Genomic DNA, 57,671 nt, shown 5'->3' on the forward strand with positions numbered 1-57,671 from the left:
TGAACCGGGAACACATCACGTGTTCCTGGTGAATAGGCTCGGTTCCTGAACCCGGCTTTTCGATTTCACTTAGCGTATTCCAGCGCTAGCCCTCCGCGCCCCCAGGGAGATACAAAAGAACCCGGCCGCCCGGAGCGTCTCCGGATACTGCCCGCGGTTCCAAGCCCTAAGCGGCGGACATACGGCCTGCCCAATCCCGAGGAAGAACCTTCCGCATCCCCTACCACCCGAACATATCCCATTCGCTGCCTGCGAATTGATCTGTGGACCTGCGGATGACCAGATTGCATTTGAGTTCCACCTTGTTACCGGCATTTCCCTCCCTGGCTCCCATCAGGAGCTTGACAGAGGTTCTGCCCATCTGATAAGTAGGCACATTGATCGTGGTTAAGGAAGGAGCCACCATTGACGCAATACTCAGATTATCAATGCCGGTGACGGCAATGTCCTCCGGCACCTTTTTCCCCACAGAGAGGATCGCTTTGATCGCGCCGATGGCCATCTGGTCGTTGGCTGCCGCCACCGCGGTATAGTCGGAACGCCGGTCCATGATCCGCTTCATCGCCATGTAGCCGCTGCTGGGTGAGAAATTCCCCTCCTGGACCAGTTCGCTGTCATAGGGGATTCCCGCCTCCTGCAGGGCTTTGCGGTAGCCCTGAAGCCTTAGAAGCGCCAGCGGATTATCCATCTTTCCGGCGATGTGGACGATGCTTCTGTGTCCGGTCTCAATCAGATGCCTGGTCGCCTTGTACTGGTTATCCATATGGTCCACATAGACGCAGCCGATCTCCTCGTCCTGAATTTTACGCTCCATTAATACGATCGGAATCTTTTTGGGGACAAAGGCTTCCTTTAATTCGTCTAAGTATTGCCGCTCCTGCTCCGCCGTACAGACGGTGTCTATAATAACTCCGCACAGGGACTGGTTCTGTATCATTTGTATAAATTGTTTTTCCTTTTTGAAGTCGTAACCTGAATTTCCGAAAATCAGCGTATACCCTTCTTCCGTGACCGTGTCCACGATTCCGCTCAGCAAATTGGAAAAAAAGACGCTCGTTATATTAGGAAGAGCCACGGCTATAACTTTATCCTGTTTTTTCTTTCTCTCCGGCATTTGATATCCAATCTCAGCCGCCGCCTTCGTCACTCTTTCCCGGATTTCCTCACTTACATATTTGTCACTGTCACTTAACACGGCCGAAACGGTCGATAACGATACTTGTGCAACCCTAGCTACATCGCGCATTCCCGGCATCTGCTACAACTCCTCACTCCTGCATTTTCTTAATCCTAGCACGCTTGCCCCGGGCATGTCAAACCCATTCTTATCATGATAACAGACAATTCTTTTTATGATAATAGGCGCAGAAGATCCAAACTATATAAGACTGTCTAAATGACTCCCTTTTGCAGCATAATATTCGCATAGCGGGCGGTGGTTTTGGTCTGCACAATGACATAAGCGCTGCGGGCCGCCTCATAGAATGGAAGGCGGTCTATGTAACCGAATCCATGAAAGGCCTGCTCTTCGTCATATTTCCCGATCAGTTCCTGATACTGCTGCCAGATCCGTGGGGTTGGTTCTTCCGGGAGATGCTGCATCAGTTTTACCGGTTCCGGTACATAGCTGTCCAGCGGAAAGAAGGGCAGGATTGCTTCCAGCAGCTCCGGTATCTCCACACCGTCGGCCTTTATATAACGCTTGGCATTGGTAACGGCCGGGAAGTTGGCGTCCGCCAGGATCAGCACATCGCTGTGGCCCATCTCCATCATATGTTTCATCAGCTCCGCCGGCAGAATAGGCGGTATTCTTTTCAGCATGGCAAAATCCTCCGTTTTTGTCTGTGTAAAGAGGCCCCGAAGGGCTTATCTACCTGCTTCGGGGCCTCTTACCGTCTGTTTTTTAGTAATCAAACTGCTCTACATTGTCTTTGGTGATAACCAGGGGATCTCCCAGCAGCACTTCTCCGCCGTTGATGGAGGATGCCCCTAATCTGGTTGTCGTCATCTGCGTGGAATCTGCGGTGATATCTCCTGTCGCCAGCTGGTACGCCGCCTGCACCGCCAGATAGCCAGATCCATCGTATTCCACAGCACGCCGAATTTCAGAGGATTCTGCTCGTTGAGTATATAGGATTTCAACGCGTTGGGGGTCGCCACACCGGTCAGTACGATCTTGTCAACCGGAGGTTTGTTGGTGGATGCCTCATACTGGGACCCCAGGGCCGGAGCCGTCATGGAAGTGATTCCGAATGCGCACTGGATCTTATCTGCGCCTTCTCCCATTCTGGAGATCAGTGTGCCCGCCTGTGTCTGGGTCTCTACCTCGTCCGCGCCCGGATAATAGATATCGGAGTCGGGATTCTGCAGTTTCATCCAGTTGTATTCATCTGTTTTGATTAGTTCCTGGATGTTGCTGTTCCATGCCTCTACGTTGGTATCTGTCTTTGTCTGTCCCATGATTGCGATATTGACCGGGTTCTCGGGTCCGTATCCTTTTTCCTTTAATTCCGCAGCCGCGTTCTCTACCAGGGCCTTGGCCACTCCTTCATAGGAGGCCTGGTTGATAAACAGATCTCTGGCGTCCGGCTCTGAATCAGAGTCAAAGGTTACGATCTTGATCCCTTTTTCCTGCGCCTTTTTAAGCGTAGGGGAAATCGCACTGGCGTCCACACAGCCGACCGCTACCGCGTCGACTCCCTGGGCAATCCAGCCTTCCAGAAGGTCTACCTGTTTTTGATTCGTCGCCTGATCCTGAGGAGGGCCGTCATACAGAAGCTCCACGTCATAGCCCGCGTCCTTCAGTTCTTTTGCCGCGTCTTCCGCACCCACCTGGCACGCGTCCCAGTAGTTCTCACCCTTCATCTTCGGAAGTACCGCGATCTTGATCTTTTTCCCCTGGGTGTCCTTTTGGTCCGCGGGAGCCGCAGACTGCTCATCCTTTGTAGTCTGCGCCGGAGCCGGGGCGGATGTATCCGTATCTTTTGCCTTACCGCATCCTGCCAGAGTTCCAACCACTAAAATACCTGCCGCAAATAACGCTGTGATTCTTTTTTTCATATCTTCTCTCCTTTCTTCCATATGCCTTTTTTCTAAGGCATACGGGGATACCCGTAGGTATTTCATAAATGCTCCTATATATTTTCCTGTTTGAAACCAACAGGTAAATACCTATCACACGATCTATAGTATTTTCACAAATAACGGTCAGCCGGTCTTTTTCAAAAGCTCGGTTTTCACTTCCTTCAGCCGTTTGCTGCTGGTCCTTCTGTTTACGATCTCGTAGGCGATCAGACTGATAATCAAGATCGTCCCGTGGACAATCGTCTGGGTGTCAATGGGAATATTCAAAACGGTCAAACCGCTGTTAAGCACTCCGATGATCAGGGTTGCCAGGATCGTCCCCTTCAGATCGCCGGTACCTCCCAGAATACTTGTTCCGCCCAGCACCACGATAGTAATTACTTTCAGATTAATATTGGTTCCCGCGTCGTACCGGAGGCTTGAGAACCTTCCGATCATGATCAGCGCAGCCAGAGCGCACATCAGGCCGGACAGCGCATAGATCCGGATCAGCATTTTCTCGATGTCGACTCCGCAATACTTTGTGGCATTGCTGTTCAGACCGATTCCGAACAGCCTTCTTCCGAATGTGGATTTTGCCAGCAAGATATAAAACAAAACCGCACAGATCATATAAATAAAAATCTGAACCGGAATCCCCAGGAACAACTTACTTCCGACCGCTTCCGCAGCGGGAAACGCGTATACGCTGTCCCCTCCTGTCATCCCCCTGGTAAGCCCCAGGAACAGGAACATAGATGCCAGAGTGGTAACCATAGCCGGCACTTTCACTTTTGCAATGATGATCCCGTTGAACAGGCCGCAGGCCAGGCCCACCAGGAACGTGACGATTACACCGGCCACGCTTCCCATCCTGCCTGCCGCCATGGCGCCAACCATAGCGGAAAGTACCATAATATTGCCAACAGACAGGTCGATGCCGCCTGTTATGATAATCAGAGTCATGGGAAGAGAGATCAGTCCCAGCTCCACCACATTGCGCAGAACTACATTTAACAGATATTCCGGGGAGAGGAATACCGGGTTCAGGATGGAGATAGCCGCAAAGATGACGATCAGGATCAGCAACAGCGCAATATTAAAAGTAAATTTTAATTTTTTTACCGTTTTCATCTTATCTTCCTCCCGGCGCCGCCGATATCCGGCGTTTTTTCTTAATATTCACCGCGCTGGCCACCACGGACAGGATAATGATTCCGCCCATAATCGCGTCCGACCAGTCCGGGCTGATCCCCAGGTAATTGATAGCCGGGGATACCAGGGAGAGGATAAATGCTCCGATCACCGTACCGATCAGTTTGCCGCTTCCCCCGGCGGTGCTGGTGCCTCCCAGGACAACCGCGGCGATAAAGGTCATCTCTTTTCCGTTGGCCATGGTGGTCGTCACCCGCTGGCTGGCTGTGCCGATAATGACGGCGGTAATCCCGTACAGCGCTCCGGCGATGGTATAAGCGATCACGATGGTCCTGTCCACATTCACCCCGGCAAGGCGCGCCCCGTTTTTGTTATTGCCGATGGCGTACAGCTTTTTGGAAAACTTGGAATATTTCATAAAGAGCAGGCCCGTGACGATCACAACCAGCATCAGCACAGTGCTTGCCGGAAAGATACCGAAGAGCTTCGCGTCGTAGGCGAGCCACGTGAAAGTCGCCGGAAGATCGTAGATCGAACCGTTCACAGCCAGCGGCAGGACTCCCTGAAACAGCTGTGTGGTGGCAAGGGTCGCCACAATGGCCGGGATATGCAGTTTGGTGATAAACAGGCCGTTGATCATACTCAGCACGGCTCCCGCCGCCATCGTCACCGGTAAAAAGACCCCGATCGGCAGCCCCTGCTTGCCCAGGGACGCGGCGATGATACAAAGCACCGAGACTAACGCGCCCGCCGAGACATCGATGTTGGAAGTGATAATGATCATATTCATTCCCACCGCCGCGATCAATACATAATTGAAGCGGTTTAGCAGGTTCATCAGGTTGCTTAAGTCATAGAACCCTTTGGCAAAGACGGCCAGGAATAAGAGTACGAGGATTAAAAACAGCAGCAGATAAAATTCCGTGGTCATAAGCTTTTTTAAGTTTTTCTTCTGGCTATTATCCATGTTATTCTTCCCCCTCCCCTTCCAGCGCCGTTTTCAGAATCTTGTCCTGCGTGGCGTCTTGCCTTGAAAAGCAGCCGACAATCCTGCCTTCCTTCATGACATAGATCCGGTCACACATACCCAGCAGCTCCGGCAGTTCGCTGGAGATCATCAGAATCGTAAGCCCTTTTCCGGTAAGCTCACTGATAATTTTATGTATTTCCGCCTTGGCATTGACATCCACGCCTCTGGTCGGTTCATCTAAAACCAGAATCTTCGGCTGTATCGCCAGTGCTTTGGCGATGGATACCTTCTGCTGATTGCCGCCCGACAGGTTATTCACCGTAAAGTCCGGCGACGGCGCTTTGATCGTTATTTCCTTCATATATTCTGCCGCAACCGCGCTCTCCTTTTTCCGGTCGATGATTCCGAATTTGGAGAAATCCTTAAGCTGAGGCATCGAAATATTTTCTTCTATACTCATGTCCACAATCAGTCCGTATTTTCCCCGGTCCTCCGAGACATACACCAAGCCTTCCTTCATGGCATCGGTGTAATCCGAGATAGAAAGCTTCTTCCCATCCAGGATCACCTCTCCCTGAGCCTTGGGCGCCAGGCCGCAGACCGCTTCCATCAGTTCGGTCCGGCCCGCTCCGGCCAGTCCCGCGAATCCCAAGATCTCCCCTTTGCGCACTTCGAAGTTAATATTCTCCAAAAATCCCTCATCATAGAAATTCTCTACCCTAAAGATCACATCCCCCAGCTCGGTCTCTGTCTTGGGATAATAGTTATGCATGGTACGCCCGACCATGTCGGCAACCAGCTCATCCTTATTGGTCCCTCCCACGTTTTTCGTGGAAATATACTGACCGTCCCTTAAAACCGTCACCCGGTCGCAGATCTCAAAGATCTCTTCCAGCCGGTGGCTGATGTAGACGATCCCCATCCCCTCTTTTTTGAGGCTTAAAATTATGCTGAATAATGCGTCCACTTCCCGCTGGGTCAGCGAGGCCGTAGGTTCATCGAAGATCAGGATGTTGGCGTCAAACGTCAGGCTTTTCGCGATTTCCACCATCTGCTTTTGGGCCATCCCCAGCGTTTTGATTTTTGTGTCCAGATCAATCTTTGTGTTCAGCCGCTTGAATATCTCCCGGGCCTTCTCCCGCATTTCCCTGTAATTCAGAACCGGCAGAAATCCCAGTGTTTTTTTGCTGGTCTCGTGTCCCAGGAACATATTCTCCAACACGGTCATTTCTTCGAAGAGGCTGGTTTCCTGAAAAATTATGGACACCCCGCTTTTATAGGATTCCATGGGATTGGCGAATTTTCTGTTCTGTCCGTTTACGTGGATCTCCCCGGAATCGGGCTGATAAACCCCGGACAGCACTTTCATCAGCGTAGACTTTCCGGCGCCGTTTTCGCCGCAGATGGCATGTACCTCACCTTTTTCCAGGTCAAAGCTCACATCGTTTAACGCCAGGACACCCGGGAATGTTTTGACAATATTTTTTAACTCCAATACCGTTTCTCCCATAATAATTTCCTCCCACCTCCGAAAGCCCTCTTATGGACAGGGCTTTCGAAGTATTCATTTTCCCAATTTATTCAACGGTCAAGTCCGGGTTATCCGAGAAATGCTTCAGGATCACAATGGGGTCTGTGGAAGATGGATTCACGATCCGGATTCCTTCTTTTGCCGCTCTTTCTGTCACAAAGTATTCGTCATGGGTTAACTCGCCGTAATGGATCAGGGCCGGTGATTCGATTTCCCATGCGCCGAAGGTTCCATGCCCCTGCAGGCAGATCAGCCCGTAAGGCGCCGGATCTTTTACCACAACCGACTGTCCGGGCAGGACCGTCAGACGTTTCGCGCTTACATTTTCACATTTGTAACAGATCCATTCTTCCAGGAAACCGTCCGCCGCCATCTCTTCCATCGGCCGAACCGGCTTCGGACTCATAAAGTTGTGTTCATGGAAATCCGGGTCCACGTTTTTGTCCCAGTCGATAACATCCAGCAGGTACTCATAATTACCGATCTCTTCTTCCGGGCAGTTCTTCCAGAGCAGGTCCTGCTGCACCAGTTCCCCGTTCATCAGCACCGACTGGTACATGGCGTACACATCGGATGCGAACTGCGGCTCATAGGTACAGAAGGAACCGGGTGCGTGCATGATCCCGGGCGCTACGTTATATCCGGTATCCACTTCCAGTTTAAACGCTCTTGAGAGTCCCAGAATGTTGTTGTCTCCCTTTGTATAATTCATCAGGCAGCTGAGAACCTGTTCCTTTGTCGTCTCCGGATGGAAACCGAAAAACGTAAAGGGGAATTCTCCGCCGTGATTATTCAACTGCGCCGGGAAAAAGTACATCTCCGGCTTGCCGTCCGCACCCACGCGCGCCGCATGCTCCTGTCTGTGGTGGATGTGGTGGGGAAGCGGTCCCTGGTTGTCAAAGAACTTGGAAAACATGGCCCACCGGTGATATTTATTCCACAAAGTCTCACCGATCAGCTCCGGTCCCATCAGATCCACCGCATCTCTTAAGAGAATCCGCTCTTTTCCTTCCTCATCCACAACGATATAGCTCAATCCTTCGTCTTCCGGCGTCCCGGGGCCGTTCTCCGCCCAGGTCGTGGAGGAAAACCACCGCTCGTCGATGCCGCCCCGCATGCCCAGTACAAAATAATCCGAGGGATGCAGTTTAATTCTTCTTCCCGGTCTGCAATATACCCTCGGCACCCAGGTAGGCGCCAGCCGCAGAACCCCTTTTCCTTTTCCCAATGCTTTTTCGATCAGTTCTTTCTGATTCATACTTTCACTCCTTCCAATTTTTTGACCGTACCTGTTTTTCCGCAGAAAATGTTTTCTGGAATTCTGAGTTTCTCATAGTTGTTCGCTCATTTTTCTGCTTTCTTTCGATTGAATTTATTGTTTTACTAGGATTTTAAGGTATTTTTTATCATCCCTTCTAGTAAAATCATATTCTTTTAACGAACGTTTGTCAACACGCTCCGTCGTTTTCTATATTTTATTCACTTTAGCTGTCTGTTTTTATGCAATTTTCACATCATAATCAGGGGTCTATCAGAAAACAAATTAAATGTTTTCTGACAGACCCCTGTATGTTTCTCATATTTAGGATTCACAGTTGCATAGTTAACATTCGAAGCCTCAAATCTGCCGTTGTTTCCCTCTTACCATCCAAACATATCCCACTCGCTGCCCGCATACAGATCCGTAGATCTGCGCACGATCAGATTGCAGGGCAGTTTGACGCTGCGTCTCTTCTCTTTTGAGCGGTCCATCAGCAGCTTCACCGCCGTTCTGCCCATCTGATAGGTCGGAACATTAATCGTGGTCAGGGAAGGGGATATCATCGACGATACACTGAGGTTGTCGATGCCAACCACCGCGATATCTTCCGGAACCCGCTTCCCCTCGGACAGAATCGCTTTCATCGCCCCGATAGCCATCTGGTCGTTGGCCGCGAATACCGCCATGCAATCCGACCGGATTCCCAATATTTTCTTCATGGCAATATATCCGCTGTTCGGTGAAAAATCCCCTGAGGCGACCAGCTCTTTGTCGTAGGGGATCCCTCCCTCCTCCAGCGCCTTCCGGTATCCGTTCAGACGCAGAACCGTAAGCGGGTTATTCGCCTTTCCCGCCACATGCGCGATGCTGCGATACCCCTTTTGAACCAGATGTTTGGTGGCCTGGTACGCGTTATTCATATGATCCACATAGACGCTGCCGAAATTAGGCTCCTGAATCTTGCGTTCCAGCAGAATCACCGGGATATCTTTGCTGCCAAACGTTCTTCTGAGTTCTTCAAAATAGGCGTTTTCTTCCGTAATCGGACACACCGTATCGATCATAACTCCCTGCAGGGATTGTTTTTGAATCATAGAGATGAATCGTCTCTCCTTGGAAAAATGGTACCCGGAATTGCCAAAAACCAGTGTATAGCCCTCATCCGTGGCCGTATCCTCGATCCCGCTTAACAGGCTTGAAAAGAAAGTGCTCGTTATATTCGGCAGAACAACCGCGATTACCTTCTCCGCTTTTTTCTTTTTTGCAGGACAGCGGTATCCTATCTTGTTCGCTGCCAACAGCACTTTATTTCTGATTTCTTCACTGACATATTTTTCGCTGCCGCTGAGCACGGCAGACACGGTAGACAGCGATACGCCCGCTTCCCTGGCCACTTCACGCATCCCTGGCATCTTCCCACCTCATTTCGTACATTTTCTTCACCCTACCACGTTAGCGAACGTTTGTCAAGTGTTATCCACCGGAGCGAAACGATAACCATACAAAAGGGAACCGGCGCAAGGCTTGGTTCCATCCCCGCGCCGGTTCCCACCGGTTCTTTGTCAAATCCCTGAAACTGCTTTTAAAAGCTCAGGCTGCCAGCCGGATAAGCTGTGCCGCGTGCTATATCAGCGCACGGATTCTGGGCACTTCGTCCACATGCAGATATTTACTGATGCATTTTACCACAAGATCGTGATCCGACACATGATCCAGCCCGGATACAAGCACGGAACCTATCACGCCGACCTCTTCCACCCGGATCGGGAAGCCGCCGCCGCAGACCGCATAATCCTTCGGATCCAGGAACCATTCCTCGATCGTCTCCTGTGTTTTCTGTAATTCCATATATACGTGCAGGCTGCTCTTTTCCAGCACTTTAACCGTGTTGTGTTTTCTTCCCATCCAGTTGTCGTTGTGCAGGTTGGTTCCGTCAAACCCATACTGAAATACCGTATACCCATTGTTCAGACGGATACTGCACGCTATGGCCAGTCCTCTTCTGGCCGCTTCCGACACGATTACATTTCCCAGCTCCCATGCATCCGCATTGGTAAAATGGCTGAACTGCAATATTTCCTCCTGCATTTCCAGTATCCTGATCACTTCATCAATCGTCATTTAAAGTACCTCCTGTGCTTTTTATTTTACCGGATCCGGTCCGGGAAGCCGACCTTTCTTTGCACCTTGCGTAACGTCTTAGTCGCAAAATAATTTGCTTTCTCAGCATTCTCTTTGATGATGCCGTCGATAAACGCTTTGTCTTTGCTCAGCTGGGCAAAACGTTCCTGTACCGGCCTCAAGTGATCCGCCACCGTTTCGCCTACCGCCAGTTTGAATTCGCCGTATCCTTTTCCGTCAAATTCCTTCACCGCCTCATCCACGGTTTTCTGCGTAATCGTGCAGTAGATATCCAGCAGGTTCTTAATACCCGGTTTTTCCTCTGTATAGATGATTTCTTTCCCGGAATCCGTTACCGCCCGTTTGAATTTGCGGATGATAGCGTCCGGATCATCCATAAGATAGATGCTGCTGTTAGGATTCTCATCTGATTTGCTCATCTTCTTCGTGGGATCCTGAAGGCTCATGATCTTGGCTCCGGTCTTCCCGATATAGGGTTCCGGTATGGTGAATACGTCCCCGTAAATATTATTGAACCGCTGGGCGATGTCCCTTGTGATCTCCAGATGCTGCATCTGGTCGATCCCCACCGGAACCACATCCGACTGGAACAGCAGGATATCCGCCGCCATCAGCACCGGATAGGTGAACAGGCCCGCATTGATATTATCCGCATGCTTCTGGGCCTTATCCTTAAACTGGGTCATCCGGTTCAGTTCGCCCATATAGGTAAAACAGTTCAGAATCCATGCAAGCTCCGCATGACCGGATACATGAGACTGGTAATACAGGCAGTTCTTCTCAGGGTCCAGACCTGCGGCGATATACAGTGTCAGAAGATTCCTGGCCCTCTTGCGCAGCTCCGCCGGGTCCTGCCGGATCGTAATGGAGTGCAGATCCACTACACAGTAGAAACATTCATATTCATCACTTAAGGTCACCCAGTTTTTCAGGGCTCCCAGGTAATTTCCAAGAGTCAGCGTCCCTGTTGCCTGCATGCCGCTGAATAATACTTTTTTGTCGTTCATCATCGCTTGAAACCTCCGTTTTTTCATTCATAATGATTGACAGAACGCCCTATGCGCATTCCGTATGTAATCTTATTTTTTCTTCAGTATTTCCTTTTTTATATATGCAAAGGTCTTATCCTCGCCCATCTCCGCCAGCATATGCAGAAACCGTTCCAGCATTACCCTTGTCTCCGGATGGATCAAAGAACCGATTTTTCCCTTTTCATAATACAGCAGAGGGCTGGCGTCGGTATATTTTTCTTTCTCGTATATTTTCGACGCGGCTATCCTGTCCATCAGCATTTCCACTACATATCTGGTGGGCATCTTACAGCCCTCCAGCAGCCGTCCTTTTCCAAGACTGTAATCGATCCAATACTCAAAATGGTGCTTGTTGCGCCCCTTGTGGTGCAGCCAGGCGGACGAGTATCCGATCTCTTCCCGCTCCGCGTTATTCGGGCTTCGATTTCCCTGAAAATATTTGCAGCCCACCCGAAACTCTGTGGGACTGTATTTCGACATGTCATGGAGCAGTCCCTGCCTGTAAAGTCCTACCCGGAAACAGCCTTTCATGACCAAATATTTGTGATGTGTAATTGTACAAAAATGTTTCCATGCATTTCCCATGTTCATTAACTCCGCTCAATTCTTTCTGTCACCGCGCGTCCGCGCGAAATAAAGCGCTCCGGCGCAGATATAATGTCTGACGACATTATACCATGATTGCACGCAATCATGATTCCTCCGGTGGATGCACACTCCGCGCCAAGGAAGGCGCTCCGGCGCAGATATAATGTCTGACGACATTATATCATATAAATATGCGTATGAAACACAAAAGCAATAAATGTGCAGGATAAAATACATAAAAGAAATATTTCATCTTAGGCCCACGCTGTCCGTTATACAGCCAGATGGGAAGAATGGATATAATTGCAAAATTCTGTGTCCCCCCGAACATGCCCCAGTCCAGGAAGGCCAGAGAGGCCGCCTGCCCGATTATGGACGTCCGGAATACGTAGAAGGCCAGGATCAGCAGCACACCCATCATATTGTAATCTGTCATAAAAAAGTAGGCAGCCATGCAGGCCAGCACAGTCATCAGCATTCTCCACCACACTTTCGGCGAATGCTCGATGAGTATCAGCAGCAGCAATCCCAAAAGCAGTGTGAAGAACACATTCTGCTGCGCAAAAACATTCGTCTGGCCAATGGCCAGATAGATCGCCAGGTCGAAAGGTCCTTCTGAGATCACGGCGAACAGCAGCAGTCGAAGCGCATATTTCTTACGGTCGTGGGTATGAAGAAATCCTTCCACCAAAAGAAAACAGAATATTGGAAAAGCTATCCGGCCTATAATTCTTGGTATATTATTGTATGGAAAAAATATCATTCCCGTATGGTCAATCACCATCGTTATAATGGCGATCCATTTTAAGGTAAAACCGTTGATCCCTATTTTTTCTCTGATCTGTTCCATTATGTTTCCCCAGTTGCTCTTTATTTGCCGATCAGGACCATAACGGTCCTTTCTTTTACCGTAATCATTTTTTGTGTCTCAACCGCCGGCTCAAGGCCCGATTCATAGAAACCTCCATCCACAGCGTTGGAAGTATCCGCGGCGATTCTCCAGATCTTCCCGTCCGGCAGCTTCGGAAGAGCGAACTCATGCTCGATCCAATGCATATTATAAGCCACGTAGAAGAAATCATCCTCCTGCCGGTCCCCGGTTTTTGCATATTTCCCGCAATACATAAGCCCGATTTGTCTGCTGAATGGCTCGAACTCACCGTACCATGCTTTTTTACCGTGATAAGACAGATCCGGATAGCCGCAGGCCATATAATCCATGATCCGCAGCTCCTCTGTCCTGTGCAGAACCGGATGTTCCTGGCGCAGAGCGATCAGTTTCTTCACATAATCGAAGATCTCCCTGGCATCTTTCGTTAAGTTCCAGTTGATCCAGGCCGTATCATTGTCCTGGCAGTAGGAGTTATTATTCCCCTTCTTCGTCTGCATCAGCTCATCTCCACTGAAAATATAAGGCGTTCCCTGGCTTAACAGCACAAAACTGAAGGCGTTCTTCATCTGCCTCATCCGAAGCTCTCTCACCGCTTTTTTACGGCTGGGTCCTTCAACCCCGCAGTTCCAGCTGTAATTATAATTCGTCCCGTCCCGGTTATCCTCTCCGTTTTCTTCGTTATGCTTTCCGTCATAGGATACCAGATCCCGAAGGGTAAAGCCATCATGATTTGTTATAAAATTGATCACGCCCTGTCCGGATGGATTTCTCCGAACCCGCCAGGTGAACGCGTCCAGCATATCCTCATCACCCTTTAAGAACCGTCGGGCATCCACCAAAAAACCGCTGTTATACTCCGCCAGATTCTTAAACTCCGGCAGCGCGCCCTCCGGATATACCTCTTCTACGGGGAAACCTTGATACATAAGCTTCGTCCGTGACAGGATCGGATCGGCAGCCAGCAGTCCGGCCGGAACGTCCTCCCCGTTTAAATGGATTCCGTCCAGATGATAGGAAAGTACCCAATGTCTCAGGCAGCGCAGCATCAGTTCCACCCCGGTACCCTTTGGAAAATAAAACTCCATGGAGATCTCGATTCCATGCTGATGAAGCATACGCACCATATCCCGGAATTCCGTCACCGGGTCAGAGGATGCGGCATAGGAGGTTTTCGGGGCGAAATAACTGCCCGGACCGTAACCCCAAGTATTCAAGCGGAAAGATTCCTCCGCCTTTTCCGCGTCTTTCCCATAATAACCTGCGGATCTGCGGCTCAGGATTTCATCAAACTCATAGGACGGCATTAGTTCTATATGATTGACCCCCAACTCTTTGAGATACGGGATTTTCTCCGTAATCCCCCGGAAAGTCCCTTTATGTTTCACCCTGGAAGAAGGATGCATCGTAAAATTGCGGACATGCAGGCCGTACATGACGGTATTTTCATAGGGAATCTCCAATGGCCGATCCCCGTCCCAGTCATAATCCGAGACGGCGAAACCGCAGCGGACAAAACCGCCTTCCTTCTGTTTCACAGGCTCGCCGAAATGTTCTCTGCCCAGTATCCTTTTCGCATAAGGGTCCAGAACAATCTGATGACCGATTTTGAAATTATACTCGTACTCATCCGCCGGAAAGTCCCGGATACCAAGAGCATATACATTACCAGCCCTGCTCTCCTCCGGAAAAGGGATCTCCATCTCCGTATGTGCCTCATCCTTATGATACAGGATCAGGGCGCACGGCTGCCCGCCCTCTGCCGCCACCGCAAAGTTCATACAGCCATCCACGTAACTTGTACCAAGCGGCAATGTTCTGCCCATCTGTATCATATTCCGGAATTCTTTCTTGGTCTCCATCTTCATGCCCGCCCTTCTTCCGTTTTTTGTGATTCCTGACAACAGCCCATGAATAAAGTTATTATATCATTTTTTCCCACTTTTTGTATACTCTTTTATGGATGCGGAAAATCCATGCGGGAAAGTTATTGACATATGTCATTAACAGATGTATACTACTGATACAAACCCAAGAGAACAGGAGGAGCTTTTATGCCGCGTCCATCAAAATGCAGGAGGATCTGTACGCTTCCTCGGACAAGCCGGTTCGGGCCGCCGGAGCCTTCGGATGATACCCCTAAGATTTTCATGACTCTGGATGAATTCGAAACGATCCGTCTCATTGATTATCTGGGCTATGACCAGGAAGACTGCGCGGTTCAAATGGGTGTGGCCCGCACTACAATCCAGGCTGTTTATAACAGAGCGCGCCGGAAGCTGGCTGAAACGCTGGTCACCGGGAGTGTTCTTCAGATCGAGGGCGGCAACTATATGCTCTGTTCTCATTCCGGCGACTGCTGCGGCAAAAACTGCGGGGAACATTCCTGCCATGGCCGCCGCTGCCAGGGAGAACCAACAGCCGGGCAGACAAAAATTAACAGAACAAAAAATGGAGGTTGTAAACATGAAAATTGCAGTAACTTATGATAATGGCGAGGTATTTCAACATTTTGGACACAGCGAACAGTTCAAAATCTATGAGACGGATTCCAATTCCATTCTCTCCTCTCAAGTGGTGGACACGAATGGCAGCGGCCACGGGGCTTTGGCGGGCTTTCTGAAGGACCACGGAATCGAGGTTCTGATCTGCGGCGGTATCGGCGGGGGTGCAAGAACCGCTCTTGCGGAAGCAGGCATCACCCTTTATCCCGGTACGAAAGGCAGCGCGGATGAACAGGTGAAAGCTCTTCTGGCCGGGAATCTGAATTATCAGCCCGACACCGTATGTGAGCATCATGATCATGCCCACGGGGCAGGCCATACCTGCGGGGAGCACGGCTGTAAGGATCATGGCGCAGCGCATTAGGAAAAAAGGTGTCTGTCTCCGGAGGTTGGCTTGAGCAAGCCAGCATCCGGGGACAGGCACCTTTCTCCCCTGGTTTCTTTTTTGTCTTACGTTATTGCCGAAAGGAGCCAGTCCCCTCCCTTCAGGTCTAACTTGAGTAGTTCTCCAGGAAATTGTACAATTGCTGTATGTCCGTAATGTAATTTCCCGATCTTATTTGCTTCTGGATCTCTTCCGGAAGAATTTCCACTTTGATATCCGTGTATTCATAGACCGTCTTTTTATCCATGTAATAGACCGTAATGTACCCATTTTCCTCGATCAGATAATATTTGTAATCCTTAGCCGGCGGCTGGTAAGTCTTGCGCAGCACGATCCGGTCCTTTGAAAATGAGATCAGCTCAAAGGAAGTAAGCCCTTCCTCCAGGTCCTCGATGTCCGGCGCCTCTTCATAGGTTTTGAGGTATTCAATCAGTTCCTCTCTGGTTTTGCCTACGAATTCCGCCGGTATGTTCTTTTTCTCTTCCTTCAGGGAATAATCGGTTGCGTTGTAATGTTCCAGGACGTATTTGGTGGTATTGGTAATCCGGTCCTGGTCCATGGTATCCACAGTCAGGAATTCATTGCCGGACGGATCCGTATCACCGATCCCGGACAGATCGATATTGTCCAATTTATATAAAGAATAGCGGTAGCTGCCGTATACGATTCCTGCCAGCAAGACCGCCGCAATGCAAAGGCCGATACCATATTTTTTCATAGGATTTCCTCCTTTTTCCATAGTATCGGCCTGAATTTATGAAAATATACCTTAGAGAATATGCATTTTTTTTGCGATACGGGCGATCAGGTTCCCTTTGGGAAAATTCTGAAGTTCCTGCTCGTTCACACCCTTTAACAACAGCAGCACGCACATATAGATCAACGCGCCCAGAACGATAGCGATCAATACGCTGACCGTGTTGGATTTTATAAGCTTCATCAGCCCCGTATAGATCAGGAACACGGCGATTCCCATCACCGCGGAGGACAGCGCCGGTATCACAAACGTCCGTCGTATCTCCTGCCGGTATCCCATGTGCTTGCGGATCGCCAGCCCGTTCAAGATACACATCATCAGGGAGAAGAAAATGTTCGCCCAGATCACCGCTTTGATATCCATATGGAATACCTGGAGCAGCAGAACCAGGAAAGCCAGGTGGGTCACCAGCGAAATCGCCGCATTGCGCACCGGAATACGCATCCGGTTAATTCCCTGTAGGATGCCATTGGTCAGGGTAGACAGGGAGTAAAACACCACGGATACCGCTCCCAGCCGCAATAGCTGCGCGGGCAGCTCGCTGGAATCGTGGAACAAAAGCTGCTGAACCGGCGCGGCCAGCGCAAAGAACCCCGCAGCACAGGGAATCGTCAGGATCATGGTAAAACGGATAGACAGATCCGTCCGCTTCTTCACCATCCCCGTCGCCCCTTCCGCCATAGCTCTTGTGAGCACCGGAACCGTGGACGCCGCCATAGCCGATGCGATAGCGATGGGGATGTTCGTCAGCACCTTGAACTTGCCGGAAAAAATTCCCCACTGGGTATCCACCATCGCCGCCTCGAAGCCATTGGCATACATGAGATTTTTAAAAACTCCCTGATCCAGTATCCCGCTGATATTATAGACTGCCGTGCTAAGCACCACAGGTACAATCGTAAGGAACAGGATCCGGTAAACTTCTTTATAAGACTCCTGCTTTCTGGTGTGGTCCTTGGCCATGGCCCGCCGGTTGACCCGCCGGTAAAGGCTCCAGATCCACATCAGGAACAGCATCGTAACCAGGGATGCCGCCACCACGCCAAAGGTGGCGCCCGCCGCGCCGTAAGCGGCTCCCCAGACTTCACTTCCTAAGATGGCGCTGATCTTCATTCCATACCGCACCATGTAGTACGCGGCAAGCAAACCTACAGCCGTCTTAACGACCTGTTCAATGATCTGGGAGACCGCGGTGGGCATCATGGTACCCATCCCCTGGAAATATCCGCGGTATACTCCGATAAACGCCACCAGCACAATCGCCGGCGCGATCACCTTCAAAGCCATGGCGCTCTCCGGCGTAGACAGGATCTTGCCTGTGAAAAAGTCCGCCCCCAGATATGTAATTACCGCGATCACCGTTCCAATCATACCGGCAAAAACCATAGCGCCCTTATAGATCCGCTGCGCATTTTTCCTCTGTCCCGCTCCGATCCGGGCGGCTACCAGTTTGGACACCGCCAGCGGCAGGCTGTAGGAGGAGATCAGCAGCATCATCGAATACAACTCAAATGCACAGGAATAATAACTGTTTCCCCTGTCTCCCAGGATTCTGGTCAGCGGGATCCGATAGACAGCGCCTATCAGCCGCACGATAATAGATGCGGCCGCCAGGATACTGCCCTGTACCAGATAATTAGATTGCCTGCGTTTTCGTCCTGTTCCCATAGGACACCTCTGTTCCGATTATTCTTCCGTCTATTCCCAGTGAACCTCACCCGCGTCCGTCGCGGAAATGATGCAGATCCAGGTCTTGCCCTGGTTCAGGAGAAGCTCGTTGCCGTTCTGATCATAATAATGTCCGGAATCCGTATCGTCTTCGCCTCTCTCCCAGGTTCCCTCGATGACCTTTCCATCGCTGAAATATCTCATAGGGCCGCCGGTATGGGAATCTACCCACCAGTAGCCTTTTGCGTCCCTGGTATCCGCATAGCAGTACTGTAAGATCACATTCTTGACAGCCAGCTGTTTGCCGGTCATATCATCGATCTGTTTCCCGCCGTACTGGCTTCTGTAATATAATCCATCGCTTTCGTTGTACTCAAAGGTCGGTTTATTCACCGGATATCCGGGTTTGATCACCTTACCGGACTGACCGCCGGACATGTCCGCTGTTTCGCCCTCCGAGACAAAGCCCAGTCTTCCGGTGTATTCCTTATCATAATCCATGCTGTATCCAAGCTTATCGATCCCCTTCATAATGCCCTCGCCGCTTGCGTAGCAGTTATGAGGCGCCTTTCTGTCGGAGGTACGGTAGTATACGATATCCCCGGGATATCCTGCGCCGCTGCTGGCCAGTCCGCTGACATTATTTACGTAATCCTTGGACAGCAGATCCAGTGCGTATACCGCCTGGCCGTAGTGGCAATAGATGGCGTCGAATTCCAACGCGAACTGCACAAAATAATCACGGCAGCTTCTAACGGAACCGATTTTCTTTAAATCCTGCCACTCTTCCATCACACCCATCAAACGGGTCATATATCCCTCCACCGGCGCTTCATAAATCACGCCGGATCTGGAAATGCCGGTCTGGGGACAGGCAGCCTGCGCGTTGTTGAATACATAGGCAATAGGCCTGGTATCTCCAACAGACTTGTCCACCCATTCACCGGTTAAATAACTCTGTACCTGATCGCCGTTGGTCTGGCGAACCCACATATTGCCTGCGCTCTCTTCCTCTTCGGCAGGCTCTTCTTCCGGAACCGGGGTCTCTGCCGGAGCTTCGGGCTTCGGAGTCTCCACCGGCGCCGGGGTTTCCACAGGCGCCTCCTCCTTCTTACCGCAGGCAATCAGGCCGACCGCCATGGTAAGCACAAAGGCAAATGCTAATATTTTTTTCATCACTCTTTCCTCTCTTCCTTTTCTATCTGTAAGCAATGCAGGATTTCTTCCTGTTTTGCTTCCATTCGCTTCGCTTCTTCCTCCGTCATATGATCATAACCGAATAAATGCAGCATACTGTGAGCGATTAAAAACGCATACTCCCTCTTCTCGGAATGCCCGTAGAGCCGCGCCTGTTCCCTGACCTTTTCCAGGGAAATTATGATATCCCCCAGCATCAGTTCCCCGGTTTCCGGGTTAAAATAATCCAGCTCATCCTCCTCAAGGCCTGAGAAATCCGCCGGCGTGTTATAGTCTATCAGGGGAAACGACAATACGTCCGTCGGCTTGTCGATCTGACGGTATTCCCGGTTTATTTCACGGATCGTCTCGTTATCCGTCAGGGTCAGGTTTAACTCCACCTCGTAGGGACAGCCCGCATAGTCCAGGGCCTGTTCTACCACCTGCGCGGCTACTGCCTCCATATCCAGATCCAATTCCGTCTCACATTCTCTGATTATCTGTAAGCTCATGCGGAAACCTCACTTTTTATAATTTCCGCCGCTTCGGTAGCGGTCGGTCTTTTTCATCGTATTCTGCTCGTACTCCTCGTAAGCCTGTACGATTTTCTGCACCAGAGGGTGGCGGACCACATCTTTGCTGGTCAGATAGGAAAATCCGATATCCTCTACTTTTTTCAATACCCGCACCGCGATATCCAGGCCTGATTTCGTACCGGAGGGCAGATCCTTCTGGGTCATATCGCCGGTAATGATTACCTTGGAACCAAAACCGATCCGGGTGAGGAACATCTTCATCTGCGCGGGCGTCGTATTCTGCGCCTCATCCAGGATAATGTACGCGTTGTCCAAAGTACGCCCGCGCATGTAAGCAAGCGGGGCCACTTCGATCAGTCCCTTTTCCATATTTTTCATAAAGCTTTCCGGGCCCATGATCTGATACAGCGCATCGTAAAGGGGCCGCAGATAAGGATCTACCTTGCTCTGCAGGTCTCCGGGCAGGAAACCTAATTTTTCTCCGGCCTCGATGGCGGGCCTGGTCAGGATGATCCGTCCCACCTCTTCATCCTTAAACGCCTTGATCGCCATAGCCATAGCCAGATAGGTCTTACCGGTTCCGGCGGGGCCAATGCCGAATACGATCATCTTCTCCCGTATCTGGTCTACATACTGTTTCTGGCCCAGTGTCTTCGGCTTGATAGGCTTGCCGTTGATCGTGTGGCAGATACAGTCCTTGTCGATCTCGATCATCGCCTCTTCCTTTTCCTCAAAGGACAGGGCTATGATATAATCCACATTCTGCTCTCCGATAATATTTCCCCGTTTTGACAGCTCTACCAGCTGTTCAAAAACTTTTCTGGCCTTGGCAGCCGCCCCTTCCGGCCCTATAATTTTCAGGCCGCCGTCCCTGGCGATCACCGTTACCTGGAAGGCTCTTTCAATTTTCTTTATATAAGCGTCAAACTGTCCGAACACATTTTGGGCATGTTCGGACGGAACATCGAGAATTTTTTCTGTTATACTCATTCTTCTTCGGTCCTCTCTTCTGGTTCGGGGATGGTCAGCATCTCTGTCGGCGTGCGGGCGCCGATTTTTTCTTCAATCAAAAGCTTTCCCGCGGCTTTGCAGAAATCCCCATCAATTCCTATTTTAACATTATTTTCAACAATTTGAACCCCTTTTTTTCTTAATTTTTCTAAAAATTCCGACAAATGCTGTTGTGCGATGGCATCTGCTTCCTCCTGTGTATACGTTTTTTCCACGGGCGTGTAGTCCTTTACCGTGGAAATCTGTAAAGTTAGGGGCAAATAAAAGTTTTCCCCGATTTTGAGCGGGTATTCATCGGTGACGATATCATAGGATGGATAGGGTATTTTGGGCTGGAACAGACGGATCTGTTTTTGCAAAATCTGAAGTCCAACCTGGAATTTATGTTCGCCGCTGTAATTTTTATCCGTATAGGCCAGTGGGAATTCATCGCTGTATTCATAGACGGTTTTCGCATAGATATCCGCATCCGCGGACCGGAACTGATAATTGACGACCGTCGCGTCGTCCCCCAGCACATCCACCCTGCCCAGCACCAGCAGGTCCCCTTCTTTGACCACATCGCCCACTTTTACCTGAGGGGTTCCCGCCCGGGTGATCATCTTTGTGATAAGTCCGTCTTTATCGGCGATCAGATCCGTAACGGTATCATCCCCCTGTTCCTGAACCGTATCCACCACGTCCGTATCCGTATTTTCCCGGACATGGATTAAGAGCCTGGTTCCCCGGATCTCCGCCGAAGCCCAGATAATGTCGTTGAACTGGGCGCGGATCATGGATTCCACCTCCTGGCAGTCCACCTTTTTTTTGGAGATTCCGTGATACACCTTCTGGGCCGACAGATAATCCAGGATCACATCCGAGGTCTGGGTATAATTTCCTTCGATATGAATGTCCCAGATAAATAAAGACATCACGTAGAGCATGGCCGCGCACAACACGATACCGATAAAGAACATTTTACGTTTCCGGTATTTATGTAAAAAAAAAGGAAGTCCACATTTGTCCAATATTACTACCTTTGTCTTGGTTTTCTTCAATATTGGCTTCAGTTTGCGGAATCCCTTAATCGTGATATACATTTCGTAATCATCACCGGCATTCTCAATATTCCATAAGAGAATATCATGGTAACTGCATAAATTGATGAACCGCTCCGGGGAATATCCCACCAGCCGGATTTTAATATACCCTTTTATATACTGAATGATTTGAATGAGCAACCAGATGCACCTCGACTTATTTTAAGTATAATGAATCTCTATTATGCGTCCTGTAATTTTCATTTCATCGTTGGTATAGTAATCAATATGCAGATTCGTCCCTTTCATCTCAAGCTGACAGGTTTTTGTCTGGAGACGGATTCTCTCCTTCGTATATTCTATAATTCCACGGTAATTTTCCACATAAGCTTCACATTGGCCGGTCACGGTCAGGATCACCGCGCCGAACATCAGGTCCTTGGGAAGCTTCAGAGAATCCACCACATTTTCCTTTACACCTGGAGTCTCTTCTTTTTGTTTTGTGATGCGGCTTGCGTTTCTTGATTTCCTCATAGTCATCCCATATGGTTTATTATCTAATATATGTGGAGGCATGCCGGATTATGAATTTGGACAGCGGCCGGGCCGCATTTGCGAAGGTAGATTTTAAGTAAGAGGTGTGCTATACTGGCAGTTAATCTTATGCGCAGGGTGTTCCTGCCGGAAAATTAGGAAATGAGGGGTTTTCAGATGGGTAAAATATTATTTGTAAATGCTTGCGTGCGTCCGGATTCACGTACGCTTGTCTTGGCAAAACATGTACTGGGACAGATGGATGGGGAGATCGAGGAGGTTCGGCTGGAACAGGAACCGCTGGCGCCGCTGGATTGGAACCGTCTGCAGGAGAGGGACCGGTACGCGGCTTCGAAAGATTTCTCTGCACCTATGTTCCGCTATGCAAGGCAGTTCGTGGAAGCGGATGAGATCGTAATCGCTGCTCCCTACTGGGATTTGTTGTTTCCGGCTGTTGTGCGGACTTATCTGGAATCGGTTACGGTTTGCGGGCTTAGTTTTAAATACAGTCCCCAGGGAGTTCCCATAGGGTTGTGCAAAGCCGGCCGGCTGATCTATGTCACTACGGCCGGAGGACCGATTGGCGGGAAAAATTTGGGATATGATTATATAAAAGCTTTGTCGCATACTTTTTATGGCATTTCGGATGTTACGTGTTTTAAAGCGGAAAACCTGGATATCGTCGGGGCTGATGTGGACGCGATTATGGACCGGGCCATCCGGGAAATTCATGCGGCATTTTATAATTAGCTCTGTTATTTTCATATAAAGTTTTTGGTTCATGAGAAACGGCAGGTGGCTGAAATGTCATCTTTGCACCTGCCGTCTCTTAATTTATTAATGTTATACCGAGATGATTCTTTTCCCTCTGCTCATAGCACTACCCCGCTTAAGAAGACGAGCATCGTGTTATTGGTTGCCGGTTATGACCGCTTTGATAAACGCAGGACGTTCCACCGGCTCTTCCGAGAAGTGGTACGTGGTGCAAAACCGTTCCTTCGCCTGCCGCAGCTTTTCGGGATCGTTGGCGTGGATAACCGCGAGGGATTCCCCGGCATTTACGTAGTCCCCAACCTTTTTGCGCAGCACCAGTCCTACGGATAAGTCGATCTCGCTTTCCTTGGTCTCACGGCCGCCTCCCAGGATCAGGGATACGATCCCCACCTCCTCCGTGTCGATGTGGCGTATATAGCCGGACTGCCCGGAGGGGATCTCTTCGACCAGGGACGCCTGGGGCAGAAGGTCCGTGTGATATACCGCAGCTTCCTCACCGCCCTGGGCATGAACGAATTCCGCAAGCTTGGCCAGCGCGCTGCCGTCATCGATGGTTTTCTGTAAAATATCCTCCGCCTCTTCCATAGACGCGGAACGTCCGATACTGACCAGCAAACCGGCGCCCAGTTTCTTGCACAGGTTCTTTAAATCCTCAGACCCGCGGCCTTTTAAGGTCTCGATGGCTTCCTTTACCTCCAGCGCGTTACCGACGGCGAAGCCCAGCGGCTGATCCATGTCGGATACGATGGCGGTCATCTTCCTTCCTGCCGAAGTCCCGATCTCGACCATGGTTTTGGCCAGGGCCAGAGCATCTTCCTCCGTCTTCATAAAAGCGCCGCTTCCGGTCTTCACATCCAGCACGATGGCGTCTGCTCCTGCCGCCAGCTTCTTGCTCATGATACTGCTGGCGATCAGGGACAGATTGTCTACCGTAGCCGTAACATCGCGCAGCGCGTACAATTTCTTATCCGCCGGAGCCAGGTCCGCCGTCTGTCCCATTATGGCTATTTTGATCCGGTTCACATTTTCTATAAACTGGGTCTCTGTCAGGGAAACGGAAAAACCCGGGAAGCTTTCCAGTTTGTCAATAGTCCCTCCGGTATGGCCAAGGCCCCGGCCGGACATTTTGGCAACGGGCAGTCCCAGGGCGGCCAGCATGGGTGTCAGCACCAGTGAGGTCTTGTCTCCCACCCCGCCGGTGCTGTGTTTATCCACCTTAATACCTTCGATGGCGGACAGATCCAGCATATCGCCGCTGCGGGCCATGGACATGGTCAGGTTTACGGTCTCTTCTTTGTTCATTCCCCGGAAATAGACCGCCATCATCATGGCGGACATCTGATAGTCCGGTATTTTCCCGTTTGTATAATCATGGATCATAAACTCGATCTCCTCTTTTGTAAGGACACCACCGTTTCTTTTCTTCATAATCAAATCATACATCCTCATAGACCATTCCTCCTACATCCCCCACCGCCCACAGCGGCAGATTTAACAACCAATCCTCTTTTTTGTAGTCCGTCATAGAGGTTCGAATGGACATCTTCGGCCGAAACTTCTCCCGATACATCTTCAGGCTCTTGGCTTGAAGGTTTTGTTCTGCCTTGACTTCAACAGGAATTACATCCATGCCGTTATCAATCACAAAATCCACTTCCGCTGTACCGCGTTCCGCCGTCCAATAATATATGTTCAGATCCCGGATCGTTTTTAACTGCTGAAGCACATATTGCTCCGTCAGAGCCCCTTTGAACTCTTTGAACAGTTCATTACCATCCAGCAGCACGTCCTGCCGCAGGCCAACCATACAGGATAGCAAACCTACATCTACCAGAAACAGCTTGAACGCTTTCAAATCCTCATAGGCTTTCAGCGGCAGGTTCGGAGCAGAAACCCGGGGGATCTTATGGACAAGCCCGCAGTCGGTAAGCCAAAGCATGGCTAATTCATATTCTTTAGCCCTAGCCCCCTCTTTGATCAGTCCATAGATAAACTTCTTGTTTTCCTTGGCCAACTGTGCCGGGATGCTGTTCCACAGCATACGAATTCGGGGGACCGCCTCATTGGGGGCATGCTTGGAGAAATCCTGCTCATAGGCGGACAAGATGCGTTGCTGAATCTCCCGCACCTCGTTGAAGTCCCGGTTGTCCGCAAAGGCCTGCACGACCTCCGGCATCCCTCCAACATAGTAGTAGTGTTTCAGCAGATCAATATAATCTCGCCTGAAGGCGGCAGCCATATCGAAATCGCCCTTTTGCAACAGCTCCACATACTGTCTCTTATCCATGGCCGTCATGAACTCAAAAAAGGATAAAGGATACAAATCCAGAAACTCCACTTTACCCACAGGAAAAGATGTTCCCTGATGAAGCGCCACGCCTAACAGACTACCGGCGCAGACGATCTGATATTGGGGCGCATCCTCATTAAAATACTTCAGACTTGTCAGAGCTTTAGGAACTTCCTGGACCTCGTCGAAGATCAGAAGCGTATTGTCCGGGTCGATCTTATGTCCGGCGTACAACTCCAGACCGGTCACCAACCGCTCCACTTCCAGTCCGCCCTCGAACAGGTTCCTCATTCGTTCATTATTATCAAAGTTAATATAAACGACCCGCTCATAGGCATTAGACCCAAATTCCTTCATCAGCCAGGTCTTCCCCACCTGCCGGGCGCCGCGTATAATCAAAGGCTTGCGCCTTTCTTTTGTTTTCCACCTCTGCAATTGTTCCATAGCCGTCCGATACATAGGCACCACCTCACAATATTCCTAATGACATTATAACACTTGGTAACAATAAATCAAACGACTTTTTGTTCCTGTTAAAGCATAGATCCCCGAAGTTCCTCGCCGCTCTTCACGCTCAGATACGCAGGCGGAATATCAAATACTGTTTTACATCCCGTCACTCCCTGTGAGGCCAGCCGGTATGCCGCTCTTGCATAGGCCACGATCACACAGGACGTGAACTCCGGATTTGAATCCAGCTTCAGGCTGTATTCGATCAGATGATTATGCTCTTCTTCCCATCCGGTCTTCCCGCTGCGCAGCACGAACCCGCCGTGTGGAATCCCGCTGTGCTTTGCGCGAAGTTCCTCCTCGCTGATGAAATGAACCGTCGTATCGTAATCCGCGAAATAGTTAGGCATCGTTATAATTGCATTTTCTACCGACGCAGCGTCCGCTCCCGGTTCCAATACCACAAAACATTCCCGGGTATGTTTTTCACGGGTCGAAAGGCAGGGATTCTCCCCGTTTCTCACAGATTCCAAAGCCGCTTCCACCGGTATCGTATACTGCTTGGCATCCTTTACTCCCGGTATCCTCCGGATCGCGTCGGAATGCCCCTGGCTGACTCCTTTTCCCCAAAAGGTATAATCATTTCCCTGCGGCAGAATCGCATTCGCATACATCCTGTTCAGAGAGAACATCCCGGGATCCCAGCCCACGGATATGATTCCCACCTTATTACCGGCCTTTGCCGCCGCGTCCACGTTAGCGAAATGCTCCGGAATCCGCGCATGGGTATCAAAACTATCCACCACGTTGAATGCCCCTGCATATTCCGGGGTCTGTACGGGCAGATCCGTCGCGCTTCCTCCGCACAGAATCATCACATCAATCCGGTCTTTCCACTCCATCGCCTCTGCTGCGCTGCACACGGCCGCTTCCTTGGTCAGGATCGACACCCCGGCCGGATCCCTCCTGGTAAATACCGCCGCCAGCTCCATATCCGGATTCTGCTTAATAGCGCATTCCACACCGCGCCCCAGATTACCATAACCCAATATACCAATTCTGATACTCATTATAATTTCCTCCGTTCGTGCGTTTTTCCTTCATCCGTTCGTTTTTTATTATAAGTTCCTGACAAAATTTCCGCAAGATTTTCCTTCCATTTTCCGGCAGGTTGATAATTTTCATGGCAGCAGCCCTCTACTCAACCTCCATATGATTTATTATATTTAACAGAATAAGAAGTATCACAATAATAGAAGCCAACGATATGCCTAAAATCAAACAGGTAATAACAGGATCTTCAAACGCGCCAACAGATACATTCCCGTATATCCCGGACAAAACAAACGCACTGATAATCGTCATGGGAATGGATTTCTTTATAAATCCGAATCCCAAAGAAAGCAGACCTATCGCACTAATAGCAGTTATGGATACCGCCGTCATTTTAAATTCTTCCGCCAATAAATGGACCGACATTGTATCTGTTACAATCGGCGCGAAAGATTCTGTTAGCGAAAATACAATCATGGATATTCCGGTACATAGCAGCATGGAAATGAATATAAAGAAAAATACAACGAGCACTTTGGCTATAAATATTTTTTTGCGGCTTACCGGATACGAAAATAGTAAAGCCAGCCGTTTCCCCGAATACTCTTCCGTTATCAATTTTGCGTACATCGTCGCAGATAATACGCCAAAGAGAATAATACTGATTACGCTGGTTAACCGGAATATATTTGCATAGGTCATAAACTGCGTTTCCTGTTGTACTTGCGCCGTATAAGCGGCAAAGTAAGTAAACGCAAGTAAAATGATACCAAATACCGCACTGCTGATATAATAAGGACGCAGATTGATACGTTGAAGCTCTAATTTCATCAATTTTATCATAACTCTTTTCCTCCGCTCATCAGGTTAAAAAAATAATCCTCCAGGCTGCCGTTGTACTCCGATTTTATTTGTGATAAATCGGATTCACATAGAATCCGGCCATCTGCTATTACACCTACTTTATCCGCAACGTGTTCTATTTCGCTAAGGATATGACTGGAAAATAAGATAGTTACACCACTTTCCCCAGACAGAGATAAAAACAGTTCTCTCATTTTTCTAATCCCCATAGGATCAAGTCCATTGACCGGTTCATCTAATATAAGAACTTGGGGCTGGTGAAGCAATGCTCTGGCAAGTCCAAGGCGTTGCCGCATACCCAATGAAAATTTTGAAACCTCTTTTTCCCCTGTTTCCGGCAGGCCGACCAATTGTAAAACCTTCTCAACACCAATTCCGGAAACACCCATATAGGCTAAATGAATTTCAAGATTTCTTTTGGCCGATAGATGTTCATAAAAAGTCGGCGCTTCAATGAGGCTCCCAATTTTTGAAAGCAGTTTATCCCGGTCTTTCAAAATATTGTACCCTAAAATAGAAATGCTTCCGGAATCCGGTGTTAACAGACCCGTCAGCAATTTAAAGACCGTGGTTTTTCCCGCTCCGTTTGCGCCAAGAAATCCGTAGATGGAGCCTTGTTTCACACACATATCGCACCCCTTTATGACCTGATTCGCTCCAAAGGATTTTACTAAGTGATTAACTTGAATTGCTGTTTGTGAATTCATACGTCCTCCTGTGAAACCGACTGCCGGTTTTTATTTTTGTTTAAAAATGGGCTGCCAAGAAAGCAGCCATTTTTGCGTTCATAAAATCTAATCAGAGATCTTTTGGTAACTATTCAAAAGAGCGGTTATTAGTTTATCATCGATAATATCTACTCCAAGAAGATGCATCACCGATTGCAGGTAGACTAACCGGTCTTTCGTTTCATCATTATTACGCCCGAACAGAACTGGATTTAACCAGAAGTTTAAGAGCAACAGAAAGATTTCCGCGCAATAAGCTGGCTGTGCAGTTTGAAAGGATCCGTCCTTTACGCCTTCCTCTATAATCTCACCGATAATTGGCGCATCCTGATTCACACAGGCTTGTAGGCCTCCTACGACAAAGCGTGGATTTATCTGTGTATTTATAACAGAATCGAGCATATTCGTTTCCATATCTGTTGCGAGCCGGTAAAGAATTTTTTTCAATTTTTCTTTTGCATTGCCGGCCGTAGTGTTTTGGATTATTTCATGAAGCATATCCATGGCATACTGCGCCCGTTTCTGCATAACAGCTTCTAAGATCTCTTCTTTTGATCTAAAGTGATGATATATTCCTCCTTTCGAAAGATTAAGCGCGTCCAAAATATCTTGTATGCTTGTTTCCTCATAACCTTTTTCCACAAATAACTGAACCGCTGTGTCAAGTATTCTTTCACGGGTTTGTTCCGGATTTTTATTTCGCCCCATAACATCCTCCTTAAAACCGACGGTTGGTTTGTATTTATTATATATAAATTATCTATTGTTGTCAATATCCTTATCAGACAGTCTGGCAAGGCCTTTTTACACGGTTATCTCTATTTGGTGCCTTCAATCCCGATGATACAACTTTCATAGTAACCGTCGCCCGTTGTTCTAGGCCCGCTTATGACTTCATAGCCATCCGCGTACAACCGTTGCGTCAATTCATCCACCTTTTCCTTACTTCCCCGTTCCCTGATAAATCCTGGCAAACTCCCTGATCTGGCGTTCCAGAGCCTGCAAAGCCTCCGCCTCTTTCTGCGGTTCCTGATCGTATTTATTCAGCAGGAAAAAAATGGGGGCATAGAAATTGACTGCCATAGCCTCCGGATCATGTCCGTTGAAGATCCCCCGTTGAATCATTTCGCCGAACAAAGCAGTCTGGTAGGTTATGGCCGCATTCATGAATATGCCGCGGTACACTTCATAAATCTCCCGGTTCCGGTACTGCTCGATCGCCAGCATCCGGCGAAAGCGGGATGCGAATTCATCCTTGAGATAAAACAGGAAAATCTGCCTGCTCAGGCCCAGCAGTTGATCGATCGTGATTGTGCCGTAAAGTATGGCGGCCTCCGCCAGATTCTTTTCATCCGGCAGCCCGAACGCACGGGACATCTCCTCCATCCGCACGGACATCTCCTGAACGATGGTATCGAAGATCTCTTTTTTGCTGCTGAAATGTTTGTACAGGGAACTGTCCTTGATCCCTACTTTATCCGCTATATTTTTCACACTGGTGCCCTGGTATCCCTGTATGGAAAATAAAGTCAGTGCTTCTTCCACAATCCGTTCTCTCGTTGTCATTGCCTGATTCCTCCAAACATTTTTTTACGGACTGTTCCTGCTCAAACAGAACGCATCCGCCCGTATGTGCCTCCTTTAAAATACCCTCTTCTTTTAATTTAAGAAAGAGAGGAGAACGCAGCGCTTCCCGTAAACCGGTATGCAGCAGGCTGGTGTCCGAATAAGGGGAAAATGGACAGGGTTCTGCCTGCCCGGACGCGTTAATATGGAAAAACCCTCTCCCGGCCGCCAGACAGCCGCCGGATTCCTTTTCGTCTCCGGGAAATGACAGGAACAGCATCTGCGAATCTGCTCTTCGCAATTGTTCTAACGTCCGCGCCAATGTATCGCGTTCCTTTCGGGACTTTTTGTCGGCCGGTACATACTCCACAAAAACGATTCCCCGGCAGCCGCTGTTTTTCAAATCCCGGACGAATTTACCTGAGACCGCTTCCCTGAGGTTTTCCGACGTTACCGTCACAGAAGCGCCAAAAAGACGCCTCTCCCCTTTCAACAATTCCATCCCTTTAAGGAGCCGGTCATATACACCTTCCCCTCTCCGCCGGTCCGTCTCATCCCTGCCTCCTTCGATGCTGAAAATAGGGATCAGATTCCGATTATGTAAAAAGATCTCCGCTTTGCCGCTATCCAGCATGGTCCCGTTGGTAAATACCGGAAACAGAATCTTTTTGTGGCGGCCCGCTTCCTCCAGTACATCTCTCCTGGCCATCGGTTCTCCGCCCGCCAGCAGCACAAAACTAACGCCCAGCTCCTCTGCCTGTGTAAATATATCTCCCCACTGATTTTGGGTAAGTTCATCCGCAAAGCCTGCCGCATCCGTCCTGTCTGCACACGCTTCGTTTGCCCTCGCGTAACATCCTTTGCAGCTCAGATTACAACGGCGGGTGATACTGGCGATCAGAAACGGAGGTATATGCTCCCCTCTCTGTTCTGCTGCCGCCCTTAACTTCCTTGCCTTGTATTCATCTGCGGTATAACGCATCAGAAAACTTCTCTCCTCGGAATTACCAGCAGCTGCCAGTATCATCCCGCGCACTATCTTTTGAACACCCCGACTCAAATATTCTTCTAACTGAAATTCCTGCATATGATCCGCTCTCTTTCTCCCTGCTGTAATCCCGTATTTACCGGGGCAGGATTCATCGGTCTTATTTAAGCTAGTATTCACTAGCCTTCCTTGCATTTTCAGTATAAGCTAGTGCTTACTAGCCTGTCAAGAAAAATATTTTATCAAGTTATGCTTTCACAGCCCACCTCATTTTTGTGGAGCGGGCCCGGCTGTTCATGGCGCACTCTTCTGCGCTCGGGCGGATGACCTCCCGGGAGAAGTCCTGATAAACCCCTGCCCGGCACAAGCGTTGAAAGGATTTTTTCACCAGCCGGTCTTCCCCGGAATGGAACGTCAGTATCGCAACCCGCCCCCCGCTTTTCAACACATCAGGAAGCTTTTCCAGAAATTCTTCCAAAACTTCAAATTCGCTGTTCACATCGATTCTAAGCGCCTGGAACGTCCGCTGACAGGATTTCTTTATCCCTTCTTTTCTCTCGTTCTCAGGAAGAAACGACAGCGCGTTCCCAATAATCTCCCTTAGCTGCGTCGTGGTAGCGATCTCCCTTCCCTTTCTGATCTCCGAGAAAACGGCCCGGGATATCTGCGCCGCATAAGGTTCATCCGCGTTCTCCAGAAGCATTCCCTCCAGCTCTTCCCTCGTTATCTCCCGGAGCCGCTCCGACGCCGGGATTCCCTTCTCCGGATTCAGCCGCAGATCCAGCGGTCCTTCCTGCTTATACGAGAATCCCCGCTCCGGATTATCGATCTGCATGGAGGATACTCCCAGATCCGCCAACGCGAAATCAAAGGGGCCGGTCTCTGCCGCCAGCTGATCAATGTCAGCGAAATTCATCTGCCGGATTGTCAGAATCTCCGGTCCGTATCCGCATTTCCCCAGCCGCTCTCTTGTTTTCGCCAACTCAATCGGATCCACATCCAGGGCGAAGAGATGCCCCTCTCCCTTCAAGCATTCCAGCATTTTCTGCGTATGTCCCCCATAACCCAGGGTAGCGTCTAACCCGGTCTGTCCCGGACGGATCTTAAGAAAGTCCAGAATCTCCCTGACACAGATAGAGATATGCATACCGGCAGGCGTGCTCCCCTTCCGTATGACTTTCTCCACAGTATCTGCATATTTTAGCGGATCCAGCTCCTTATATTTCTCCTCAAACCTTCTGGGATGCGTCCCTTTATAGCGGACCCGCCTCCGGTGCTTGGGTTCCCGCTCCACCGAATAAACCAGATGCGGCATGTAGCAGTGGTAATAGTGCTTCACAAAGCTCCCCTTAAGAGACATGCCGTTTCGCTCGGCCACACGAATCGAAGCCAGGTTCGTTTCCCGTATAATCGAAAATACTTCCTCCATATCCAGGGTCTGAAATGCATAATCCCTGCAGGCAGCCGCCGCTTCCATCGCATACCCTCTATGCCAACAGGACTTTTGGAACAGGTAACCAATCTCCGGTACCCTTCTGTCATTCCAATCCTGCATCGTAATGCCGCACTGGCCGATCATTTCCCCGGTTTCTTTCAGAATAACCGCCCACAGCCCGAATCCATATTCTTCGTATCTTTCCAGCTGCCTGTCCAGCCACTCCTGTACTTCCTGGCCGGAAAATGCATGCTCATAGGCATACATCACCTCCGGGTCCTGCAAAATCTTGCACAGGGAACAGTAATCATCCTGCGTCATCCTGCGCAGATATAATCTCTCTGTCTCCAGAATTTGATTATTGTTCCATCCTTCCACTCCGCCTTTTTGGTTCAAACTTATTCCTCCTTACTTTCTTCTATCCAATAGCCCAGTAGCTCTGAACCGCTGCAAAAACCCGGGGCCAGCAAAATAGAAGGGAAGGTCTCATGTAGTATTGCATTTGACGATTCCCTTCTATTTCTAACAAGCGCTTATTCTAACAAGCGCTTATTGCAAATAAGATATTCTCTCACTTCAGATAGGATACTTCACTCACTTTTTCAGGTAATACTTGCACAAATAGCGGCCTTTTCGGTCTATTCTGGCCCGAAATTCCACTTCGACGTCATCTTCCCCGCCGAAACCATCCTCGTCTTCCCAGTACCGCCCATCCGGCTGATATAGCCAGTCTATGACGGTCTCCCCGTTTTCAAAAATGTATATGTTAAAAACAAACTGGACATACGGATAAATCAGCTTGCAATCCGCATATTCTAAGACTTCCTGCTCATTTTCCACACCGGGGAAATTAAAAATATCTCCTTTTTCATCCACAATCAGATATTTCTCATGAGCAGTGGAATCATGCAAAAATACATTTCGCAGCGTTGTCCCGCCCATGCCATTACGGATCAGGTCATAAGTCATAAACATCCCCTCGCCCAAATCCTTCTTTTCTGAGCGGATAAAACTGCTTGATTTGTTCCCGGCTGACCCGCTGTCGATAATGACGACCGTACCCGCTTTATTCTGGTTTTTTGTTTTTGCGCGATTGCGCAACCTGTTAAAAAACATCCACATCCCTCCCTGATATTCATTGTTTTCCCTGTTTATTGGTTATTTTATCTGCCTATCCGCTAATCCGTATTCCTCTCAGCGAATTTGACCCATGCATAAAAGATCAGAAAAATTCCCACTATAAGACTCGCGGCGCTGACCCCTTTTACAAATCCGGCAAAAAATTGTTCATAAGCTCTTTCCCCGGAAGGCCATAAAAGCGAATAGATTGCTGTAATGAATGAGATCAATATTGCGCACAGCGCCCCTGCCAACGTAGTGTTTTTCTTTAATTTTTGTACTTCTTGAAACAGGGTGCTTACAATTTTCGTATTTTCCGCTTCCGCAGCTTCCTGTTCGATATATTCTCCTTTTAACAGTTCATAAATCGATACCTCCAGCACCTTGCTGATCTCTTCCAATAATGAACTGTCCGGCAGACACTTTCCGCACTCCCATTTTGAAACTGCTTTGTCCGTTACGTGCAGGCTTTCTCCAAGTTCCGCCTGGGTCATTTTCTTTCTTTTTCTGGCATCTGCTATAAATTTTCCGGTTATTTTCGCATCCATAGTAACTCCTCCTTTTTGAGCATATTAACTCCAAAGCCATTCTATTAACACCTCTCACAGGTAGAATCGGTAGAACGGAGGTAGAATACGCAAATATTCAATCAAAAAATAGCGTTCCTGCTTATTTATGATACGGTTCCCCATATATAATCCGATAACTCCGATAGATCTGCTCCAGCAGAATCACCCGCATCAGCTGGTGCGGGAATGTCATTTTAGAAAAGCTTAAAAGCTGATCCGCCCTCTTTAAAACCTTCCCGGAAAGTCCTAAAGATCCTCCTATGATAAAGGTCAGCTGGCTGATCCCGCCGATCCCATATTGTTCGATCCGGCCGGCCAGCTCTTCCGAGGAAAGCATCTTCCCTTCAATAGCCAGAGCGGTCACATAGCTTCCCTCCCGGACTGCTTTTAGGATTCTTTCCCCTTCTTTTTCCCTGATCTGATCCTCCAACGCGCGGGAAGCGCCATCCGGAGTCTTTTCATCTGCGACTTCAATGATTTCCAGTTTGCAATACCGGCCCAGCCGTTTGCTGTATTCCTTGATTGCCTCCACCAGATATTTTTCTTTGATCTTTCCTACGGCGATCACGGTAATTTTCATAGTGTCCCTCATATGTATCCGGGCTTAACGCCCGGTGATATCCTGTCATGCTTTCTTGATTCTCTCGATTATATCATATCTGCATCCGTAATAAAATACTTCGCGCGGGATATTTATTTTACGGATCGTTATTTGACAACGGTCAGTACCATGTAAATAAGCCCTGTACTGATCAATTCGATGGGCAGCCCTCTCATCCGCTTACCGGTCCATGAATAGTTCAGCCGGTTTCTGACAGATAATACCAGAACTCCCACAAGAAGGATTCCCAGAATCCAGTTTACCGGCTGCCATTTTGAAAACAATTGGATCGGTACCGCCAATGCGGCTGCCGGTAATATGCTCAGCAGGCTGCCTCTTTCCTCTGACGTCTCATTGGTAACCGCATTGGCAATTCCCAGTATAACGCCGGCCGTAAGGAATCCAATGATCGGTGACTGAAACGCCTTCGCCAGGTATCCGCCTTCCAAAAATGCCCGGCCGAATATCTCCCCGTAGGCCAGAAGTTCTCTGAGAAGCCCCGCTGCCATCCATAATCCATAGACGACAGCCATCGGAAAGAGTACCGCATCGATATCGATATGCATCTTTCCCCAAAGGAAACTGCAAGCCATCAATACTCCCAGAATCAGCCAGACCAGCATTCTGCCCCTGTCAAAGGTCAGCCCGCCAACATAGCTGTAAGCGATCCGTCCTGCGGCATATGAAAGCGCTGTTTCCCCGATCAGCAGGGACGGAATCCTGGACCATTCCGGCACGCCTGCCTTACACATAAGCTCATGTAGCACAGAAGCGGCCACGGTCAATACGATCGTCAGAATTCCTGCCGCCAGCGCCTCCTTCAAGGTCCCGGAGCAAAAAATAATCACAAAGGCAGCCGGAACCATCGGATATCTCTCAGTCATATACATTCCTCCTAAATTAAGTCTCCCGCTCTCTATGATAAGGTCCCCAGATAATTTTTGATAAATGTATAGCCTTTATCGATTCCTTCTATCACTGCCCGGGAAGAGATGGTCGCTCCCGACACCCCGTCCACAGTGGTTCCCCTGCCGCTATCGGCTGAGCCGGCGGCATCGGCTGAACCGGTAAGATCCTCCGAGCCGGCAGCATCCGCCGTCTGGGCGCCTTCCATCTGCGTTCCCGCAGCCTGCACAAGGCATTGCTTCACCAGGGTGACAAAATCGGTGATCGAGATACTTACCCCTGCGACCGCGTCGGTCTTTCCCTGATCATCCGGGCTCAAGAAATCGGTAGACTGATTCTCAATCACAGCCGCTGCCAGAGCCTCCGCCTGTTCTTTCCATGTGGGGCCGCTCTCCGTCATCACATATTCCCCATTATCACTCAACACCCGTTTTGATTTTCCCTCGGCGTCCAGAGCGTCCCATATGATCTCTGTCATCTTCCCGTCTGTTATCGTTAATTTCATCGTATTCCGGTAACCGTTATAATCCGGCTGATCCGCCTCCACCGTATAGGTGCCGTCCTCAAATGCCGTGCCCTCCGCCGGCAGCTCCGGCTCTGCCGCTGCATTTTTAAGTGTGACAGGAAGGGGTACGTTCTTAAATTGTTCCAAAAAGGCAGGTTCCTTGATCAAAGCGCCCAGCCCTTCCGTCTCGTTGTGCTCCAGAACCTCCATCCGTGTTATGGTATCCCCATTTTTATCAAACACCAGCTCTAACAGAAGATCTCCTCCGTAGCCCTTTGTTTTTGTCACCACTTTGTAGCCCCCTGCATTTCCCTGTTCATCCAGAATCCGGTAAGCGGACTGAATTGCCGGATCGACATTTCCAAAGCTGTTGATATCGATCTCTTTTTGTTCTCCTGCAACCGACTGTTCCGTCTCTTTATCGGTTCCCCTGCCAAAATAATTAGCGCCCAGGATAACGCCAAAGGCAATGACCGTGACGATAACCAGCGTAATAATTCCTTTCCATCCGTTATCTTTCATAATTTCCTCCTTCTATGCGTTTACCGCACATATCGATATAGATGTGATTTACATGGCTGTTTTTTGATCTTTGTCGTACTTCGTGCCGTATACATGCTTCTGTTCAAATCTGGCCAACAGGCCAACCATGCAGTTGGCAGCCAGTATACCAAAGCAGACGCCTTCGGGATAGCTGCTGTAGATCCGCACCAGTCCGGTTATAATTCCCGCCGCCACGCTGTAGATCAGTCTGCCCCTGGCGGATATGAAGGAATAGTCGGTCAGCATATAGCAGGCTCCCAGAATTAAACTTCCTCCCAGAAGATTGGTCACCGGGTCACCGCCGAACAGATGTCCTCCTCCTAATACAAATGTAACAACCAGTACGGTGAGAATGTAAGCCAGTGAAGCCTTTACATTAATCAGGCCCCGGTAGCACAGATACCCCGCTCCCACCAGCAGCAGCAGTTTGCTGGTCTCTCCCAATGCGCCGGGAACATACCCAAGGAACATATCCAGCCAGGAATAATTTCCCTGCTCTCCCGCTTTCATAGCAGCCAGCACCGTTGCGGAGGATACCGCGTCAGTTCCCGCAGCCGGTACATACTGAATAATCTTCCCCGGCCAAACCACCATCAAAAGCAGCCGCCCGGCCAGCGCCGGATTCATGAAATTACTTCCAATCCCGCCGAACAATTGCTTTACGACAATAATCGCAAATATTCCCGAAATAATAATGAGAATCACCGGCGTCGTTACCGGTACCTGAAACGCAATCAAAATCCCTGTCACGACCGCGCTGAAATCAAATGCCGTGATCTGTTTTCCGGTCAGCCATTCCCAAACCAATTCCGAAAGCACACAGGTGATGACGGATGTCACGACCAGCAGCAGGCTTCGTATCCCAAAAAAGTAGACCGATCCCGTAAGCGCCGGCATCAGCGCAAGCGCCACATCCCCCATAATCCGCCTGGTAGTATTTTCTCCCCGTAAAAAAGGCCCTTTTCTTCCCTGTTCTTCTGTCATTGGATCACCCCTTTCTTGCGAAACGTCTGTTTGACCGCATTCCTGGCCGCGATATTCCGAAATGCCAGCTCAATCCTGGCCGGACAGACATAGGAACAGGCGCCGCAGCCGATGCATTCCGTAGCATAGAGTTTCCTGCAGACATCCAGTTTCCCGTTCCGGTATGCAAAATCAATCTTAAACGGATTCAGCCCCGCCGGGCAGACCCGTCCGCAGGCGCCGCAGCGGATGCAGGGCGTCTCAGTGGTAACCTGCTCCGGCAGGATCAGTATCCCCGAAGTGGCTTTTGACACAGCGCCTTCCGCCCGTTCCGCCCGCACATTTGTGCCAATACAATAACCGGTCATCGGGCCTCCCACGATCATCTGGTTCTGACCGGCGGATACATCGCCTGCCTTGCGAAGCAGCTCCTGAAACCGGGTTCCGACCGGTACCAGAAAATTCCCGGGCCGCTCCACGCAGCCGCTGACCGTCACATAGCGTCTGATCAGCGGCAGGCCTGCGAACACCATATCGGCCACGGCATTCGCAGTCGCCACATTCGATACGATCACTCCCACATCCGCCGGCAGGCCGCCGGACGGCACTTCCATATCAAGTACCGACTGTATCAGCTGGCGCTCTCCCCCCTGGGGATACATGGTGGGCAGTTCCTGTAGGCGGATGGGTACTTCCTTTTTCTTCAGGATCGTCCGGAAATTTTCGATCACGTCCAGCTTATTATCCTCAATACAAAGAACCGCCTCAGCCGCTCCCGCAGCTTTTATCAACAGCTGGATTCCGTTCAGTATCCCCATCGGCTGTTCCCGCATCAATATATGGTCACAGGTAAGATACGGCTCGCATTCCGCTGCGTTGACCAGTATGGTTTGTATATTTTTCTCTGTCTGATATTTTCGAAATGCCGGAAAGCCCGCGCCTCCCATACCGATAATTCCGCCTTTTTCCATGGAGCGCAGGATATCTTCCCTGGTTATTCCGTCATTTTCCATCCACTCCGTCTGATAGCTGCGCACTTCCGGAGCCGTATCCGCCTCTTCCGCCCGTATGACACAGACTTCTCCCAGGCTTCCTGTCTTTTTGATCTTAGTCACATGGCCGGTCACGCTGGCATGGACCGCCGCCGCGGCAAAGGTCTGCGGAATCCCGATCAGCTGCCCGCGATGAACGAAATCTCCTTCCTTCACCAACAGCCGGCAGACATTTCCCGGAGTCTGTTCCATGGAAATCTCAACGAGTTCGGGATTTACCTCCGTCACCGGGGCCTGAACCGTTAATGCCTTATCTGAACCATCTGTCGGATGGATTCCGCCCAGGAATCCGGATGAATTCTTTTTCATGTCTGCTCCCTCTTTTCTCTTATTCCATTCTTTCTTTTCCCGAGTATTCAAAACGTTAAAAACATCGCGCTGTTCTCCCATGCCTTGACAGTTTCCACAATCTTATTTAATATGAAAAGAAACGCTTTGAGGCAGAAATGCTCCTGCTTCCTAAAAGCATAGAAAGTGCGGTACAACGCACACAGGGAGGAAAAAATGACACGTCGTTTTCATAGATATATACTATTTTGGCTCATATTGGCAATTTTTATCCCTTCCTTATCCGGTTGTGATATAAAAAATACAGGCCAGCCGCTCAGCGCTTCCGCGATCAAGTTAAATACCTTTGTCACCGTCAAGATTTATGACATTAAAAAACAATCCATACTGGATCACTGCATGGAAATGATCGATCAGTATGAACTGTTATTTTCCCGGACGAATCCCGAAAGCGAGCTGTATCAGTTAAATGAACATCAATTAGAGACGGACCTTCTCTCCAAGCCCCTTCAGGATCTGATTCAAATCGGGCTTGACTACAGCGCCGCCTCCTCCGGCGCCTTCGACATCGCCATCGAGCCGGTCTCCTCCCTGTGGGATTTCACCGCCGAGCATCCGGTTCCCCCCGATCCGGCCGACATTCAGGCCGCGCTTCCCTACGTAAAGGCCTCCGGCGTCCACCTGCAGGACGGCCGCATCACCTTTGACGATCCCCATATGGGCATCGATCTGGGCGGCATCGCCAAGGGTTATATCGCCGACCGCCTCAAGGAGTATCTGATATCCCAAGGTGTGCACAGCGCCATGATTAATCTGGGCGGCAACGTCTTATGCGTGGGGACGAAGCCCGACGGCTCCCCCTTTGAGATCGGCATCCAGAAACCGTTCTCCGAGCGCAACGAAGTCATCACCACGATCCCCGTCACCGGTCAGTCCGTGGTCTCCTCCGGGGTCTACGAGAGATACTTTGATTATGAGGGTGTCCGCTATCATCACCTTCTGGACCCCGCCACCGGATATCCCGTCAAAAACGATCTTCTGGAAGTCACCATTCTATCCGACCAATCCGTAGACGGCGACGCCCTGAGTACCACCTGCTTCGTACTGGGGCTGGATGAGGGAATGGAGCTCATCGAATCCCTTCCCGACGTGGAGGCCATGTTTATCACCGACGATAACCAACTTCATTACTCCAGCGGGTTTCCGAAGATGTGAGCACGGCAAGATTACAAAATAAGTTAAAAAAGCACTGCCCGGATGGTATGCTCCCTGTCTAATTAACAGGGAGCGTATCCATTCCGGGCAGTGCTTTTTGCAACGATATCTATTTAGCTTCTCACTTTTAAGATCTCTGCTTCGTAAGCTTTTACTTCTTCCAGCCAATCCAGGCTTACGCCGGCGTTCTGCTGTGCGCAGTAGTAATCCCATACAAGGGAGAAGGGAGCGGCTTTGAACTCCTCTTTAAAGGCCAGTCTGGCGCTGACATCTCCGGTTGCTTCCAGTTCTTTCATCTTGTCAACCGGCTGTAACAGAGCGGCTAACATTGCCTTTCTGGTGTTGCGAAGACCGATGGTCCAGGCGCAGATTCTGTTGATGGATGCGTCGAAGAAATCTGTTGCGATATAGGTATCCTGCAGTCTGTTCAGGCGGACCAGCTCTTCCATGATCGCTCTGGTTTCATCGTCAAAGCTGACTACGTGATCGGAATCCCACCGTACCGGACGGGATACATGTAATAAGATATGATCCACAAACGCATACAGCGCGCCCAGTTTCGCGGAAACCACTTCGGTCGGATGGAAATGGCCGGTGTCCAGAGTCATGATGATGTTATCTTTGCGGGCATTTAATGCATACGCCATACTAAACTCATGAGATCCCACGGTATAGCTCTCAGCGCCGATACCAAATACTTTGGACTCGATACCGTCCATAACGCCTACCACGTCTTTGGTAGCCTCGAAGATCTGGTCATAGCTGTCTTTCATGCGCAATCTCGGTCCAACCGTATCGATCGGGAATTCTTTGTCCCCGTCGGGAGTCCAGTGATTGATCACGCAGGTCTTGCCGGTTCTCTCATAGAAGTACTGGCCAATCCGGCGGCAGTTGATTCCATGCTGAATCCAGAATTTACGGATCTCTTCATCTGCGGAGGATAAGGTTGCCTTCTCACTCAGCGGATGAGAGAAATATGTAGGGTTGAAATCAAGGCCAACGCCTTTTTCTACCGCCCAGTCCGCCCATTTTTTGAAATGTTCGGGAGCAACTTCGTTTCTGTCCACAAAAGTATCGGCTTCCAGGTAGCTGGCGTGCAGATTTACCTTTATCTCACCGGGAATATATTTCATCGCGACTTCCAGATCCGCCCGAAGCTCTTCCCCGTTTCTGGCTTTTCCTGGATAGTTACCGGTCGTCTGGATTCCTCCGGTCAAAGAAGTGTCTTCCTTCTTCTCCAAACCTGCCACATCGTCTCCCTGCCAGCAATGCATGGAGATCGGAGTCTCATTGGCAACCTTGATTGCCTCGTCTACATCTACACCAAACTGCGCATAATACGCTTTTGCGGCTTCATAGCCCTGCTTTACATCGTACATTGTTTTTTTCCACCTTCCTTGTTTCATTCATCTTCGTAAAAGTTCCTTGATGACATTTATTATACGGGATTTCCCATCAGATAACAAGGACGTTAATTCTCAATATTTACGTCCTTATTTTCCATTCTACTCTTCACTGTCACGGCGGTCCGAAAAGCTCATCCGGTATTGTCTGGGACTCATCCCGAATTTATCCTTGAACATCCGGTGAAAATAGCTGGTATTGTCATAGCCCACCCGGAAAATAATATCTGTAATCGGAAGGGCCGTCTTCATCAGCAGATGCACGGTCTGATTCAACCGCTTTTCATGCAGCAGCTCCTGGAACGTCCGGCCCGTACTGCTTTTAACCAGCTTGCTCATATTGGAGACGGACTGTCCCAAACTATCCGCCAGCTCGGTCAGGGTGGCCGTCTGATAGTTTTCCTCTATATACTTAAGCGTCTGCATAGCGGTTGCGCTCTGCTGCTGATCCGGGTTGGACTGCTCGATCTTATCCGTGTAGTTCACAAGCAGCATAAACAACAGTCCCATGGTCGTCTGGTTCAACTGCCTGTGATTGACCGGCTGATTCAGCAGAGACCAGATCAGGTTCTCCACCAGATTCTGCACCGGCAGCACATCCGCCACCTTATAATGCAGATAACCGGCGCTGTTATTATTTTTCCGCAGCGTGTCCACCACGAAATCGCTCAATACATTTTCCCGCTGAATCATGGGCAGCACTTCATCAAAAAACTGGGGCAGGATAAAAAAATTAATACAGATATCTTCCTTTCCGGCTTCCAGAATTTCATGGGAGGCAAACTGATTCAAAAACAACAATTCCCCTTTTCCCAGCACCAGCCTGGTTTCCCGGTTGATGATATGGGTCGTCGTCCCCGAGCACATATACATGATCTCAATATAATTATGCCTGTGTTCCGGGAACGGAATAAATCTGGTATGGGTACGGATATCAATCAGGCGGCCCTTATCCATCATCTTGGCGCTGTCCACCGTAAATTCACTGGAGCTGGTATACAGCTCTCTTTGCACCTGCTTATCCCCCGTCAGAATCCTTCTCTCCTCTTCTGTAATCGCGGAAAGTCTCTCCATCAGTTCCTGCTTCATCGGTTTGGAATCCCTCCTCTCTGATCACTTGGTCTCCCCATTTTGGTATCTACCCTGCTATATTACCACATTTGCAAAGGGATTACAGCTGTTATTCACTTCAAACAGCAGGCTACCCTTCTCCCTGCTAATAATACTCGGGCCAGGCACGGGATAAATGATAATTGGATAATGATAACTGGATAAATCTGGACGGAAGAATAACAAGTATTTGGTTGTGCAATCAGAATCTATTGTTTATAATTTTATTGTGACATTGAGAGGATGAATTACATGAATCGTATAAATTTTCATGCCGGTTACCATCCTGCAACTGCGCGTCCGTATACTGCAGACGACAGTTATGTACAGGTGCCGGCTTCACCGCTGCTGCAGCCTTATATCCGATGTTATTGGGGATCGGTACACGAATTTAATCCGCATATCTGCGGGTCTTATGACGGCACACTGATCGTACCGGATACCTGTTTGGATTTGATTATGATCCAAAATCTGGAAAACGGCCACATCCGAATGCTTTTTGTCTGTCTGAATGATACCTATACCATCAATTCGTGGGATAAACGCGAGAAGAAGATCTCCGTATTCGCGGTACGCTTTCATTGCTGGACAATGAATTTGATCAGCCGGGTCCCGATGACAGCTACTTTGAATCAAGTATACCCGCCGGACGAATTTTTCCCCGGCGTCCAGGAATTAGGAAAAAGAATATTTGATACGGACAGTTTTCAGGAACGGATACGGATCGCAGAAGAATACATAAAAAGACTGGTCGATTTTGGCCCTGCGTCCCTGCCGTTTTTTGACGGCATGGACTATATACTAAACCATAAGGGCGTAAGCACCCTGAAAGAATTATCGGAACATCTGTGCTACAGTAAGCGGCAGACACAGCGGATCTTCACGAAGGCCCTGGGCATAACCCCCGGCTATTTTATGGATCTGGTACGATACCAGTCGGTCTGGCAGGAAATGCTGGCCATCCACACAGCCGGCCGGAAGATCAACTACATGGATATCGTTGCGAAATACGGGTATTCAGACCAATCCCATTTCATCACAGATTTTAAAAAATACCACTCCATGACGCCCCGGGAAGCCTTAAACAACCTCTGAACATGTCGTCTTTTTCCTATATCTCCCCCTCTTCTCATGCTATGTTAATAACAGTTCACAAACCAAAACAATGGAGGGATACACATGATATTCAGTTGTCTGTTCGCCGTAGCGGATATCAATAAGGCAAGAGCTTTTTATGAGGATTTATTCGATTTAACTGTTTCCGACGATTATGGAAAGATGATCTCATTCGACTGCGGCCTGGTACTCCAGCAAGACTTTGACTGGCTGACCGGCATACCCCGTGAAGAAATGAAACAAAAAGAAAACAACTGCGAAATCTACTTTGAATTCAAAGATTTCGACGCCTTTCTCAAAAAACTCGAATCACACCAGGAAATCAACCTGCTCCACGCGGTCCGGGAACAGCCCTGGGGCCAGCGCGTCATCCGCTTCTACGATCCCGATCAACACCTGATCGAAGTAGGCGAAAGCATGAAATCCCTGGCGAAAAAATATCTCGCCGCCGGTATGACCCTGGAAGAAGCCGCCGCCCGGATGGACGTCCAGGTTTCCGACGTACAAAAAATGCTGACCGAAGCCGACTAATAAAGCCAAATTCGCCCTTCCCAAACAGCTCCCAATAATCACTCCCCTCAAAGCATCCCCCTCGGATAAGCGCTTCCAAGAAACCTCTGATTCGCAGGAACCGGGCGGCTCTTCCTTGGGGATGGGCTGGCCAGCCGCTTAAGATCTGGGGCCCCGGGCCATATCCGGGTGTGCCCCCGCCGGCCGGGGTCTTTGGTGTCTCCCTGGGAGCGCATAGGGCTTGCGCTGAGCATACGCTTAGTGAAATCGAAAAGCCGGATTCAGGATGACCGGCGGACTTCACGTCCGACGGGCAAGAGCCTCTGAACCGGGAACACATCATGTGTTCCTGGTGAATAGGCTCGGTTCCTGAATCCGGCTTTTCGATTTCACTTAGCGTATGCCAGCACAAGCCCTCCGCGCTCCCAGGGAGACACCAAAGACTCCGGCCGGCGGGGGCACACCCGGATATGGCCCGGGGCCCCAGATCTTAAGCAGCTGGCCAGCCCACCCCCAAGGAAGAGCCGCCCGGTTCCTGCGAATCAGAGGTTTCGCCCCCCCTAATCAGAGAATAATCTTTCTAGGACACTTCTCCTTGCAGGCACCGCATCCGGTACATTTTTCCGGATCTATGTGAGCTACATTGTTCGTTATGGTGATGGCGTCCGCTTCGCAGACCTTTTCACACATGCGGCAGCCGATACAGCCCACTTTACAGATCTTCATAACGTCTTTGCCTTTGTCCATGGAATTGCACTGAACCAGGCGCTCCTGCTCATAGGGAACCAGCTCGATCAGGTTCTTCGGACATTCGCTTACGCATTTTCCACAGGCCTTGCAGGCTTCTTTGTCCACCAGGGCGATCCCGTCCACGATATGAATGGCATCAAACTGACATGCTTTCACACAGGAACCGTAGCCGATACAGCCGTGGTTACAGGATTTAGGCCCGCCGGCCGGTACGAATGCCATCATCTTACAGTCTTCGATTCCATGATAGTGATAATCCTGCTCCGTGCGTTCGCAGGTTCCGGCACATTTAACGAAAGCCACCATCCGGGTCGATTCCCCGACCTCCTGGCCCATAATAGCCGCTACCTGTTCCGCTACCGGGGCTCCGCCCACAGGACAGCCTCCCACCGCGGCTTCGCCTTTTACTATGGCAGCCGCCAGACCGGAACAGCCCGCGTAGCCGCAGCCACCGCAGTTGTTACCCGGAAGTACGCCCAGAATCGCTTCCTCCCGCTCATCTACTTCTACTTTTAATTTTTCACCGGCAACGCCTAACATCAGGCCGATCAGCAGACCGGTTCCGCCGACTACGGCGGTCGCTATCAATATTCCAGTTAACATCTGTCTTCCCCTCCTATATCAAGCCGGCGAAGCCGCAGAAGGCGATTGCCATCAGGCCGGCCGTAATCAGCACTATGGGTGAACCCTTGAACGCAGGGGATATATCATTGTATTCGATTTTTTCCCGGATTCCGGCCAGAATCACGATGGATATCGTGAAGCCCACCGCTGTCGCGAAGCCGTTGACGACTCCTTCCAGAATTCCGTAGCTTTTCTGCACATTTGTCAGAGCGACGCCCAGCACCGCACAGTTGGTCGTGATCAAAGGCAGGTACACACCCAGCGCATTGTACAGGGAAACCATTTTCTTCTTTAAGAACATCTCCACGAACTGTACCAACGCCGCAATGACCAGGATAAAGACGATGGTCTGCAGGTAGGTCAGATGCGCAGGCGTCAGGATAAACTTATAGATCAGGCTGGTCACAAACGAGGAGATGGTGATGACGAAGATAACCGCTCCGCCCATACCGGCGGCCGTCTCCACCTTTTTGGATACTCCGAGGAAGGGACACAGACCCAGGAACCGGCTCAACACCACGTTATTTACCAGCGCAGATCCAATGGCGATTAATATCAATTCTTTCATCTGTTATTTTCCCTCCTTTTCCTGTCCGGAGAACAGATGTCCTCCGCAGGCTTTATTCATGCAGGAACTGCAGTCTCCGCCGAGACATCCCTGCGCGGGAGGCAGGGGCCTTCCCTTTTTCTCCGCACGGGCACGGACCTTATTCATGATCGCCACTAACACCGCCAGCACGAAAAACGCGCCGGGAGCAAGCACAAAGATCGTAATGGGTTCATAGGAAGCGGGCATAATCTGTTTTCCAAGCAGCTGACCGGAACCCAGCAGTTCTCTCACCGCTCCGATACAGCACAGTCCCACGGTGAATCCAAGTCCCATTCCAATCCCGTCGAAGATAGACGGAAATACAGGATTTTTCGAAGCATAGGACTCCGCACGGCCCAGGATGATACAGTTCACCACGATCAAAGGAATATAGATACCCAGAGAGTCATACAGGCTGGGCAGATATCCTTCTACCAGAAACTCCGTTATCGTTACGAAGGACGCCACGATGACGATAAATGCCGGCACACGGGCCCGGTCCGGGATAATATTGCGCAGCAGGGAGATCAGCAGGTTGGACATGACCAATACTGCCGTCGTGGATAATCCCATTCCCACGCCGTTGATTACAGACGTCGTTACCGCCAGAGTGGGACACATACCCAGCATCAGCACAAACGTCGGATTCTCTTTGATAATACCGTTATAGAGACGTTCGGTACATTTATTCATTTACACCGCCCCCTTCCAATGTCTGAAACCAGCAGAGCCCGGCATTGATCGCACCCGTCATGGCTTTGGTCGTAATCGTCGCTCCGCTGATCGCATCAATCTCATTATCCGCAGAGGCGCCGGTTTTGGTGTAGGCAAAGCTGTCAACCTTCTTGCCGGCAAACTGCTGTTTGAACGCATCTTCCTTCGCCTTCATACCCAGGCCGGCCGTCTCGCTGATGGAGAGGATCTCATAACCGTTCACGGTTCCGTCATTTCGAATTCCCAGCGTAAAAGTGATATCGCCTCCGTACCCTTCGGATGTGGTGATGTTCATCGCATAACCCAGAACATTGCCGCCGGCATCCAAAGCCTTCATCGTCTCATTGATCACGATACTGGCCTTTTCGGCATCCGCGCTGTTAAATCCGCCGTCCACAAGGGCTTTTGCGCTTGCCTCTTCCGTATCAGACATCTCCTCGAACTTTTCCGCGTCCGAAAATACGGTCTTATATGCTTCCTGTTTTTTCAACTCTTTTTGCACCGCGATGGGGTCCTTGGTCACTTCATAGACCAGTCCCAGCAAGACTCCGGCCACCAGCGTGATGACAGTCAATATAATCGTGTCTTTTACGATTCTGTTCATGCGCGTTTTCCCCCTTTCCCAAATGCCTTCGGAAGGGTAATGCGCTCAATCAGAGGAACCAGCAGGTTGCTGATGATGATCGCATAGGATACACCTTCTGCGCTGGGCCCGAACAGACGGAATACGCCGGTCAGAACCCCCAGCAGAATTCCATAGACAATCTGCCCGGTCTTTGTGATCGGGGACGTGACGTAATCCGTGGCCATAAACCAGGCGCCCAGCATCAGGCCGCCGCCGGCCAGCTGCGCCGTGATATAATTCATGTCAAAGCCGTGTCCCCCAAAAATAATCAGGAACACAACGAAGGTAACAAGATATGTACCGGGAATGCGCAGATCAATGATTCCCATCAGGATCAGGAAAATAGCGCCGATCATAATCGCAATCACAGAGGTCTCGCCGATGGTTCCCGGAATACGTCCGATCACCATATCCAGCGTGTTCACCCCACCGCCGCTCTTTAATACGGCCAAGGGTGTCGGACCGGTAACTCCGTCGTAGGCAAAGGATGTCATTCTGGCCGTAAAGGAGATCAGCAGAAAACATCTGGCGCCTAACGCCGGGTTCATAAAATTCTGTCCCAGCCCGCCAAACAGCTGTTTGACTACCAGGATGGCAAAAACGCTGCCGATGACCGCGATCCACCAGGGAAGTGTCGGGGGCAGGTTCAGGGCCAGCAATAAACCGGTAACCACCGCGCTGAAATCTCCGATTGTTATCTTTCTGTGCATCAGCTTTTCATACAGGTATTCCGTCAGCACACAGGTCGCTACCGATACCAGTATCAGGCTTAACGCCGGTAATTTGAATTGGATCACACCGAACACCGTTGCCGGTAAGAGGGCAATGACCACCATGAGCATTATAAAACTGGTGGTGGCTTTATCTCTGATGTGCGGTGAGGAAGATACGCTTTTTAAATCACTCACAATTTCCACCTCTCTTATTTCTTTTTCCGATTCGCCAGAATCATTTTTCTCATGGATTTGATGGACTGGGTCAGACACCGTTTCGCCGGACAGACGAAACTGCAGCAGCCACATTCACAGCATTCCATGCCATCCCACTTCTGGAAGGCCGCCTCGTCATAATGCTCCGCGTAATCCGCCAGCCTGGACGGAATCAAATGTTCCGGGCATCCTTCCACACAGCGTCCGCAGTTAATACAGTTGGACGGTTCGTACATGGCGATCTCATCCTTCGTCATACATAAAAGTGCGGAGGAGGTTTTCGTGGTGGGCACGTTCAGGTCATAGATTCCAAATCCCATCATAGGGCCGCCGGATACGATTTTCGCCGGTTCCTGTTTGAACCCGCCCGCTTCATCTATCAGTTCGGCGTAGATCGTGCCTGTATGCACGCAGAAATTCCGGGGATCCTTAATGGCGTCTCCGGTCACCGTGACGATACGCTCCATCAGAGGTTTTCCCTCCACAACCGCCTTATAAACAGCCACGATGGTATCCACGTTATTGACAATACATCCCGCGTCGGCAGGCAGCATGGAGGAATTAATCATGCGGTCCGTCGCCGCATAGATCAACATACGCTCCGCTCCCTGCGGGTATTTGGTCTTCAGCGCCTTCACCTCGATCCGGGGTTCGTCCTTCGCCACCTGTTTTAACAGGGTGATGCAGTCCGGTTTGTTGTCTTCCACCGCCAGTATACCTTTTGCGTTGTCAAACAGCGACAGGATCACTTTCAGGCCGCCTACTAACTTCTCCGGTTCTTCCAGCATTCTCCGGTAATCACTGGTCAGATAAGGTTCACATTCCGCGCAGTTGGCTATGATATATTCGATCTTCTCCGGTTCTTTCGGGGAGAGTTTCACATGCGTGGGGAATCCGGCTCCACCCATGCCGACGATACCGGCATTTTGGATTCTTTTTATAATCTCTTCTTTCGTTAATGCGGACACATCGTCAACAGCCTCATATGGGACTTCTTCGTACTTCCCGTCGTTTTCGATGATAATCGCATCCATCAATGTGCCGGTAACCGTAAGTCTGGGTTCGATTCCCTTCACAGTCCCGGATACGGATGAATGCACCGGAGCCGACACAAAACCACCGGCCTCGGCAATCAGCTGCCCTCTCAGCACAGGATCGCCCTTCGCAACCACCGGCTTGGCCGGCGCCCCGATATGCTGAGACAACGGGAACACCAGCTCCCCCTTAGGCAGCACACTAACGATTGCCTTGTCTTTGGATAAATCCTTTCCGTCATAAGGATGGATTCCGCCCTTGAACGTCAATCGCGCCATAATTCTTTACCTACCTCTCTCATGATTTCCTGAAGCGGTGTTATTTGCACCGCATATTCAGGTATCGGTGAACATTTCGTTCTCCTTTTTCTCCTGATACTCTGAATGGCATAATAAGTTATATTCAGAGCCCTACTACTAATATACAGATTTTTACATAAAATTACTACCCTATTTCTTTGCAAAGTGTTATAATAAATTGAAGTCGGGAACCTGCCGACGTTAAAATTTTATCAATATCTTCCGTATTATTTAAATGAAATAATGATTCTTTAGGAAGTTTATTCCTGCCACAAAAAAGGGCGCCGCAAAATCATCAGTATAGGTGATTGAGCAACGCCTTTTGTTTAACGTACTCCCTTTATATCTCAACATTATCATCCTGTTAATCATTATTCAGCAGAGGCACAGCTCGAACAGCTGGCACCGCAGCTGCTGGAGCCCGAACAGCTGGAGCTTCCGCAGTCACAATCCGCCATCGAAACGGCTGGAAACCCCGCCTGTCCCTCTCTGTTACCTCCACACAGATATCTCTGTGCTGTCAGCTTTCTATCATACACGTATTTCTCCGACCAAAAACTGGTATTCTGTAGACTGCCCATTTCTTTTCCTCCTGGTTGTGTTATTTTCCGTAATTATAGAAGGCCTTGATTTCTTCCGCTATATGATCTGCATCCGGATATACACTTTTTAAAGTGATACCGCATATTTTCAATTCTTCCAGATATTCTTTTTTCGCGTCATAAGGGATCACAACTTTTATCAATAAGTCGTCACTCTTTATATCCGTTAACTTTCTCTTTGAATTATGAACCGTAAATGCCGCTTGCTGAACATAGATCCGCATGTTGTTTTCTACCGGATAGCATGCGTAGATTTTGTCCTTCGCCTCTTTGCGCTCAGCACCCGAATCGAATACGGACACCAACAATTCTGTGATGGAAGGTGAATCCATTGGGCTGATACAATCCCCCAGACCTTCTGCCAGATTCAGCTGTCCCGGTCTTAGAATCCAGATGCAGCCATCTTTCCCCGGCTGATCTTCATACCGGTACGTTGCAAAAAACGTGGCGACCAGTAAAGATTTCGACCAGTCCAGAAGTCTCGTCGGGAGTCCGTAATGCTGCATAAGCGCAACCCAGCCCGGTAAGTAATGAGGCGGTGGTTTCTCCTTGAGCGCCACACTCGCCCGCATATAGAAATCGATCGCCATATGCTGTTCATTGGCGGCATAGGATCCCCGTTGTACGGATGGGACCAGCTCCCACTGCGCATTCAAATGTCCTCTGTACCACAGATAATATTTCCCCCTGGGGTAAAGATCATTGACAATCGAAATTAATTCTCTGAGATTATTTGCAATATACTCTTTCATACTGCTCCTTCACCGTGCTACCCAGCACTGAGGGTCTTTTCCATAGAAATCTCCGGTCAATCCATAACCAACCGCCGGGCAGCCCCGGCAATAACACAGATATTTACAGTCAGAACAAGCTTCAAACTTATCGTATTCCCTGTAGTACTCCATCTGCGGTCCCAGGAAGACCCGCTCCAACGAATCGGATAATGCATTGCCGATCAAACTTTCAAATCTCCTGCAGGCATAGACATCCCCATTTGCCAGGATTGTCATATGGGAAATCCCACAATTGCAGCCTTCCAGTATCAGATTTTCTTTATTTTCTTCCGGCTGAAATACCCCTTTTTCGTGCAGAAAGGGTATCCACAGGTGATCCTTTAAGGAAAAAAGTGTACCTCTGTCCTTATACTTCTCAAACAATTCCCAACACTGCTGTAATAATCCCCTGTATTCCTCAGGCGTTACCAGGTTATAATCATCTCTATGAGTTGGACAGTATCGGGCAAACGCATAACTGTCCACATGATGATCTACCACAATCTTAATCAGCTCCGGAATCTCCAGGATATTATGCTTTGAGACCGTTGTCATAACCGCTGTTTTTATACCGCTGTCCTTTAAAAGCGGCACTTTTTCCAGTGTGTTATCAAAGGAGCCCTCTTTTCGTATTGTATCGTGTGTGCGTTGCAGCCCGTCCAGAGACATCTGGTACTTCTGACACCCCAATCTATGCAGCCTCTCACAGACGCCCGGCGTCAGGTGAAAGGGATTGCCCAATATGGAAAAAGGGATCTTCCTGTTGGAAAGAAGCTCCAAATATCCCCATATATCATAGTATAGTAACGGGTCGCCGCCTGTTACAAAGATATACGGTGCAACCCGGAACCGTTCACACATTTCCAGATAATTCATAAGAATTATTCTGAGATCCTCAAGTTTTAATTCCGGGCGGCTTGTCTCACCATTTTTGGAATATATGTAGCAATGTTTACACCGCTGGTCACACAGGTCGGTTATATGCCATTGTAATCCAAAACTTTTGTTCATGATAAACTGTGTTTGATCCTCCCCTGATGATTACTATTATTTTACCGCGGCAGGATCTGTATTTCAATCGCATTATTGTTTAAAATTCGATACATGTTTCCATATTTCATGCCCAAACAGTATACGCAAAAGTACGCAAAAGGAAATCCGTCCGGTTCCCATTAAAAGATACGGCTTTTATTCCATAGGCGCATTTTCCTATGGAATAAAATAAGGGCATCGCTCAACCATCCGTTTTGATGATTTTGCGATACCCTATTTTCATTTATATTCCCTGCCGGTATCAGCCCTTAGGCTTCCTCGGTATATTCCTCTGCATTCTCCACAGAAGCCGCTTCCAAAGCTTCCTCATCCATTTGTTCCGCACTATACTCTTCCGCATCCATCGGGACTTCTTCTGTGCGTTCTTCCAAAGGAGCTTCCAGAACTTTCATGCTCAGGCTGATCTTACGGTCTTCTCCGTTGAAATCTACCACTTTCGCGGTGATCTCCTGGCCGGCCCGCAGTACATCCGAAGGTTTCTCCACATGCTCTCTGGAAATCTGGGATACATGCAGCAACGCGTCCACACCCGGCTCCAGCTCCACAAACGCACCGAAATCGGTCATTCTGGCTACTTTACCCGTTACGATGTTTCCAACCGCATATTTATCCGCTGCGGTTAACCAGGGATTCTGATCTTCAAATTTTAAACTCAGGGCGATCTTATCGCCGTTGATATCCTTAATCAGGACTGTCAGCACTTCGCCAACCTTGAATACTTTCTTAGGGTTCTCCACTCTGCCCCAGGACATTTCAGAGATATGAAGCAGACCGTCTGCACCGCCCAGATCGATAAATGCGCCAAAATCGGTTACATTCTTGACGGTACCTTCCACCACATCACCCACATGGATCCTGGCGAACAGTTCTTTCTGAAGTTCCGCTTTTTTTGCAACCAGCAGCTGTTTGCGGTCGCCAATGATTCTTCTGCGTCTCGGATTGAACTCGGTAATCACGAATTCGATCTCCTGATCGGCGTATTTCGTCAGGTCTTTCTCATAAGAGTCAGACACCAGACTGGCCGGAATGAATACACGGGCTTCATCGATGACCACGCTTAAGCCGCCGTCTAAAACCTGGCTGACTTTCGCGGTGAGAACTTCCTGATTATTGAAGGCTTCTTCCAGTCTCTTGTTGCCTCTCTCGGCAGCGAGACGTTTATAGGTCAACAGAACTTGTCCTTCCCCGTCATTTACCTTCAGAACTTTCACTTCCATCGTATCCCCTACGGAAACAATCTGGGTCAGGTCCACATTCGACTCATTGGTATATTCATTTCTTGTGAGAATGCCGTCTGCTTTGTAACCTATGTTTAAGATGATTTCATCTTCTTTCACACCGATGACTGTGCCCTCGACTACCTCTCCTGTACGTATTGTTTTAAAAGATTCTTCCAACATTTGTTCAAAGCTCATTTCTGCCATTCCTTTTGAACCTCCTCAATTATTTTCTTTGGGGTGGAAGCCCCTGCAGTAATACCTACGCAGCCAACGGACAACAGCTTCTGCACATCTAAGTCATTCAGAGTCTGTATATAGTAAGTATCGTTACATTCCTTTTTACATATTTCATATAGCTTCTGTGTATTGGAGCTGTGCCTGCCTCCAATCACAACCATAGCATCGACTTCCCGGGCAATTTGCCTTGCTTCTGCCTGTCGCTCTTCTGTGGCATTGCAAATCGTATTTACAACAAGTATATCATAACCCTTTTTAGAGAGAATTTCAACTAAATCTTGAAATTTATTGTTGTTAAATGTCGTCTGGGAAACCACGCAAAGCTCTTCGCCCTTCGGAACCTGAAAACTTTCAGCCTCCTGAAAAGACTCGATAACCGTAGTTTTGCCACTGCTCCAGCCTTTGATTCCTTCTACTTCCGGATGCTTATCATTTCCAATTATAACTATATGTTTTCCCAGGGCGCTCTCCCGCTCCACGATCCGATGGATCTTCAGCACGAACGGACAGGTCACATCGATCATTTTCAGTCCCTGTTTCTCGATCACCTGGTAAATATGTTTGGATACTCCGTGAGAACGTATAATAACGGTACCTTTATTCAGCTGTTTTAACTCTTCCTCCGTATGAATTACCGATACGCCCTTTCGCTCCAGATCCTCCACGACCTCCTCGTTATGGATAATCGGACCAAAGGTATAGATCGGGCTTCCTCCCTTTTCCACTTCTTCATACACTCTGTCCACCGCGCGTTTTACTCCAAAACAAAATCCCGCGGTTTTCGCAAGCTTTACTTTCATAACTTTGCTCTCTTTTCCTTATATAACTTCAGGATCTGATCCGCCACTTCTTCAATATTCATAGAGGACGTATCTACCAGAACCGCATCCTCCGCCTGCTTAAGGGGAGCGAACTCCCTGGTCATGTCTCTGTGATCCCGTTCTTCAATATCTTCCGTGATTTGCGCGAGATCGCACGGGATTCCCTTTTTCTGCAATTCCAGATATCTCCGGTTCGCCCGGGTCTTCACGCTGGCCGTCAGATAAATCTTCAGGAATGCGTCCGGCAGCACATAAGTCCCGATGTCCCGGCCGTCCATCACCACATCTGCCCCGGCCGCTAAAGCTCTCTGCAGTTCCACCAGCTTTAGCCTCACCTTTGGATTCACCGATGAGGCGGAGGCCATATTGCCAACTTCCTCCGTTCGGATCAGCCCGGTTACATTCTCTGCGTTTAACAGAACCTGCTGCTCCTTGTCCTGATAGCGTATCGTGATATCCGCTTCCTGACATACTTTCCCGATCAGATCGGAATCCCCTGGCGGAACCCCCTGCCTGATCAGGTGCAGCGCAATCGCCCGGTACATGGCCCCGGTGTCCACGTAGACAAATGACAGCGATTTCGCAATACGCTTCGCAATCGTACTCTTCCCCGCTCCCGCAGGTCCGTCAATTGCAATACTATAGCCCATAAACCTTCCTCCCTTGTTGCTTCTTCGACGCACATTCTAGGAGACCTGCGCATCTTGTGCCGCTGCAATGATTCCCTGCACGGCCGTATATGCTGTAGACCAGGCGATCTGAAGATTAAATCCCCCGGTCACTGCATCCAGATCCAGAACCTCTCCGGCAAAATAAAGTCCCTGTGCCTTCCTGGATTCCATGGTAGACGGATTGATCTCTTTTACATTCACTCCGCCCCTGGTTATAATCGCTTCCTGATATCCCCGAAGCCCGGTCACCGTCATCGTCAAATGCTTGATCAGCCACACCAGCTGCTGCCGTTCTTCTCTGGAGATCTCATGGACCTTTTTTTCCTCCGGTATCCCGCTCAACGACACGATCACCGGAATCAATTTGGCGGGGAATAATTTCCCCAGTGAATTTTTAAAATCGCGGTTCCGGTTTTCCTCAAAATCCCGCAGAATCCGGTGATCCAGCTGTTCTATGCTAAGAGCTGGTTTTAGATCAATCGAAAGCGTTAATGTCTCATTTCCAATCTGGTTCGTGATATAGCTGCTTCCGCTCAAGATCAGCGGTCCGCTCACCCCGTAGTGGGTAAACAGCATTTCTCCGAAATCCGAATACAGCTCCTTTTTTCCACTTGTAATCGTCACCTGCACATTTTTCAGGGACAGTCCCTGCAGACGCTTTACGTAGTCTTCTTTTACCTCAAGCGGAACAATGGAGGGAGCAAGCTTCGTCACCTGATGTCCGGCGGTCTTGGCAAACCGGTAACCGTCGCCGGTGGAACCGGTAGCCTGATAGGAAAAGCCGCCTGTTGCTATCACGCAGGCATCTGCGTCCACCGCCCGTCCATCCTTTAGCCGGATTCCACGAAAACGAGTTTCTTCTATTATAATGTCCGCCACTTCCGCGCGCAGATGGGTCCGCACATTGAGGCGTTTCATTTCATTTTCCAATCCACGGATGATGTCCGAAGAATGGTCGGACACCGGAAAGACCCTGTTCCCACGCTCCACTTTCAACGGGACTCCCAGATCTTCAAAGAATTGCATCGCATCCTGATTTGTAAATCCATAGAAAGCGCTATATAAAAACTTCGGATTGGAACGCACACTTAAGAATAATTCTTCCGTATCGCAAGCGTTTGTTACATTGCAGCGTCCTTTTCCTGTGATAAATAGTTTTTTCCCCAGCTTCTCATTTTTCTCAAAAACTTCTACCTGGCAGACACCGCTTCGGGCGGCAAAAACTGCCGCTGCCATCCCCGCAGCGCCTCCGCCGATAATTAAAACCCTTTTCATTCCTGTCTCCATTCCAAATGTCCGGCCTGTTCCCATGATTGTTACAATCATGATTCCTCCGGTAGATGCACACTCCGCGCCAGATAAAGCGCTCCGGCGCAGATCTAATGTCTGTCGACATTATATCATGGCCCCAGGTTTTTTGTCTATTCTAATTTATGGCTGGGTAATTCCTCTCTCTTCCAGATACTCGATCACATCCCGGACCAGATGCAGATGCCAGACCTCCCTTGGTTGGATGGAGATATCAAAATGATCTTCAAAAATTACAATAATATTCATAATATCAAATGAATTTAAAGCCAGATCTTTAATAAAATCTGTGTCATAGGTGACCCCTTTTTTACCGGTCACTGTATATATAGCGTCCTGAATAAACTCCAGCATAATCCATCCTCCACCTTTTCCTCTTAAATACCATAGCCGCTTCTTCTTGCCGGCTTCTTACACCATATGCCGCTTAATCTTTTTCGTCCCTGTCTTAGAGAATTCTTTTTCCCGTATATTAATCATTTGAACCTGCTGATAGGTCGGAAGTTTTTCATTGATGGCGTCGATCTCTTTTTGCAGTTCCTCCAGTATCTCATAAGAGGACATATGGCCGGTGCGGTCGGGATCCGGATAGATGCTGGCTGTAATCTTGACATCATCCACAGATGTCCCGCTGGCCGTACCGGTTACGACCACCTCCTTTACCAGAGGCACCTGCATAATCAGCTCTTCAAGCTTCTCCGGCGAGGTTTTCTTCCCATTCTTAAATACGATCAGATTCTTCTTCCGTCCGGTCAGATACAGGCACCCGTCTTTATCCTGATACCCCAGATCTCCGGTTTTAAACCAGCCGTCCTCCATTACCTCTTTCGTCTGCTCCGGCGCTTTATAATATCCTTCCATCACGGAATCTCCCCGGACCCAGATCTCATCCTCCACGATCCGGATCTCACAGCTGGGCAGTACATAGCCTACAGAACCCATCTTATAAGACCGGTTGCTATTCACGGAGATCAATGGTGAACATTCGGTGATTCCATAGCCCTGCAGGATCAGAATGCCGAAAGACTCAAAATCCTCCGATATTTCTTTTCCAAGATGTGCCCCGCCGCAGATCATAATGTGAAGATTGCCCGCTATCTGTTCCCGGATTCCGTCCAGGGTCTTGCTCTTCATACGGATACCGCATTTT

The 57,671-nt window shown here is 49.4% G+C and carries 58 protein-coding genes and 2 pseudogenes (1 of these 60 running past the window's edge); 6 read left to right on the forward strand and 54 right to left on the reverse strand.

The features are described from left to right. Window positions 1-220: 220 nt before the first annotated feature. The 13 genes from KTH89_RS16805 to KTH89_RS16865 all read right to left on the reverse strand — a co-directional run bounded on the left by KTH89_RS16805 (window position 221) and on the right by KTH89_RS16865 (window position 14,498). Window positions 221-1,246, reverse strand: coding sequence for a LacI family DNA-binding transcriptional regulator (locus KTH89_RS16805; RefSeq protein WP_238722472.1), 1,026 nt, complete (start codon window positions 1,244-1,246; stop codon window positions 221-223). A 146-nt stretch (window positions 1,247-1,392) separates the two neighbouring features. Then, complete coding sequence (locus KTH89_RS16810) at window positions 1,393-1,821, reverse strand: RbsD/FucU family protein (protein WP_158347063.1); 429 nt, start codon at window positions 1,819-1,821, stop codon at window positions 1,393-1,395. Between the two features lie 183 nt (window positions 1,822-2,004). Continuing rightward, window positions 2,005-3,060, reverse strand: a complete 1,056-nt coding sequence (locus tag KTH89_RS16815) for a substrate-binding domain-containing protein (RefSeq protein ID WP_238722473.1) — start codon at window positions 3,058-3,060, stop codon at window positions 2,005-2,007. 147 nt (window positions 3,061-3,207) lie between these two features. Beyond that, window positions 3,208-4,197, reverse strand: a complete 990-nt coding sequence (locus tag KTH89_RS16820) for an ABC transporter permease (protein WP_238722474.1) — start codon at window positions 4,195-4,197, stop codon at window positions 3,208-3,210. Window position 4,198: 1 nt separating this feature from the next. Beyond that, on the reverse strand, window positions 4,199-5,185 hold the full coding sequence (locus KTH89_RS16825; protein ID WP_158347066.1) for an ABC transporter permease: 987 nt from the start codon (window positions 5,183-5,185) through the stop codon (window positions 4,199-4,201). 1 nt (window position 5,186) lies between these two features. Beyond that, on the reverse strand, window positions 5,187-6,698 hold the full coding sequence (locus KTH89_RS16830) for a sugar ABC transporter ATP-binding protein (protein WP_238722475.1): 1,512 nt from the start codon (window positions 6,696-6,698) through the stop codon (window positions 5,187-5,189). Between the two features lie 67 nt (window positions 6,699-6,765). Further along, entirely contained in the window at window positions 6,766-7,977 is a 1,212-nt protein-coding gene (locus KTH89_RS16835; protein WP_238722476.1) for a hypothetical protein, read from the reverse strand. A gap of 383 nt (window positions 7,978-8,360) precedes the next feature. Next, window positions 8,361-9,392 (reverse strand): LacI family DNA-binding transcriptional regulator, encoded by a 1,032-nt coding sequence (locus KTH89_RS16840; RefSeq protein ID WP_158347069.1) that lies wholly within the window; start codon window positions 9,390-9,392, stop codon window positions 8,361-8,363. A gap of 211 nt (window positions 9,393-9,603) precedes the next feature. Beyond that, on the reverse strand, window positions 9,604-10,101 hold the full coding sequence (locus tag KTH89_RS16845; RefSeq protein ID WP_158347070.1) for a heme-degrading domain-containing protein: 498 nt from the start codon (window positions 10,099-10,101) through the stop codon (window positions 9,604-9,606). 26 nt (window positions 10,102-10,127) lie between these two features. Next, on the reverse strand, window positions 10,128-11,132 hold the full coding sequence (gene trpS, locus KTH89_RS16850) for a tryptophan--tRNA ligase (protein WP_238722477.1): 1,005 nt from the start codon (window positions 11,130-11,132) through the stop codon (window positions 10,128-10,130). 69 nt (window positions 11,133-11,201) lie between these two features. Continuing rightward, a complete protein-coding gene (locus tag KTH89_RS16855) occupies window positions 11,202-11,738 on the reverse strand; it encodes a DUF5662 family protein (RefSeq protein WP_158347072.1) in 537 nt (178 codons plus the stop codon). 184 nt (window positions 11,739-11,922) lie between these two features. After that, complete coding sequence (locus KTH89_RS16860; protein WP_158347073.1) at window positions 11,923-12,591, reverse strand: TraX family protein; 669 nt, start codon at window positions 12,589-12,591, stop codon at window positions 11,923-11,925. A 20-nt stretch (window positions 12,592-12,611) separates the two neighbouring features. Next, window positions 12,612-14,498, reverse strand: a complete 1,887-nt coding sequence (locus KTH89_RS16865; protein WP_238722478.1) for an alpha-amylase family glycosyl hydrolase — start codon at window positions 14,496-14,498, stop codon at window positions 12,612-12,614. 186 nt (window positions 14,499-14,684) lie between these two features. Here KTH89_RS16865 and KTH89_RS16870 point away from each other — a divergent pair, with 186 nt between their 5' ends. Both KTH89_RS16870 and KTH89_RS16875 read left to right on the forward strand, forming a co-directional pair. Beyond that, entirely contained in the window at window positions 14,685-15,119 is a 435-nt protein-coding gene (locus tag KTH89_RS16870) for a DUF134 domain-containing protein (protein ID WP_238722479.1), read from the forward strand. Beyond that, window positions 15,097-15,498, forward strand: coding sequence for a NifB/NifX family molybdenum-iron cluster-binding protein (locus tag KTH89_RS16875; protein ID WP_238722480.1), 402 nt, complete (start codon window positions 15,097-15,099; stop codon window positions 15,496-15,498). Before KTH89_RS16870 ends, KTH89_RS16875 begins: the two co-directional genes overlap by 23 nt. 127 nt (window positions 15,499-15,625) lie before the next feature. Here KTH89_RS16875 and KTH89_RS16880 read toward each other — a convergent pair whose 3' ends face one another. Genes KTH89_RS16880 through KTH89_RS16910 form a run of 7 tightly spaced genes read right to left on the reverse strand, consistent with a single transcriptional unit; the run spans window position 15,626 to window position 22,223 of the window. Continuing rightward, window positions 15,626-16,237, reverse strand: coding sequence for a hypothetical protein (locus KTH89_RS16880; RefSeq protein ID WP_158347077.1), 612 nt, complete (start codon window positions 16,235-16,237; stop codon window positions 15,626-15,628). A gap of 51 nt (window positions 16,238-16,288) precedes the next feature. Next, the gene (locus KTH89_RS16885; protein ID WP_238722481.1) at window positions 16,289-17,944 is read right to left on the reverse strand and encodes a putative polysaccharide biosynthesis protein; all 1,656 of its coding nucleotides are present in this window, start codon (window positions 17,942-17,944) and stop codon (window positions 16,289-16,291) included. 30 nt (window positions 17,945-17,974) lie between these two features. Then, window positions 17,975-19,120, reverse strand: coding sequence for a DUF3048 domain-containing protein (locus KTH89_RS16890; protein ID WP_238722482.1), 1,146 nt, complete (start codon window positions 19,118-19,120; stop codon window positions 17,975-17,977). Beyond that, window positions 19,120-19,632, reverse strand: a complete 513-nt coding sequence (gene ybeY, locus KTH89_RS16895) for an rRNA maturation RNase YbeY (RefSeq protein WP_238722483.1) — start codon at window positions 19,630-19,632, stop codon at window positions 19,120-19,122. The genes KTH89_RS16890 and ybeY overlap by 1 nt, the downstream gene beginning before the upstream one ends. 9 nt (window positions 19,633-19,641) lie before the next feature. Next, the gene (locus KTH89_RS16900; RefSeq protein ID WP_238722484.1) at window positions 19,642-20,646 is read right to left on the reverse strand and encodes a PhoH family protein; all 1,005 of its coding nucleotides are present in this window, start codon (window positions 20,644-20,646) and stop codon (window positions 19,642-19,644) included. Continuing rightward, window positions 20,643-21,890, reverse strand: a complete 1,248-nt coding sequence (gene yqfD / locus KTH89_RS16905) for a sporulation protein YqfD (RefSeq protein WP_238722485.1) — start codon at window positions 21,888-21,890, stop codon at window positions 20,643-20,645. The genes KTH89_RS16900 and yqfD overlap by 4 nt, the downstream gene beginning before the upstream one ends. A gap of 21 nt (window positions 21,891-21,911) precedes the next feature. Continuing rightward, a complete protein-coding gene (locus KTH89_RS16910) occupies window positions 21,912-22,223 on the reverse strand; it encodes a YabP/YqfC family sporulation protein (protein WP_158347083.1) in 312 nt (103 codons plus the stop codon). Between the two features lie 177 nt (window positions 22,224-22,400). Between KTH89_RS16910 and KTH89_RS16915 the strand changes: the two genes are divergently transcribed. Continuing rightward, window positions 22,401-22,973, forward strand: a complete 573-nt coding sequence (locus KTH89_RS16915; protein ID WP_238722486.1) for an NAD(P)H-dependent oxidoreductase — start codon at window positions 22,401-22,403, stop codon at window positions 22,971-22,973. Window positions 22,974-23,132: 159 nt separating this feature from the next. Here the strand turns inward: KTH89_RS16915 and KTH89_RS16920 are convergent, their stop codons facing one another. The 18 genes and pseudogenes from KTH89_RS16920 to rsxC (KTH89_RS17005) all read right to left on the reverse strand — a co-directional run bounded on the left by KTH89_RS16920 (window position 23,133) and on the right by rsxC (KTH89_RS17005) (window position 38,938). Beyond that, complete coding sequence (locus KTH89_RS16920; protein WP_238722487.1) at window positions 23,133-24,446, reverse strand: pyrimidine-nucleoside phosphorylase; 1,314 nt, start codon at window positions 24,444-24,446, stop codon at window positions 23,133-23,135. Next, window positions 24,433-25,746, reverse strand: a complete 1,314-nt coding sequence (locus tag KTH89_RS16925; RefSeq protein WP_238722488.1) for an ATP-binding protein — start codon at window positions 25,744-25,746, stop codon at window positions 24,433-24,435. Before KTH89_RS16925 ends, KTH89_RS16920 begins: the two co-directional genes overlap by 14 nt. Before the next feature lie 74 nt (window positions 25,747-25,820). After that, on the reverse strand, window positions 25,821-26,807 hold the full coding sequence (locus tag KTH89_RS16930) for a diaminopimelate dehydrogenase (protein WP_238722489.1): 987 nt from the start codon (window positions 26,805-26,807) through the stop codon (window positions 25,821-25,823). A 127-nt stretch (window positions 26,808-26,934) separates the two neighbouring features. Continuing rightward, a complete protein-coding gene (locus KTH89_RS16935) occupies window positions 26,935-27,633 on the reverse strand; it encodes an ABC transporter permease (RefSeq protein WP_238722490.1) in 699 nt (232 codons plus the stop codon). Continuing rightward, a complete protein-coding gene (locus KTH89_RS16940) occupies window positions 27,630-28,361 on the reverse strand; it encodes an ABC transporter ATP-binding protein (RefSeq protein ID WP_238722491.1) in 732 nt (243 codons plus the stop codon). Before KTH89_RS16940 ends, KTH89_RS16935 begins: the two co-directional genes overlap by 4 nt. 87 nt (window positions 28,362-28,448) lie before the next feature. Beyond that, window positions 28,449-29,090 (reverse strand): TetR/AcrR family transcriptional regulator, encoded by a 642-nt coding sequence (locus tag KTH89_RS16945; RefSeq protein WP_158347089.1) that lies wholly within the window; start codon window positions 29,088-29,090, stop codon window positions 28,449-28,451. A gap of 96 nt (window positions 29,091-29,186) precedes the next feature. Then, window positions 29,187-29,332: pseudogene (locus KTH89_RS25130) on the reverse strand (VOC family protein); the annotation flags it as partial. Further along, complete coding sequence (locus KTH89_RS16955; RefSeq protein WP_238722492.1) at window positions 29,325-29,948, reverse strand: TetR/AcrR family transcriptional regulator; 624 nt, start codon at window positions 29,946-29,948, stop codon at window positions 29,325-29,327. The gene KTH89_RS16955 and the pseudogene KTH89_RS25130, both read right to left, overlap by 8 nt. Further along, entirely contained in the window at window positions 29,857-31,116 is a 1,260-nt protein-coding gene (locus KTH89_RS16960; protein WP_330656711.1) for a radical SAM protein, read from the reverse strand. The genes KTH89_RS16955 and KTH89_RS16960 overlap by 92 nt, the downstream gene beginning before the upstream one ends. A gap of 67 nt (window positions 31,117-31,183) precedes the next feature. Then, complete coding sequence (gene rsmH, locus KTH89_RS16965; protein ID WP_238722509.1) at window positions 31,184-32,251, reverse strand: 16S rRNA (cytosine(1402)-N(4))-methyltransferase RsmH; 1,068 nt, start codon at window positions 32,249-32,251, stop codon at window positions 31,184-31,186. A 21-nt stretch (window positions 32,252-32,272) separates the two neighbouring features. Next, window positions 32,273-32,749: pseudogene (locus KTH89_RS25135) on the reverse strand (GNAT family N-acetyltransferase); the annotation flags it as partial. 216 nt (window positions 32,750-32,965) lie between these two features. Next, window positions 32,966-33,487, reverse strand: coding sequence for a hypothetical protein (locus tag KTH89_RS16975; protein ID WP_238722493.1), 522 nt, complete (start codon window positions 33,485-33,487; stop codon window positions 32,966-32,968). 62 nt (window positions 33,488-33,549) lie between these two features. Continuing rightward, window positions 33,550-34,038, reverse strand: a complete 489-nt coding sequence (locus KTH89_RS16980; protein WP_238722494.1) for a helix-turn-helix domain-containing protein — start codon at window positions 34,036-34,038, stop codon at window positions 33,550-33,552. Window positions 34,039-34,159: 121 nt separating this feature from the next. Next, entirely contained in the window at window positions 34,160-34,639 is a 480-nt protein-coding gene (gene rlmH / locus KTH89_RS16985) for a 23S rRNA (pseudouridine(1915)-N(3))-methyltransferase RlmH (RefSeq protein WP_158347094.1), read from the reverse strand. 128 nt (window positions 34,640-34,767) lie between these two features. Further along, window positions 34,768-35,544 (reverse strand): hypothetical protein, encoded by a 777-nt coding sequence (locus KTH89_RS16990; protein WP_238722495.1) that lies wholly within the window; start codon window positions 35,542-35,544, stop codon window positions 34,768-34,770. Between the two features lie 32 nt (window positions 35,545-35,576). Next, window positions 35,577-36,593 (reverse strand): FMN-binding protein, encoded by a 1,017-nt coding sequence (locus tag KTH89_RS16995; RefSeq protein ID WP_238722496.1) that lies wholly within the window; start codon window positions 36,591-36,593, stop codon window positions 35,577-35,579. Between the two features lie 48 nt (window positions 36,594-36,641). Further along, window positions 36,642-37,598 (reverse strand): RnfABCDGE type electron transport complex subunit D, encoded by a 957-nt coding sequence (locus KTH89_RS17000; protein ID WP_238722497.1) that lies wholly within the window; start codon window positions 37,596-37,598, stop codon window positions 36,642-36,644. Then, window positions 37,595-38,938, reverse strand: a complete 1,344-nt coding sequence (gene rsxC / locus KTH89_RS17005) for an electron transport complex subunit RsxC (RefSeq protein ID WP_238722498.1) — start codon at window positions 38,936-38,938, stop codon at window positions 37,595-37,597. Before rsxC (KTH89_RS17005) ends, KTH89_RS17000 begins: the two co-directional genes overlap by 4 nt. A gap of 195 nt (window positions 38,939-39,133) precedes the next feature. On the opposite strand from rsxC (KTH89_RS17005), the gene KTH89_RS17010 reads away from it, so the two are divergent. Beyond that, window positions 39,134-40,132 (forward strand): FAD:protein FMN transferase, encoded by a 999-nt coding sequence (locus KTH89_RS17010; RefSeq protein WP_238722499.1) that lies wholly within the window; start codon window positions 39,134-39,136, stop codon window positions 40,130-40,132. Window positions 40,133-40,245: 113 nt separating this feature from the next. Here KTH89_RS17010 and KTH89_RS17015 read toward each other — a convergent pair whose 3' ends face one another. After that, window positions 40,246-41,511, reverse strand: coding sequence for an L-rhamnose isomerase (locus KTH89_RS17015; RefSeq protein WP_158347111.1), 1,266 nt, complete (start codon window positions 41,509-41,511; stop codon window positions 40,246-40,248). A 126-nt stretch (window positions 41,512-41,637) separates the two neighbouring features. Continuing rightward, complete coding sequence (locus KTH89_RS17020; RefSeq protein ID WP_158347112.1) at window positions 41,638-42,624, reverse strand: AraC family transcriptional regulator; 987 nt, start codon at window positions 42,622-42,624, stop codon at window positions 41,638-41,640. A 273-nt stretch (window positions 42,625-42,897) separates the two neighbouring features. Between KTH89_RS17020 and KTH89_RS17025 the strand changes: the two genes are divergently transcribed. After that, window positions 42,898-43,740, forward strand: coding sequence for a helix-turn-helix transcriptional regulator (locus tag KTH89_RS17025; protein ID WP_238722500.1), 843 nt, complete (start codon window positions 42,898-42,900; stop codon window positions 43,738-43,740). A gap of 84 nt (window positions 43,741-43,824) precedes the next feature. Continuing rightward, the gene (locus KTH89_RS17030; RefSeq protein ID WP_238722501.1) at window positions 43,825-44,292 is read left to right on the forward strand and encodes a VOC family protein; all 468 of its coding nucleotides are present in this window, start codon (window positions 43,825-43,827) and stop codon (window positions 44,290-44,292) included. Between the two features lie 543 nt (window positions 44,293-44,835). Here the strand turns inward: KTH89_RS17030 and KTH89_RS17035 are convergent. The 14 genes from KTH89_RS17035 to KTH89_RS17100 form a co-directional block, all read right to left on the reverse strand. Next, complete coding sequence (locus KTH89_RS17035) at window positions 44,836-45,624, reverse strand: RnfABCDGE type electron transport complex subunit B (protein ID WP_158347535.1); 789 nt, start codon at window positions 45,622-45,624, stop codon at window positions 44,836-44,838. 13 nt (window positions 45,625-45,637) lie between these two features. Then, entirely contained in the window at window positions 45,638-46,213 is a 576-nt protein-coding gene (gene rsxA / locus KTH89_RS17040) for an electron transport complex subunit RsxA (RefSeq protein ID WP_158347537.1), read from the reverse strand. A gap of 3 nt (window positions 46,214-46,216) precedes the next feature. Beyond that, complete coding sequence (gene rsxE / locus KTH89_RS17045) at window positions 46,217-46,927, reverse strand: electron transport complex subunit RsxE (RefSeq protein WP_158347539.1); 711 nt, start codon at window positions 46,925-46,927, stop codon at window positions 46,217-46,219. Next, entirely contained in the window at window positions 46,920-47,552 is a 633-nt protein-coding gene (locus KTH89_RS17050) for an RnfABCDGE type electron transport complex subunit G (protein WP_158347541.1), read from the reverse strand. The genes rsxE and KTH89_RS17050 overlap by 8 nt, the downstream gene beginning before the upstream one ends. Continuing rightward, window positions 47,549-48,481 carry an RnfABCDGE type electron transport complex subunit D gene (locus tag KTH89_RS17055; RefSeq protein ID WP_158347543.1) on the reverse strand — a complete coding sequence of 311 codons (933 nt, stop codon included), beginning with the start codon at window positions 48,479-48,481 and terminating at the stop codon, window positions 47,549-47,551. Before KTH89_RS17055 ends, KTH89_RS17050 begins: the two co-directional genes overlap by 4 nt. 14 nt (window positions 48,482-48,495) lie before the next feature. Beyond that, on the reverse strand, window positions 48,496-49,815 hold the full coding sequence (rsxC, locus tag KTH89_RS17060) for an electron transport complex subunit RsxC (RefSeq protein ID WP_158347545.1): 1,320 nt from the start codon (window positions 49,813-49,815) through the stop codon (window positions 48,496-48,498). Window positions 49,816-50,437: 622 nt separating this feature from the next. Then, on the reverse strand, window positions 50,438-51,190 hold the full coding sequence (locus tag KTH89_RS17065; RefSeq protein WP_238722502.1) for an FRG domain-containing protein: 753 nt from the start codon (window positions 51,188-51,190) through the stop codon (window positions 50,438-50,440). 9 nt (window positions 51,191-51,199) lie between these two features. Continuing rightward, window positions 51,200-52,222, reverse strand: a complete 1,023-nt coding sequence (acgM, locus tag KTH89_RS17070) for a radical SAM/SPASM domain protein, ACGX system (protein WP_238722503.1) — start codon at window positions 52,220-52,222, stop codon at window positions 51,200-51,202. Window positions 52,223-52,512: 290 nt separating this feature from the next. Then, window positions 52,513-53,688: a 30S ribosomal protein S1 gene (gene rpsA / locus KTH89_RS17075; RefSeq protein ID WP_158347563.1), complete on the reverse strand. Its 1,176-nt coding sequence runs from the start codon at window positions 53,686-53,688 to the stop codon at window positions 52,513-52,515. Continuing rightward, complete coding sequence (ispH, locus tag KTH89_RS17080) at window positions 53,676-54,521, reverse strand: 4-hydroxy-3-methylbut-2-enyl diphosphate reductase (RefSeq protein ID WP_158347565.1); 846 nt, start codon at window positions 54,519-54,521, stop codon at window positions 53,676-53,678. The genes rpsA and ispH overlap by 13 nt, the downstream gene beginning before the upstream one ends. Continuing rightward, complete coding sequence (gene cmk, locus KTH89_RS17085) at window positions 54,518-55,192, reverse strand: (d)CMP kinase (protein ID WP_238722504.1); 675 nt, start codon at window positions 55,190-55,192, stop codon at window positions 54,518-54,520. The genes ispH and cmk overlap by 4 nt, the downstream gene beginning before the upstream one ends. A 36-nt stretch (window positions 55,193-55,228) precedes the next feature. After that, a complete protein-coding gene (locus KTH89_RS17090; RefSeq protein ID WP_158347569.1) occupies window positions 55,229-56,488 on the reverse strand; it encodes a BaiN/RdsA family NAD(P)/FAD-dependent oxidoreductase in 1,260 nt (419 codons plus the stop codon). A 156-nt stretch (window positions 56,489-56,644) separates the two neighbouring features. After that, window positions 56,645-56,875 (reverse strand): acyl carrier protein, encoded by a 231-nt coding sequence (locus tag KTH89_RS17095; protein WP_158347571.1) that lies wholly within the window; start codon window positions 56,873-56,875, stop codon window positions 56,645-56,647. 57 nt (window positions 56,876-56,932) lie between these two features. Beyond that, window positions 56,933-57,671, reverse strand: the end of a protein-coding gene (locus KTH89_RS17100; RefSeq protein ID WP_238722505.1) for an AMP-dependent synthetase/ligase. Its footprint extends 914 nt past the window's final position; the window shows 739 of its 1,653 coding nt (coding positions 915-1,653); its start codon lies beyond the right edge, outside the window; it ends in the stop codon at window positions 56,933-56,935.

The sequence above is a fragment of the Diplocloster agilis genome (assembly GCF_019042275.1).
Lineage (GTDB): Bacteria > Bacillota > Clostridia > Lachnospirales > Lachnospiraceae > Diplocloster > Diplocloster agilis.

Bases quoted from the DNA above. Each gene is read 5' to 3' on its own strand.
- KTH89_RS16805 (WP_238722472.1), bottom strand. From the start codon at position 1,246: ATGCGCGATGTAGCTAGGGTTGCACAAGTATCGTTATCGACCGTTTCG.
- KTH89_RS16810 (WP_158347063.1), bottom strand. From the start codon at position 1,821: ATGCTGAAAAGAATACCGCCTATTCTGCCGGCGGAGCTGATGAAACAT.
- KTH89_RS16815 (WP_238722473.1), bottom strand. From the start codon at position 3,060: ATGAAAAAAAGAATCACAGCGTTATTTGCGGCAGGTATTTTAGTGGTT.
- KTH89_RS16820 (WP_238722474.1), bottom strand. From the start codon at position 4,197: ATGAAAACGGTAAAAAAATTAAAATTTACTTTTAATATTGCGCTGTTG.
- KTH89_RS16825 (WP_158347066.1), bottom strand. From the start codon at position 5,185: ATGGATAATAGCCAGAAGAAAAACTTAAAAAAGCTTATGACCACGGAA.
- KTH89_RS16830 (WP_238722475.1), bottom strand. From the start codon at position 6,698: ATGGGAGAAACGGTATTGGAGTTAAAAAATATTGTCAAAACATTCCCG.
- KTH89_RS16835 (WP_238722476.1), bottom strand. From the start codon at position 7,977: ATGAATCAGAAAGAACTGATCGAAAAAGCATTGGGAAAAGGAAAAGGG.
- KTH89_RS16840 (WP_158347069.1), bottom strand. From the start codon at position 9,392: ATGCCAGGGATGCGTGAAGTGGCCAGGGAAGCGGGCGTATCGCTGTCT.
- KTH89_RS16845 (WP_158347070.1), bottom strand. From the start codon at position 10,101: ATGACGATTGATGAAGTGATCAGGATACTGGAAATGCAGGAGGAAATA.
- trpS (WP_238722477.1), bottom strand. From the start codon at position 11,132: ATGATGAACGACAAAAAAGTATTATTCAGCGGCATGCAGGCAACAGGG.
- KTH89_RS16855 (WP_158347072.1), bottom strand. From the start codon at position 11,738: ATGGGAAATGCATGGAAACATTTTTGTACAATTACACATCACAAATAT.
- KTH89_RS16860 (WP_158347073.1), bottom strand. From the start codon at position 12,591: ATGGAACAGATCAGAGAAAAAATAGGGATCAACGGTTTTACCTTAAAA.
- KTH89_RS16865 (WP_238722478.1), bottom strand. From the start codon at position 14,498: ATGAAGATGGAGACCAAGAAAGAATTCCGGAATATGATACAGATGGGC.
- KTH89_RS16870 (WP_238722479.1), top strand. From the start codon at position 14,685: ATGCCGCGTCCATCAAAATGCAGGAGGATCTGTACGCTTCCTCGGACA.
- KTH89_RS16875 (WP_238722480.1), top strand. From the start codon at position 15,097: ATGAAAATTGCAGTAACTTATGATAATGGCGAGGTATTTCAACATTTT.
- KTH89_RS16880 (WP_158347077.1), bottom strand. From the start codon at position 16,237: ATGAAAAAATATGGTATCGGCCTTTGCATTGCGGCGGTCTTGCTGGCA.
- KTH89_RS16885 (WP_238722481.1), bottom strand. From the start codon at position 17,944: ATGGGAACAGGACGAAAACGCAGGCAATCTAATTATCTGGTACAGGGC.
- KTH89_RS16890 (WP_238722482.1), bottom strand. From the start codon at position 19,120: ATGAAAAAAATATTAGCATTTGCCTTTGTGCTTACCATGGCGGTCGGC.
- ybeY (WP_238722483.1), bottom strand. From the start codon at position 19,632: ATGAGCTTACAGATAATCAGAGAATGTGAGACGGAATTGGATCTGGAT.
- KTH89_RS16900 (WP_238722484.1), bottom strand. From the start codon at position 20,646: ATGAGTATAACAGAAAAAATTCTCGATGTTCCGTCCGAACATGCCCAA.
- KTH89_RS16910 (WP_158347083.1), bottom strand. From the start codon at position 22,223: ATGAGGAAATCAAGAAACGCAAGCCGCATCACAAAACAAAAAGAAGAG.
- KTH89_RS16915 (WP_238722486.1), top strand. From the start codon at position 22,401: ATGGGTAAAATATTATTTGTAAATGCTTGCGTGCGTCCGGATTCACGT.
- KTH89_RS16920 (WP_238722487.1), bottom strand. From the start codon at position 24,446: ATGAGGATGTATGATTTGATTATGAAGAAAAGAAACGGTGGTGTCCTT.
- KTH89_RS16925 (WP_238722488.1), bottom strand. From the start codon at position 25,746: ATGTATCGGACGGCTATGGAACAATTGCAGAGGTGGAAAACAAAAGAA.
- KTH89_RS16930 (WP_238722489.1), bottom strand. From the start codon at position 26,807: ATGAGTATCAGAATTGGTATATTGGGTTATGGTAATCTGGGGCGCGGT.
- KTH89_RS16935 (WP_238722490.1), bottom strand. From the start codon at position 27,633: ATGATAAAATTGATGAAATTAGAGCTTCAACGTATCAATCTGCGTCCT.
- KTH89_RS16940 (WP_238722491.1), bottom strand. From the start codon at position 28,361: ATGAATTCACAAACAGCAATTCAAGTTAATCACTTAGTAAAATCCTTT.
- KTH89_RS16945 (WP_158347089.1), bottom strand. From the start codon at position 29,090: ATGGGGCGAAATAAAAATCCGGAACAAACCCGTGAAAGAATACTTGAC.
- KTH89_RS16955 (WP_238722492.1), bottom strand. From the start codon at position 29,948: ATGACAACGAGAGAACGGATTGTGGAAGAAGCACTGACTTTATTTTCC.
- rsmH (WP_238722509.1), bottom strand. From the start codon at position 32,251: ATGCCGCATCTGGTTTATTCGGTGGAGCGGGAACCCAAGCACCGGAGG.
- KTH89_RS16975 (WP_238722493.1), bottom strand. From the start codon at position 33,487: ATGTTTTTTAACAGGTTGCGCAATCGCGCAAAAACAAAAAACCAGAAT.
- KTH89_RS16980 (WP_238722494.1), bottom strand. From the start codon at position 34,038: ATGGATGCGAAAATAACCGGAAAATTTATAGCAGATGCCAGAAAAAGA.
- rlmH (WP_158347094.1), bottom strand. From the start codon at position 34,639: ATGAAAATTACCGTGATCGCCGTAGGAAAGATCAAAGAAAAATATCTG.
- KTH89_RS16990 (WP_238722495.1), bottom strand. From the start codon at position 35,544: ATGACTGAGAGATATCCGATGGTTCCGGCTGCCTTTGTGATTATTTTT.
- KTH89_RS16995 (WP_238722496.1), bottom strand. From the start codon at position 36,593: ATGAAAGATAACGGATGGAAAGGAATTATTACGCTGGTTATCGTCACG.
- KTH89_RS17000 (WP_238722497.1), bottom strand. From the start codon at position 37,598: ATGACAGAAGAACAGGGAAGAAAAGGGCCTTTTTTACGGGGAGAAAAT.
- rsxC (WP_238722498.1), bottom strand. From the start codon at position 38,938: ATGAAAAAGAATTCATCCGGATTCCTGGGCGGAATCCATCCGACAGAT.
- KTH89_RS17010 (WP_238722499.1), top strand. From the start codon at position 39,134: ATGACACGTCGTTTTCATAGATATATACTATTTTGGCTCATATTGGCA.
- KTH89_RS17015 (WP_158347111.1), bottom strand. From the start codon at position 41,511: ATGTACGATGTAAAGCAGGGCTATGAAGCCGCAAAAGCGTATTATGCG.
- KTH89_RS17020 (WP_158347112.1), bottom strand. From the start codon at position 42,624: ATGAAGCAGGAACTGATGGAGAGACTTTCCGCGATTACAGAAGAGGAG.
- KTH89_RS17025 (WP_238722500.1), top strand. From the start codon at position 42,898: ATGAATCGTATAAATTTTCATGCCGGTTACCATCCTGCAACTGCGCGT.
- KTH89_RS17030 (WP_238722501.1), top strand. From the start codon at position 43,825: ATGATATTCAGTTGTCTGTTCGCCGTAGCGGATATCAATAAGGCAAGA.
- KTH89_RS17035 (WP_158347535.1), bottom strand. From the start codon at position 45,624: ATGTTAACTGGAATATTGATAGCGACCGCCGTAGTCGGCGGAACCGGT.
- rsxA (WP_158347537.1), bottom strand. From the start codon at position 46,213: ATGAAAGAATTGATATTAATCGCCATTGGATCTGCGCTGGTAAATAAC.
- rsxE (WP_158347539.1), bottom strand. From the start codon at position 46,927: ATGAATAAATGTACCGAACGTCTCTATAACGGTATTATCAAAGAGAAT.
- KTH89_RS17050 (WP_158347541.1), bottom strand. From the start codon at position 47,552: ATGAACAGAATCGTAAAAGACACGATTATATTGACTGTCATCACGCTG.
- rsxC (WP_158347545.1), bottom strand. From the start codon at position 49,815: ATGGCGCGATTGACGTTCAAGGGCGGAATCCATCCTTATGACGGAAAG.
- KTH89_RS17065 (WP_238722502.1), bottom strand. From the start codon at position 51,190: ATGAAAGAGTATATTGCAAATAATCTCAGAGAATTAATTTCGATTGTC.
- acgM (WP_238722503.1), bottom strand. From the start codon at position 52,222: ATGAACAAAAGTTTTGGATTACAATGGCATATAACCGACCTGTGTGAC.
- rpsA (WP_158347563.1), bottom strand. From the start codon at position 53,688: ATGGCAGAAATGAGCTTTGAACAAATGTTGGAAGAATCTTTTAAAACA.
- ispH (WP_158347565.1), bottom strand. From the start codon at position 54,521: ATGAAAGTAAAGCTTGCGAAAACCGCGGGATTTTGTTTTGGAGTAAAA.
- cmk (WP_238722504.1), bottom strand. From the start codon at position 55,192: ATGGGCTATAGTATTGCAATTGACGGACCTGCGGGAGCGGGGAAGAGT.
- KTH89_RS17090 (WP_158347569.1), bottom strand. From the start codon at position 56,488: ATGAAAAGGGTTTTAATTATCGGCGGAGGCGCTGCGGGGATGGCAGCG.
- KTH89_RS17095 (WP_158347571.1), bottom strand. From the start codon at position 56,875: ATGCTGGAGTTTATTCAGGACGCTATATATACAGTGACCGGTAAAAAA.